Raw genomic sequence first — 57671 nt, 5'->3', positions numbered from 1 at the left:
GCTGGGCCGCTGTTCTCGGTCGCGTTTGCGTCCTCGTTGGGTATGGCTCCTCGGTCGGCTTCGACGTCGCCGGTATCGGCTTCGGAACCAGCGGAAACCCCGGTGTCCCGGTCCTCGGCGGCCTCGATCCCCTCGGTGAGCCACCCGATCTGATCGCCGATCCCGCTGGTGTCGTCGAACGGATACACTACCTCAAAGCCGTGCTCGTCGGCGAGCGCGTCGAGTCCCTCGCGGAGCGGTTCGACGTATTTCTGGCCCGCGAGAATCACGATCCGACCGAGTGGATCGCGGTCGTCCCACCGATCGAGGTTGTGAACGCGGTTCTCGACGCCCTCAAGAATCGACTCGGCCCACTCCTCGACGGTCGCGTACTCCGCTCGATCCCGCTCATCGACGTCGAGCGGATAGTCGCTGATCGTTACGTCGTAGGGCCGGGTGCGCGACTGAGGGGCGAGAGAGCCATACAGCGCCGACAGGATCGCCCACGAGTCCCCGACTGTCTCGGCGTATTCGCGCTTTTTCTGAAAGTACGACGATGTATAGAGGTCGCGGGCGGGAGTAGGCGAGTTCTGTTTTTCGGCTCCACACCCGACGAGCACCGTCGTTTCCGTCCGTTCGGTCTGGCTCATGCGTCGGCGTCCTCCTCGATTCCGTCGATCCCGTCGAGCAAAAGCGCGTTCCGGGCGTCGGCGTATGTTTCAGTGTGCTCGGTCACGTTGTACGCCGAGTCCCGCGAAAGAGTGTCGAGTTGAGTGAGCTCGTGGCGCGCGACGTCGTGAACGATCTGCTCGGCGTTCTCGATCACCTCGCGCGGGACCGGCTCGACCGTCCCTCGCGTCAGATACGACCGAAGGTGATCTAGCTGGTACGTGGCGTGCTTGCCGTTGTCGTCCTCGAACGTCACCGATCGCTCGCTCTCGGGACCGCTCTCGGCGGGCGCGTCGATCACCCGGAGGAACACGCCTGCATTGAGGTCGCGCAGGATCACGCCCTCGCGGGTGAGCCCCGACAATTCCGCGTCGGTCATGTTCTCGCGGTCGTCGCGCCATGCTTGCACGGCCCCGCTCGTCGTCACGAGGTTTGAATTGGTTTCCATAGGTGTTCACCTCGATATTACCAATATACGGTCGGGTACGGATAAAGCCTTCGTCCTGGGATTGGGTTAACCACCCGATAGAGGGTCCAACAGGCCCGTGTAGCCGGGTTTGACCCAACTGAGTTTCGGTCGAAAAGAGTCCCTCGCCCTCGACGCGCGCGATCGGGGCCGACCTACTCGGAGGCGGTTTCGAGCGTCTCGCGGGCGTTCACTGCGGCGTCGTGGTCGTCGGCCCCCATCGGGCCGCTCATACCCAGCGCGGCTTTCACCGCGTCGGCAGCGTCGGCACACTGCTGCTCGGTGAGCGCACCGGTGCGTTCGTCGCCCGCGCCGTCGAACGCGCTCACGATCTCCTCGGCGTCATCGAGCACCTTCACCGCGCTCGCCACCTCGTCGAACGCGTCGGCGGTGAGCGTCACGGGAACGGTGTTCTCGCCCGCGCTGAGGGGCGTCTCACCGGTGACGGCGACGACTCGAACCATGTGCTTGCACATGGCCGACCGCTCGGCATCCGGGCACGTACACGACCCTTCCAGCAGGTTCACCGTGTACGTACTCCCCGAACCGCTGTGAACGCGGTGCTCGCCCGGCGTGCTCGTCGCCTCGACGTGCATGAAACTATCGAGCGCGCGGTGGATACGCTTCTCCTCCTTGTCGATCGCGTCGAAATGCTCGTTCTCGCCCGATTCGTCGCCGTTCGCCGCTTGGGTTCGTGCCATAGGTGTTCACCGGGGGGCGCTCCCCCTATACTACCAATATACGGTCGGATACGGATAAACCCTTTGATCGAGCTCGGTGCAAATCACGCGATAGCAACCGCAGGCGGTCGATCAGGACCCGGCTGAACCTACCTCTATCATTCAGGACGTTGCTGCTCGGCGAAATACAACACTCCTCGCGGTCACTTATCGGCGCGCGCTTCTACCTTCCGGGTATCCTCAACGCCGGATACAGGGTCAACCGAAGGGCCGAATTTTGAACCGAGCTCGTACAGTTCCGGCGCGCAGGAGATACACCAACCTTCCTCCTGTTCCTCATCGCTGTATTCCCACATATCCTTGCCGCAACCGACGCAAAACGCCGTCATCAACGGGCCTCCACGCAGGCCGCGTATCCCGAGATCTCCGTAACTCCGTGCTGTTCTTCGGTGTCGTCCGCGTTCGGCTGGTTCCGTTCCATAGGTGTTCTCCGGGACGCTTCCCTGCATCACCAATATACGGTCGAATGCGGATAAAGGCTTTGCTTTGGCTCGCTCACATCTGGCTATATCTGTCGATATAGGCCCTGAGATGCGATAATTAGACTGCGAGGAAAGTGTTTCACCGACGCCGGTTGTCGGTGGTTGGTCTATTCGTTGCCGTCGGTCTGGCGACTCTCGCCCTCGCGCTTGTAGAGGTCGAACAGGATTGCACTCGTGAGGCCGCTGAGACACGCGATTCCCATGCCTCGGAACGTCCACTGCGGGACGTCTCCGCCGTTCGCGGCGACGAACAGCGCGAAAAGGACACAGTATGCCAGCGTTCCGACGGCCCACGCGAGACTCGCGCCGTATGTTACCGAGACGATACTGATCGGTCGAAGCGGACTGAGGTCGTGTCGTTCCTTTCGTCCCATAGGTGTTCACCGGGGATCGCTCCCCGTACTACCAATATACGGTCGGATATGGATAAGAGCTTTGCTTCGGGTTCGGTGCGACACCGCCAGAAAACGTCTGCTGTTCCTGTTTTCTCGGGTTTTAGCGGCTCCGATCGCGAGGGTCGGCCGTTCTTACCAAACAACCGGACACCGGCCACGATTAGATGTTTGGTAAGAGTGTCGGGTATGCGAGGGTTAGGGATCGCGGCGAACGGCGGTTGACTGATTCGGTGGATCGTCGCGCCGCTGTGGGCCGATAGCTGTCGCTTAGGAGGATAGTGAATGCAAAAGGCCCCCCGGTGAACACCTATGGATGGAGTTCAGAGGTGGGGCCTCTGCACTCGGTTGTAGACAGGGACAAGTTGAAAAGCGTTTGCCTTGCCCTCCGGGGGTTGCTCCGATTGGCGGCTCGATCTCCCGATCTAGTCGGCGCGAAAAGCAGCTGTGAGCTCGCGAACGAACGGTGCGACTGGTGTTGGCGACCGTGCGGCGCTTAGTCGGCGAGCGGGTCGAGCATCCCCGCGACCGTTTCGAGGTCTTCGCGCAGCGCCTCGCGGTGACTGTCGAGCGTATCGGCGTAGTCGCCGATCTCCTGACCGGGGGCCGGGCATCCTTCCTCGGTGATTTCGAGGGCCACCCGACGGCGGTGCTTGCAGTTCTCCGCGCCGTTATACTCCGTATCGGGACAGTCGCAACACTCGGGCTGATCGAGCACGACCATGTAGTGCTCGCCCGATTCGCTATGCACGTCGTAGATGCCGATGCACACGCCCTCGTCGTCGGTTTGGGGCACTACGATCATGCTCTCGCGGCGGGCACGAACGCCTCGGCGCTTCGCGGCGTCGAGGTCGTCCATGTCGGGGCTGTTCTCGTCGGCTCCGGCGTCGAGGGTTGCGGATTGTGCGATTGCCATAGGTGTTCTCCGAGGGGGTTCCCTCGTATATCTACATTGTAGAGTCATGCACTTAAGGGTTGGGTTGTTCGACCGCCTTCCGGCGAATCGACGGGTTCAAGTGTCTATATCTACAATGTAGATATGTCGGGGGCGATCCCGCTCCCGGTGAACACCTATGGAACCGACCGATCGCCCGCCGGGGAAGCCCCCGGCCATGCCAGCGGAACAGTTCGCCGACCGCGTGAAACGGATGGTGAGCCTGCGGAACGCACTCAACGCCGCCGAGTGTGTCGAATCTTCGGGCGTGAAACTCAACGAGGACGCTCGCGTGATCGGGTGGGCGGTGCTCCCCGACCGGGACGACTCGGCGACGTTCGACGCGGCACTCGCCGATCACGACACGACTCTCGATGCCCGCTCTCTCGATCCGCCTGTCGCCCGCGACGGCGGAAAACTGAATGATCCGGGCGTGGCTGTCCGGTTCTCTGCCGACGAATGAACAACTGAGCGGCGGCTACTTCTCGCCCGTGGATCGTAGGGTTTAAGTTTTTCCGACCGTATATTGGTAGTACGGGGGAACGCCCCGGAGAACACCTATGGAACACGAAGAAGCCACCACCCACGACAGCGAGGAACAGACCGACGAGCTAGTGATCCGCGTCTCCGGCGCTGCTCTGCCGGATGGCGAGCAAGAGCGCGAAACCATCCTACAAGACCTCGGGCGACAGGTCGGGAGAATCCTGAGCGAGAACCACGGGATTCACGCTGATAGCGTGACCGGCGACGTGGGGCCGCAATACACTCAAATCGGCGACGGTTGCCCGGTCTGCGGGCACTCGCGCGTCGAACTTCGAGACTACACCTAGACCGGGAACGGCGCGACCGCCTCGGCGTTCTGTCCCGAGTGTGAATGGGCTGGGACGGCGATCTACCGGCTGATCGACTACGAAGCCCACCGCTCCGAGGATGACTGGCGCTCGGCGGTGGCGTCTAACCGGAACTCGGCCCACTATCACGGGTACTGATGACGCGCTCGAAAATCGAATACGATTACGAGCCGCTGGGCGAGAACGGCGTCAATATCACCCATTTTCGGGTCATCAAGGCCGAACGGCGGACGGGAATGGGTACTGCCGTCATGAGCGCGCTGCTCGATCGGTTCGCCGCTGAGGGGTACGAGTACGTGGTGGTGAACATGGGCGGCGGCGAGATTGCCTGCCGATTCCTCACCGATACGTTCGGAATGTCGATTGTTGAAGGTCCGAACGCCGACGGATTCGTAACTGCCGAGCGCGATCTCACCGGATGAAACACCGACTAAATCAGTGGGCTGATCGGGCGTTTTCGCTGCTCTTGCGGCTACTGTCGCGTGATTAGCACCGGACTCGATCAAAGGGTTTATCCGTATCCGACCGTATATTGGTAGTATAGGGGGAGCGCCCCCCGGTGAACACCTATGGCAACGACGGAAAAGCGGTCCCACGACGACGCACAGCTCAAAACTGACGATCGAGACGCCGCCTACACCGGATACCGACGCTCGACCGAGCGCAACCGCGTGGTCGGCCCGGACGGGCATCAACTCGATCCCCGCACCGACCTCGCAAACCACTCGCCGACCGGCCTCGAATGGGGCTACGGCGGCAGCGGTCCCGCACAGTTGGCGCTCGCACTGCTCGCCGATCACTACGCCGACACGGTGGCGTTCGACCACTATCAGGACTTCAAAAACGACGTGGTAGCCGCTCTCGACGGCGACGAGTGGGCGATCGACATCGCGACCGTCGAGAACTACCTCGATCCCGCTCAAATCGAGGACTCGACCCCGACGACTGAGATTTCCGGTCCCCACGATGAGATAATCAACGGCGAACCCACCGGAGAGACGTTCTACCGGTGTGAGGGCTGCGGGATGGAATCACTGAGCTCGGGCCTGAAAATGAACGGCTGTCCCCGCTGCGATTGAGGCCGTACTACTCCGATAATCAAATCCAGAGGCGACAGTTTTAAGTGAATTCGACCGTATATTGGTAATGTAGAGGTGGACACCTATGGCACTTACATACGGTAACTCAGCACCGGAGGACCGCCACGGTTACGGCGCTGAGAATGAAGAAAGCCCCTCGCTGAAGGAACGGCTAAAAACCAGCATGACGGTGCTGAAAGCCGTCAAAATGGTACTAACGACAATCACCGCGCTCGCGTCGGTGTGGGCGCTGGTTCAAGGGGTTCTCTGAATCCCCATCGTCTTCGGTTCGCGAACCGGTCGTTCGATCTGCTCATATTGCTGATTTCTCGCGGTAGCGGCGGTATGAGTCTTGTCTGAGCAAGGGAGGAGCGGAACCTTTATCCGTTTACGACCGTATATTGGTAATACGGGGGAGCGCCCCGGAGAACACCTATGGTACGAGATATTGACGGCACGGACGCTGTTGATCGCTTCCAGATTGACACCGACCTGCTCGACCCCGACGAGTCGGTGTGGTCGCTGGTCGATGAAAACGGTGAGACGCGCCTCTATCAGGAGGCCCCCGAGGGCGTCGTTGATCCCGGCGGCGCGGTGGTGCTTCACTACGATAACGACGACGACAAACTCCTTCGCGTCGGTTTTGAGGGCGAACGCACTGTCGTTGATGAGGTAGACGGCGGCATGACGGCATGGCGGGGCTACCCGATCACTGACCCGACGACCGGCGAGGAGTTTGAGTTTTGGGAGGAGTTGCCTGACAGCGATCACCTACATCTCACCCCCGCTGAATTGGTGAACTAATGGCTGACACGGCGGTTTTGTCCCCCTCCCTGTTAGTCGATACCGGAGGGTTTAAGTTTATCCGACCGTATATTGGTGATACGGGGGAACGCCCCGGTGAACACCTATGGAACGCACTACTGACGCTTCGACCACGCAGGACTGCTCGGAAACTGACGGTGGCGACCCGGAAACCCGGTGTAATGAGTGCTCGAACAAGTGGAACGAGAGCGAGGCCGGGCGCAAGTGTCCCGAGTGCGGGGCGCTCGGCCACCCGCGTCGGAGTGAGCGCGCGGACTTCGGCGGCGGTGAGGGAGGCATCGACGCACTCTAAGCAGCAGGGTTGACGCCACTCGCTGCCGTTTTCGGAACTGGGCTGATTGCTCCGTTTCGCCGACCGCGAGCGTCGAGCGCCGTCGCCTGTTCTTACCAAACATCTAACGGCCTGTCGCGTTCGGATGTTTGGTAAGAGCGGCGGCCTTCGCGCCGGTCGGCGGCTCCGATCCGTTTGGGAAAATCATCTATCCGTCGTTCGCGCTTTAATCGCTCGCGGCGTCCTGGGACTGCTGGGGAGCGCCCTCGACACGGCTCTCGGGATAGTAGTAGGGATCTCCGGCGTCGAGCGTTCCGTCTGCTTCGCGCCGTAGGACGTTCTCGGTGGTCCACTCTCCGAGGTGAGCGTCGAGCGTCTCGAAAAACCGGACCTCGATCACGCGATCTGTAACGGGATACTCCGGGTTATAGTCGGCGACTGTCTGGCTGCTGCCGGGCACCTCGAATTGATCCGCCCGCTGCTCGCGAACGGCGGTCGCGAGTAGCTGCTTGTCCTGGTCGTCGTCGCGGTCGTGGAGCACTCGACCACGCTTGATCGACACCGATCGACCGCTGAGCAGACTTTCCGAATCTTCGTCGGCGTCGATGTCCTGGTACTCGCGGTCCTCGCTGCGAGCGCGTTCCCGTACCGACGAGAGAACATCGGCAACAGCCGACCGGAGTCTCCGAAAAACGCTCATGGAGAACCGTCGGCTGGTGTCGATGGCGTGATCTGCTGGAAACGAGTCACCGCCTCCTCGGACCACGCCTCGATTTCGTCGTTTAGTTCCTCGACCGTTTCGGGGAGCGGTTGTGCGCGATACCGGTATTCGTAGCCACCATCACTGAGTGGGTGCGTCTCACGATTTACCAGGTCGGCCTCCCGTAGTGTCAAGAGCCGTTTGTTGATGAGGCTGCGATCGTTGCCGAGCGTCTCCGCGAGCTCGCGTGAGGTAGACCGCTGATGATCCAGCAGCGTCGTGTAGAGTTCGAAATCCGACAAAGCGAGGCCGAAAAAGAAGCAGATAGTTTCGCTTAAATCCGGTCCCGATCCGTCCCCCGCCATCGCCTCGAACTGTGCAAGCTTCCGCACGGCGTCCCACTGGTTCGTACCGTCCTGTGTGGAGGCTTGCTCAACACACCCATCGCACGAGTCCATATATCGACGGCTTAGAGATACGGCTTAAGCCTTATTCTGTCGCCCCCCTACCCCATATTCAGAATCGGACTCGCCGCTGCGAAACCATCGACGGTGATCGGACTATAGGGATTCGCTGAAGTCTTCGTACTTTCCAATATCACAGATTGGCTATCTGCTGAAATCAGCGTGCGAGATACAGAGCGCGTATCTTGCATACTGCCTGCACTCAATGACGAGATCTGATGGGCAAAATTAGGATGGCGCTCTTCTCGACGTACAACCGAGTGGAGGAATGCAGTTCACGGAGTTCACGATTAGCGCTATTCACTTGGTTCTGTCATTCTGTGAAATTGTTTTGGTATTATGTATCTCGCGTCTGTCCGTATTATTGGGATGAGAAGCTTTTCCAACCACTAAGTCGCTCATCCCGCTTTTCGTACCCCACCAGGCACTTTCCGAACGGTTCCGACGGGCAACCAAGAACCTCGTCAAGAGTTCGCTCCTCGTCGACGAAGACAAAGAAAATTGACTGTATGGACCGATAAAGAGGCAAGAGATAGCAACAGAGGTCTGATGCGAGATATAGCCTCTGAGTCGATCACGGTGTTCTTGACGGTATCTCAGTAGTTCTCAGCAGCCGTGCTGAATAGAGGGCGCGTATCTTACACATTGGCTCGTCAACGGTATTCTGATCGGGTGACTCAATGCCCATTTACGGGAACCAGTTTTTTATTTCCCTCTCGACGGTCGCATTTTCGGACGAAATCAACAAGTGAACCGTTCGATGTTGCACATCGAGATCGGTCAGTCGTCGTATCTGATGTGTGAAAATAGGACGCCAAATTCCTCGATGCGAAACCCCTGGGATCGTGTCGAAAGTCGGGTTCACGGCTCCCTAAGCTCCGACATCGATTCGGCACTATCGGTAGTTCCCATCGGTCCTGATTGCTGACTCGATTTTTTGATGGGAGGGGAGAGATCAGACAGGCCGCTTCACTGAAGCACGCTAAGACGGTGATTCCACGGAAGTGAGAGAGCTGTCACGTCAAACAAGATGCGAAGCCGTCGCTCCGTTACAGGGTTACCGCTGGACGCGGGCGATCTCAGCCCGCGTCCAGCTGGCTGTAAGTCGCCGGGATACCGACACCGTTGGTTGGTGCTTCCCACTTCCGGCGGAGGGTATCATCGAGAGCGTGATCGATCCACTCTCGGAAAACCTCGAACCGGAACCAGACCGGCAGTGCTCGCCCGCCGCGTCGCGGCGTGGCGAGCACGCCCCATCGAACGATCAGCCAGAGATTCCGCAGGAGAAAGCTCACCAGAACGAATAACAGCCGCACGACTGGATCTGTCGTGCTGGTTCGGGCGCGTGCTTCACGCATCGTTCGGAAAGCTGTCTCGATCGCCGAGCGCTTCCGGTAGAGCGCTTCGACGTCTTTCGGCGTGCGATCGGTCAGATCGCACGCCACGTACGCTCGAACGAGCAAGCCGTGTTTACCTCGGTTGCCGTGCTGGTAGGAGACACAGACCGCGAGCGGGAAGCGCAGTTCCCGCTCGCTTCCCTCGTACATCACGTACTCCGTCCAGTAGGAAACCGTCGTGTTCAGTTTCTCGGCCATCTGTTCGCCGCCACGGACGATCGGAAGAGCGACTGATGCTACTGCATCCAGTCGCTCGATCGACGTTCCGTCGTAGAACCCACGATCGGCAAGGAGCCCAGTGATGTCGAACGGAAGGACCGCGACATGGTCGAGCAGACGCTCGACCGCGTCGCTTTTCGGTTCGTCACCACGGACGGGTGTGATTGCGACGACGAGTGGTTTGGCCCGACAGAGGACGAATCCAGCGAGGTAGCGATGGCACTGGGAGGTGCCATCGCGAGGCTTCGTGTGACAGAGTTCGCCCGCGTCAGCGTGTGGACAGCCGTGATAATGGATATCGACGAAGTCGAGGCAGATGATCCTCGGGCCGAGGCCGAGGATCATCGCCGCCTGTTGAACGAGGAGATCGTTGACGACGGCTTCGAGTTCAGCGGGCGGGACGGTGTGAAGCTGCGCAAGCGTGTAATCATCGGAGTACGTTCCACGAGTGGTGTCAGTGACAGCCTTGATGGACTTCTGATCGACAGCGGCCTGAAGGAGCGTCTGTCGGATGATCCCGGAGTCGAAGCCGCAGCCTTCGACTCCGGGGATTGGGATCTCAGAGTGGAGATCAAGCGCTAAGGTTTCAAGGTCAGAGACCGTAAGAACGGTGTCTGGATGGTAGAGGAACTTCACACCCATCCAGACGCTCTCTGAGAATCTAACCTCATCAGTCCTGACTACGTTCTGATCCGATGGGAACTACCGACTATATAGACAAACTCCGAATTGTAGACAATCATTTGTTTTTGCCGTTTCTATACCATTTAATCCCCGGAGCGACGACCAGATGAACATGCCGGATCAACTGGACGATAACGTGCGTGTGTGGCTGGTCGAACGCACATACTCTGACGACGAGCAGAATCTAATCATCCTCACCTATGCGACCACTGACGGGGAGCAGTACTATCGGAAGGAACGAGCACTAACCTCTTTTACCGACGTGCGCGACACCACAGCGGCCGTCAATGCCGATTTGGATAACCTCGGTACTGTCGATGACCCTGACCTCCAAGAACGGTACGCCGCCGAAGCACAGCGGATGCAGGAGATTCATGAACCCAACGACGTGATCTGACCCAACAACTGAACCAGGACGGCCCGAAGCCATGTGTTATGCCTCAGTGTCGCCTACAGCACTACATGCGCGAACTCGTCTTCGCTCTCGAATACGAGGCTGAATGCAACAGGGTGGCAGATACTCTCGCTGACTATCCAGATGCTTCGATTCGTTCGCTCTCACTCCACGTCACCGAAGACCGCCTCTGGCGGGTTGACCACGCTACAGGAACGTCCAATGCTCTCGTCGACATTGAAGACGCTTTTCTCAACAGCGACTACTACGCGGACTGTCTCGCCACCGAGGACTGCGACGCTACTCAGAGTACAGAGGTTCTCGACCATACCGACGACACACTCGTTCTCTACTCGTACTGGGAGCGCACTCCCCTCTGTTCGTCCATCCCCCACATCGCACGCGATCACCTCGGAAACGGCTTGCTGTTCGATACGCGCCACGAGAGTCGCCACTACACGTGGCGCATCATTCATTCCGACGAAGGCAATGTAAGTGCATTCTTCGACGAGATCAAGACTGCTGTCGGCGACTGCGCGCAGATGGAGATGCTCCGAACAACAGCTACCTCGACACCGGCGAGCGAGGGGGACGACAGTGCAACCGAGTTGTCGTCAGAGCAGGAAGCGGCTCTCCGGGCCGCCGTTGAACACGGCTACTACGAGTCACCACGGGAGGTCGATGTGTCTGAGTTGGCTGGGCATCTTGACGCGCCACGGTCGACGCTTACCTACCGACTCCGGCGGGCGGAGGAACACTTGGCAAAGCGGTACGTCGCTCGTGAGCAGCTACCAGACGAGCTGTCAACGCCGCTCTGACCCCGGATTGGAATTTTCCAACTAACGCTTATCGAGTTGACTGCCCTATCTCGTAGTGATGACCGAAACTGTAGACGCAGCGGAGCGGGAAAACGACGGTGAGCAGACACAAGAGTCGTCCGTCCGGCTCACCGTTCCAGAGATGGACTGCCCCTCCTGTGCGCAGAAAGTAGACAAGAGTCTCCAGCGCGTTGATGGGGTCACTGATACCACCCTGCAACCCACGACAGGCACGGCCACGGTGGCCTATGATCCTAACCGTGCCGCCGAGGCCGACGTGGTTGCGGCCATCGAGGGTGCGGGCTATGAAGTCATTGGCGGCGAAGACGGTCCTGATGAAGAATCCGCCGATGACATGGAAATTGCACCTCCGGCGGAAATTTGGACGAGTTCGCGCGCGATCAAGACGTGGATCGGAGCGGCGTTCGTCGTGCTCGGTCTCCTCTTTGAGTTCGTCCTTGCCAGCCAGAATCCTGAGGTGGCGACCCTTCTCGGCTATTCACTCACGCTCGCGGATGGACTGTTCCTAGTCGCAATCGCCGTCAGCGGGTATCCTGTCGTTCGCGGCGGGTACTACTCCGCACGCAATCGGAGCCTCGATATCGACCTCCTGATGGGGACAGCGATCATCGCCGCCACCGGCATCGGCTACTTCGTTGAAGCCGCGACGCTGGCTGTATTGTTCAGCATCGCAGAACTGCTTGAAGACTATGCGATGGACAGAGCACGCAACTCGCTGCGTGAGCTGATGGAGCTTTCACCGGATGAGGCTACGGTCCGCCGGGATGGCGACGAGGTGACCGTGCCAGCTGAAGACGTGGAAATGGGTGAGACCGTTGTTGTCCGTCCCGGCGAGAAGATTCCGCTTGACGGCTCGGTCATTGAGGGAGAGAGCGCGGTCGACCAGTCACCGATCACTGGGGAGAGCGTTCCTGTCGACAAATCCCCGGGCGAAGAAGTGTACGCTGGAAGCATCAATCAAGAAGGCTATCTCGAAGTGGAGGCTACCTCGATAGCGGGCGATTCGACGCTCTCGCAGATCATTGAGATGGTGCAGGGCGCTCAGGAGAAGAAAACCGAACAGGAACAGTTCGTCGACCGATTCTCGGGCTACTACACGCCCGCAGTCGTCGTGCTGGCGATCCTCACGGCAGCGGTGCCGCCACTCGCGCTCGGGTGGCCGTGGCAGACGTGGTTCATTCGTGGACTGACCCTGCTCGTCATCGCGTGTCCATGCGCATTCGTCATCTCGACGCCCGTCTCGGTCGTTTCCGGGATTACGAGTGCTGCGAAAAACGGCGTGCTGATCAAGGGCGGCAACCACCTCGAAGCGATGGGTGAGGTTGACGCTGTTGCGCTGGACAAGACTGGGACGCTCACGAAGGGTGAACTCACTGTCACCGACATCGTCCCACTTGGAGAGCACAGCGAGACGGATGTACTTCGATATGGCGCAGGATTGGAACAGCGCAGTGAACATCCGATTGCCGAGGCGATCCTCACTCGTGCGGACGAGGCTGATGTCACTGATCTCCCCGTTCCGTCTGATTTCGAGAGCTTGACTGGAAAAGGCATCCAAGCCGAAATCGGCGGTGAGACATACTATGCAGGCAAGCCAGCACTATTCGAGGAACTCGGCTTTGACCTTTCGCAAGCTCGCAGCGTGACCGATGGAGGGACCGTCTCGGAAGGTATCTCTCGGGACCCTCCTTCGGAGCAGGAAGAATTCATTGACTATGTGTTCGGAGAACTCCAGCGAGACGGTCGAACAGTCGTCCTCGTTGGAACAAACGCGGAGTTGGTAGGCGGTATTGCAATCGCCGACGAAGTACGCTCGACCTCGCAGCGTGCGGTCGAGCGTCTGCATGAACGCGGTGTCGGCCATGTAGTGATGCTGACGGGCGATAACGAGGGAACTGCACGGGCCATCGGCGAGCAGGTCGGCGTCGACGAGTACCGCGCTGAACTGCTGCCCGATCAAAAGGTGGAGGCTATCGAGAAATTGCAGGCCGAACACGGGATGGTTGCGATGGTCGGCGACGGAATCAACGACGCACCCGCACTCGCCGCCGCTGATATCGGCATTGCGATGGGTGCAGCAGGGACGGACACAGCCCTCGAAACCGCTGATATCGCACTGATGGGCGACGACATTGGGAAACTGCCGTACCTATACAGACTGTCGCAGACGGCAAATGGGGTGATTCGGCAGAACATCTGGGCGAGTCTCGGTGCGAAGGCATTACTCGCTGTCGGTGTCCCGCTGGGATACGTGAGTGTTGCGCTCGCAGTCGTGGTGGGTGATATGGGGATGAGTCTGGGTGTGACGGGTAACGCGATGCGCCTCTCACGACTGAAGCCTGATTGATGCTTTTAGCGCGTGAACGATGATATTAGTGGCGACTCAGTTGGGTCGTTACTGGCTGTCCCTATAGAGAGAGTGAGGCAGCCATGCCTCACTTGATAAGAGGGCAAGAGACAGCGACAGAGGCCAATGCGAGATACAGCCTCTGTATCTTGCACGGCAGTTCTGACAGCTAGCGGGGAGATTGTCCGGTGGGAGTATGAGGACTTCTGCTAAACACTATATCAACGCTTGCGAATCCGCATCGGAAGCCCGTTTTTCGTTTGCGTCGTGATCTCCGGCTCGATCGTGATGTTCGTGTCTTCGCCCATCCAATCGAACTGATAATTCTGCCCGATCCTCGCGAGCACGAGGGTCGCCTCAAGCAGTGCAAAGTCCCGACCGATGCACGTTCGCCGACCACCGCCGAACGGAACGTAGGCGTACTCGTCGAGTTCTTCCTCGAAGTTGCCCGTCCACCGATCGGGACGAAACGACTTCGGTTCGTCGTAGTACCGTTCGTCTCGGTGAAGCGCGATCACCGAGAGATGCACCTGTTCGTCGCCCGGAATCCGATAGCCATCCACCTCGACCGGCTCGGTCGTCTGGCGGGGAATCGTGTGTACCGGCGGGTAAAGCCGGAGTGTCTCTTTCACGATCCGATTGGTGAGCTCTAGATCGTCGACGTTCTTAGGGCACGGAAGATCGCCGTCGAGCACGGTGTCGAGTTCGTCGTGGAACTCGCGGCGAATCTCGGGGTTGGTCGCAAGCGAAAACCAGGCGAACGCGAGTGCGGCGGCGGTCGTCTCGTAGCCCGCGAAGATCATCGTGAGCATCTGGTCCTCGACCTCATCTTTGCTCATGTGATCCTCACCGCTCGCCTCGCGTGCCTGTTGAAGCATCGCGATTAGGCCATTCGGTCGATCGTCGTCGGTCTGCTGGCTTCCATATGCTTGCTCGGCAAGCAGTCGATCGACCTCCGTTCTGAGTCGCTCCGAGGACTCGCTGAACTCCCTGCGAGCGGGGGTCGGCACCCACGGCGGCATGAGCCACGACGTCGGCGTGAACCACCGATTGAGTCCATCGGACGCTTCGCGAAGGTTCTCACCCTCCCCTGGTGAGAGCGTCCGCCCGAACAGGGTTGCAAACAAAATCTCGAGCGTGAGGTCCTGCATCTCGGATTCCATATCCCGAGTTTCGCCGTCTGGCCACGTTGAAAGCCGCTGTTCGGTCGCCTCGACCATGTACGGCGCGTACCCACTAATCCGATCACGCCCGAATAGCGGTTGCATGATCTCCCGCTGGCGACTCCACTGCTCGCCTTCCGTCGAGAGCAACCCGTTGCCGAAAACCCGCTGGAAATCGTCTGTCTTCCCGAATGAGTCTATATCAGTCACGAGAGCCCGTCTGAGGTGCTCCGGATGAGCCATCACATAGACGTCAGTTCCCGGCAATTCCATCCGATAGAGGTCGCCACATTCCTCTATTGCATTCTCGACAAAATGGAAGGGGCTGCGCGCGAATTGAGCCGCATGTCCGATAACAGGATACCCCTCCGGGGAAGGCACTGTAGACTTCTGAGGCATGATCGATTCACCACACACCACCCAAATAAAGGCAATCCTATCGCCCCAAATTTGTAACGAGTTTACTCGTTCGCAACTACGAGGAGAGGGTATTCGTCAATTGACGAAATATCGATGTATTTACCATATGGCCGTGCGCTTAAAGTCGGACGAGATGATTCGCAATAATGAATGCAAGCATACGACGTGACCCCAATCGGATGGTGAATCATGAGGCAGGCGAGAAACCCACTAACGAAAGAGGAACTGGTGATCCGAGACGTTATCAACGAGATCGTCGACACCGATCGTTACGATGTCCTCTATGCGGCCAAAAGACTACCTCAGCCCACGACTCGCAGCGAGATAGCCGACTATAGCAACGTCTCTCGACAAACGACGTCGAATCATATCGCGGTCCTGAACGACCGTGGCTTCGTCAAGTCCCACGAATCGGGTATCGAAATCACTGCTGGCGGAAAAGTGCTCGCCGAGTCCATCAAGGACAGCCTCGACCCCGTTGGACGCGACGAATTGGCGTATCTGAGTCGGTCGGAATACCCGATCAAAGCCCTTCTAACGATCTACGAGACGAACAGCCGAGCGTGTGATCTGGATTCCGCCATCTCTGGTTCGCCATCGCGATCAACCATCGGACGAGCCCTTGATTCCTTCGTCGAATACGGGTGGGTGGCCGAAGATTCGGACTCGCTCTCCTTAACGGCAGATGGCAAGGAGGCCCTGGTTGCCTACGATGAATTAGCGAGGGCAGTAGAACAGCTGATCGAGAAAGCCAACTGGCTACAGCGGCTCCCGCCGGAGGATGCAACGTTCCCGGTCCATGAACTCGAGGATGCGTACGTGATCGCTTCCGATACCGGGAAAAAGGCCAGGGCGCTCTGGAGAGCGCTTAGGCTCTGTGACTTGCGAACCAACCGGTTTCGGTGTGTCGTTTCGATCTACAATCCAGTGCTGTTTCATGCGTACCGGATGATGCTCGACATGGGTATTGAGGGCGAGTCTGTCATCGACTGGGAGACATTCAAGGATATTCGCAACGAACAAGAGACAGCCTTCGCGGCTGATGAATCCCTGTACGCCAACTATCAACCGCGCTACCTCGACTACTCCCACACCCTCGGGGTCGGCCTCTATGACGATCGAAAAGTAGCGGTCGGAGCCTACAATGAAGTCGGCGACGGTGGAGAAATCGCGATGATCGTTTCCTCGAACGACGCACTAATCGAATGGGGAACCGACCTCTACAAATCCTACCGGGCGGAATCCAAACACCCCTCCGAAGCGATCGGCGACGAAACCGATCAACTCGCCACCACTGCTGACTGATTGTGGATTGGTAGTTGGCAGTATCTCGAAACCACGAGAAATCGTTAGCAGCTGGGGTGAACTACTCCACCCTACTCCGTTCGCGCTTTCACGCTCGCTTCGTTGAGGGCGGGGCTTCCTGCTTCCAGGACGCGCTTTGCAGGAACCGGCGAAACGTCGGTTCCCGTAGGGAGCGCAGTCTCCACAGGCGTTCGTTCGGAGTGAACCACTCCTACGTCGGCAAGACCGCGAGAAAGGACGTTGACGGCAGCGTTCACGTCTCTGTCGGCTTCAAACCCACAGGCCGGGCACGAGTGTTCGCGGACCCACAGCGGCTTGTCCGTCTTGACGCCACACTGGGCACACTCTTTGGTCGTTCCCGCCGGTTCGACCGCAACGAAGTGTGTGCCTTCGCGCTCGCATTTGTACGCGAGCATCCGGCGGAACGTCGCCCATGCGGCGGACGCGATGTTGCGACTGTTCGACGGGCTTTCGAGCATCCCGCGAACGCTTAGGTCTTCGACCGCCACGAGGTCGTATTCCCGCGCGTAGTACGCCGACACGCGGTGGAGGAAGTCACGTCGTTTTCGCTTGATGTCGGCGTACCGTTGGGCGACGACTTTTCGCTGGCGTTCCCAGTTGTTCGATCCGTGTTCTTTCCGCGAGAGCTTCCGGCGTTCGCGGTCAAGACGGTTCCGTTCGTCGGACAGATCAAGCGACCCGAGCGCGAACCCATTGGTGTCGTGGGCGAACTTCAGGACGCCCACGTCGATGCCGACGCACCGCTCGGGATTGTCGGGCTTTGCGGGTGGTTCGCGGTCCACTTCGACGCCGAACGTGGCGAACCACTCGCCGGTAGGTTCTTGCTTCACCGTGACCTGTTTGAGGCGTCCGTCGTCGGGTATTTTGCGGTGGAGTTCGATAGGGATGTCACCGATTTTCGAGAGGTGGAGCACAGCGCGACCGCCCTTCTTGTCGAGCTTGAAGCCGCGCTGGCTGTAGGTGAACGACTGGTACTCTCGCGGCGGTTTCCAGTTGAGCGAACCGACGCGGTAGCCGTTCTCTTTCAATTGGGACAACCCTTCGAGGTTGTCGTAGAGACGTTCGAGCACGACCTGCAACGTGCGCGAATACACGTCGTTCAACTCGTCCCATCACTGCTTGAGGTCGGGTAGTTCCGACCGGAGCGTGGTCATGGCAGGTGTCTCCTCGTGCTGATTCAACCGAAACAGAAAATGATTGTACACTTGCCGACAAGTATCGACGGTCCACGATAACTGCTCGCGGTGAGCGGCAGTAGGCTTGAGTCGATACTTGTAAGCGTAGTACACAACATATCGACGTTAGGGCTGGCGATTAGTAATGATTCTGGTTTAATTTTGACGGAAGATGACGGGCGCTGTATCCTCTCCCTACCGCTCACCCCTTCGGGGTTCGCGCTTGAGGGAAGGGAATTAGCACCCTGCGAGGTTTGCTAATTCTCGCATACTGTGCTCGGTGGTAATTTGTTTAAAATTTACTCGTTCCATTCACTTTTACGGTGTCAACCCCGGCGGGAATAACCCTCTCTGTATCGAACTGATTTCCGCGAGAGGCCATGCACGGGCACCCAGCCACATACCTCGATTCGGCTGATGATTCCGAAAGTGAGTCCGGCGGACATACTACGCATACCGTAGCCGGCGGACCCGCCCAAGCGGTCTCTGGCATGACCTATCATGAACCAGAGCAAAAATCGCTACATCCGGGTAGTATGTAAAAACTCCCCGGACAGGCAAGAAAAGTGCCTAACCGCGATCCGTACGACTGAGAAATCGACTCAGAGAGGTGCCACATGAGCACGTCCATCACTCCGAGTAAACCCTCCGAGTATGACGATTATCGGAATCCTTCGATATTAGAAAGCGTGTTTCAGCGAGAGAGCACGATCATTGGCACGGCAGATCACTTCGATATTGCTCCGTCAACAGCTCGGAAGTGGCTTATACGATATGGATTCTATTCTCCGGAATCAGACGGGGTAAAAACCATCGCTCAGAGGCTAGCAAGCCTAGATCCAGATGATGTCAATCTTGATGGAGCTGATGATCAATGATATCTATCTCACAGAGTGAAAAAGTGAGGTTTCATAAATATGATTAACCAAACCTTTGACCACAGCCGGAATTGTCGTATTGCGACGTCTCCTGATGACGGTCCTCAGCCTAGTTGTCGGTTGAAGGAGACTGACTCTGAGTGGATTATTACAGATCCAGATGGTGCCCTCACCGAGTTCTACGACCTTTGTCAGTGGTGCTTCGCCGATACCGATCTCGATGAGGTGGATGAACTTCTTCGTAGCAGCCACCAGCACGGACGGTGTCTCCATCGGTCGGAAAATTCTCTGTCCATTAATGAATCTGAGAACCAAGATAACTCCGCAACGGGACCAAAATCAGTATGAAAGCTACGCTTTTTCCCCCTACTCAGGCGTATCCTCAAGAAAGGAGATTGATGGCTTCTACGTCTGCAACAACCAATACCGGAACCAATGGAAACGGTGGTGTGGGCTACAGAACCTCCGGAAACGGTGGTGTGTGCTACGGAACCTACGGAAACGATGGAGTACGGTTGCATCCCAGCCTCTGGAAATACACTCCTGACCTACAGAACCTCCGGAAACGGTGGTGTGGGCTACGGAACCTACGGAAACAATGGGGACCGGTTGCATCCCAACCTCTGGAAATACACCCCGACCTACGGAACCCACGGAAACGCCGGTCGAAGGCTTTTAGTAGCTGACCATGTACGACGCTACCAACGTACGGGAGAGAGAAATGCCATCTGCCTTTGACAATCTAACAGAAAGCGCGATATTTGCACAGCGTGATGCGCTAGCTGATGAGTATATTCCAACAGAGATTGTCGGCCGCGATGAGAAAAAAGAGGAGTACATTAACTCACTCCTGCCAGTTTACAAAGGGGAAAACCCCGATAACGTATTTCTCTATGGGCAAAACGGCGTGGGGAAAACCGCTGTCACTCACTGGGTTTTGAATCAACTCAGATCTTCTGAAAACCTACAAACTGAATTCCAAGCTCTCCACATCAATTGTGAAGGTATAAACACATCATATCAGCTCACGATTGAGCTCGCAAATCAGCTTATCCCAAATTCCGAAGATTATCTCCCTTCTACAGGTCATCCTGAAAGCAAAGTATACTCCGTCTTTTTCGAACAACTAGACGAGATTGGAGGCACAGCTCTCATAGTCCTGGATGAAATCGACCATGTGGCGAATATAGATACATTTCTCTACAAGACCACTCGAGCCGGTAGCTACGGTGATCTTAGTGAGACGAAGCTTGGATTGATTGGGATCAGCACAGATACAGCGTTTGGAGAAAATCTCTCCTCAGATGTCCGGTCGTCTCTTCGAGAGCGGGTTATAGAATTTCCCCCGTACGATGCTACGCAACTAGAAAAAGTTCTCAGTCAACGTGTCAAAACTGCGTTCTATGATGACGTCGTTACGGATGGTGCGATATCATACGCAGCTGCTATGGGTTCAAAGAATAGTGGCGATGCGCGAATGGTCTTAGATTTAGTTCGGATTGCTGGTGACTACGCTCGCGAACGAGGCAAGGATCACGTTACTGAGGAGCTTATCAAGGAAGCAATGGATGAGTACGAGACCCAACGGTCCTTGTCTGTCTTAGCCGATCTTCCCGAGAATATAAAAACCGTAGTCTATGCACTTGCCGTCTTGGAAGAGCGAGATCACGAAGAAATTACTTCGTCAATGCTCTATGAGCGGTATACTGACTTTACCCAGATTATCGGACAGGACCCTGTATCGGAACGTCGAGCACGAGACTACTACGGACGGTTAGATGAGTTGAATATTCTAGATTCTCAAGTTAAGCACGATTCTTCCGGTGGCCAGTACAAAGTACATTCATTGAACCACTCCACGACAGAGATACTTTCTGCCCTTAGTGACACTGTAGAGACTATTGGAGTACACAAGAGCGTTGAAGAAATGGTAGATCAGTAGCCTACTCGGAGAATTTCTATTGCGAGATCTGCTGGAGAGATCCTGATTGATTTGCATTCTCCCACACCACCGTTTCCGGAGGTTCCTGACGTGGGGTGTCGTTTCCGGAGGATGTGGAGATGAACAGAGAGATTCACCATACAGCGGTTGAATTGCACTGAATATCACACACACCCTCCACTGTTTCCGGAGGGTTTCAAACAAGAACCCTTCCCAAGTAAAGAGAGAGTCTCTTTACTTTCCTTTTATTCCCACTACGGGTTTGGTGAGCAACGTGGCGTATTAAGCGTTTCCATTCAAATGGGCACCGGATAGCTTTCCCACCTTCTTTGGGGTGAACCTGCGGAAACAATGGAGGGTGTGTGTGTGAATCCGACCAATCCCTACTCTGTCTTGCGTTTTCCTGGATTTGGAAGTGCGCCTCCGGAAATCTCACCCCACGTCAGGAACCTCCGGAAGCACTGGGGTGGGCTATGGAACCTCCGGAAACGGTGGTGTAGTCAAGTGCTGTGCTGCTCTTCATGCATGACAAGCTTATCCCTTTCTCAGACGGCGTGGGGCCGCTTTCCGCCGCTTGCCACGCTTCTTACCTAACACTCAGACGGGAATGTGCGTTCGGATGTTTGGTAAGAAAGTCCAGCGGCGCGGCGGCCCGCGGCGCGACCGCTGTCGGCACTCACTCTCCGTGGCTTCCGCTGCTCGCGATCGACCGCCGAGAATCAGCGACAGTCCGCTCGTTCGTGGTTCTACTCGTCTTCGGGGACGAACCCGATCGGTTCGCCCGAAATGTCGAGTCCGTCGTTTCTGGCGCGCTCGATCTCGCGAAGGAGGTACTGGCCGAGTCCCTCGCCTGAGCGCTCGTAGTTCGTCGTCATGGTCCGCCACTCGTTTTCGGGCTGCTCCTCCTGGGGGACCGGTCCACGGTAGGTGAGCCCTTCCTCCTCCATCCGATCGAGTGTCCGCGAAACACGCTCAGAGGCACCGCGATAGTCGGCGATCTGGCGGTCGATGTTCACGACACCGACGGCCTCGCCGTCCTCGTAGATCCGAATCCAGAGAGACGCATCCGCGATCATCTCTTCGTTCACTCGTTCGGCGTCCCGTTCCACCTCTGAGCTCATGGCTGTATCCTCCGGTCGCGACACGTTAAAGCGTTATTCCGGTCGTTTCGCATCACTCCTCACCTCCGGTCGCGATTCCAAGATCATCGAGAAACGCCCGAACGACGTCAGACGGCATGAACATCTGGCAGTACGTACTGATAGAGGTTCGAAATGGAGGGCGACGTCGACCTCCGAGGATTCCTCGGTATCTCTGAGGATGTCCGTCCGGGCTACGAGTCGATTACCTGTACGGTGTCCGTGGACGCTGACGCCACCGAAGACGAGCTTCAGGAGTTGCAAAACCACGTCGAAGCGACCTCACCGCTTGTGGACATGATCACGAACGAGGTCCCGCTTGAGACCCGCCTGATCACTAAATAGATCCTCTGAATCTTGCACGGCGCTTCTGACAGCAGTTGAGTGAGTCGGGAATGTCCCGTGCAAGATACCGGCGCGATTGCAGCAAATGGTGACTGCCACGTTACCGCGACCGAGGTGCATCGCAACCATCGGGGTGGGCTGGGAAGCAGGCGGTGGACACGCCACTCAATCTTCCCGAGGCCCTCGAATGTAGAGCCATCTGTCTCCACGCCGAAACGCTAAGCTCCTCGCCATCCTATATCTCATATGAATCCAGGTATCGACACTATCCAGTTCTTGGCCATGTCGGCCCACCGGGTCAGCGTCCTTGAGGCGTTGCGCGACGGACCGACCGATCGTCGAGAGCTGTGTGAAGCCTCCGGTGCCTCCTCGCCAACCATCGGACGGGTGCTCGCCGACTTCAGCGAGCGTCGATGGCTCGTCAGGGACGGCTCCACGTACGGACTGAGCCCCCTCGGTGAGTACGTCGCTGATCGGTTCCTAGCTCTCCGGGGCGCGATGGAGATCGAAGAGAAGCTCCGCGAAGTCTGGCAGTGGCTGCCGGTTGAGATGCCGGGTTTCTCTGTCGGCCTCTTTGCCGACGCGGTGGTCTCCTACCCTGGGCCAGGGTATCCCTACGAGCCTGTCGAGCGCCTCGGCCATCTCATCGGCTCGACCTCGTCGTTGCGCGGGTTCGACAACATCGTCTACAAGTCGAGTAACCTGGAGACGGCCTGCGGTGCGGTCCTCGAGGGAATGACGTTCGAGTACGTGTTCACACCCGAGGCCTTGGAAGGGACATTCGCCTGGAACCCGGACCGGATCATGGAAGTCGCCGACAGCGAGAACGCGACCATCCTCGTCCACGACCACCTCCCCGACGGCGACCGCTGTGGCCTCGGCATCGTGGACGACCGAGCCGGCATCTGCTGTCACGACGCCGACACCGGGGCACTCGTAGCTGTCATCGATACCGACGCCCCGGAGGCCCGCGAGTGGGCCATCTCGGTCTTCGAAGAGGTTCGTGCGGAGGCAACCCCGTTAGACTCCGCCGCCTTCGAATCTCGCACCCCTTCGTAACGCCACTGGCGACGATCGCCGCCATTGGACTGGCAAACCAATCAGCCGGGAGCCGCTGACGTAGCGGACCCCCGACTTGCCCGAGATTTCAGGGCGTGAATTCCTGCAGGCGGCATCATCACTTCCCTCGGGCGCGTACGGTTAGCCGAGGAAGGACACATGATCGAACGACACGACACCGTCGTCATCGGTGGCGGTCAGGCCGGACTGGTGACCGGGTACTACTTACAGCAACACGACGAGGACTTCGTCATCCTCGACGCGGGCGACCGCGTCGGCGACCCGTGGCGGGCCCGCTGGGACTCGCTCCGGGTGTTCACGCCAGCCCGCTACTCGCGCCTGCCGGGGATGACCTACCTGGGCTCACCGCACGCCTTCCCCACGAAGGACGAGGTGGCCGACTACCTCGAGACCTACGCCGAGCGGTTCGACCTGCCCGTCGAACTCGGCGTGCGCGTAGACGGGCTGGAACGGAGCAGCGATGGCTTTCTCGTGAGCGCCGGCGACAGGCAATTCGAGGCAGACAACGTCGTCGTGGCGATGGCGAGCTATCAGGTCCCGAAGGTCCCGGAGTTCGCGTCGGAGCTTTCCGACGATGTCGTCCAGTTGCACACGCGCGACTACCGCAACCCCGATCAACTCCAGGACGGGCCCGTACTCGTCGTCGGGGCGGGTAACTCCGGAGCTGAGATTGCCCTCGATGTTGCCACCGGACACGAAACGTGGCTGTCGGGCCGGGACGTCGGCCACGTGCCGTTCGACGTCGACTCGTGGTTCGGCCGTCACCTGGGGATCCCGTTCGTCATGCGGGTGCTCTTTCATAGGGTCCTCACGACGGGGACGCCCATCGGGCGGCGAAAGCGCTCACAGATGCTGTCCCAGGGCATCCAGCTAGTCCGGGTCAAACCACGTGACTTAGCCGCTGCTGGCGTCGAGCGGGTACCTCGCACGACCGGCGTTCGGGACGGTCGCCCAGTCGTGGGGGATGACGACGTCCTCGACGTCGCGAACGTCATCTGGTGCACTGGTTTCCGGCCGAACTTCTCGTGGATAGAACTCCCGATCTTCGACGGGAAGGGACAGCCCAAAGAGCCCGTCCACGTACGCGGCGTCGTCCCCGACCAGCCGGGCCTCTACTTTGTCGGCCTGTTCTTCCTGTACGCGGCGACATCGGGGCTTTTCACCGGCGTCGGCAGGGATGCGGAGTACGTCGTCGACCACCTGACGTCAAAGGGGCGCCACCACCAGCCGCGTCCGAGCTACACCGGATCAACGGACGGGCTTGCACAGCAGTCGTAGTCCAGTTCGACACCAACCCCGCATCCGAGAGAGACCAATCCCGCGTATGTCGCCAGCTCATACGGTCTAACCCATCCTAACCTGAAGGTGGATCCCCCCGGTTACCGATACACCCTCTGAATCGGTCAGGCAAGAACTGGCAGAGGTACGGTAGTTCTGAACGATAGCGCTGAATAGACCGCGCATCTTGCACGTTCCACGCTCATCCTTATCCCGCCAGTCCTCCGGCCCCTCGTGGGGCCGTGAGAGCAGCCTCGATGGATGACTAATCAAATTCGGAGAGATCGTCTTCGAAACGTCGAACCAAAGCCGCGACGAACGCGAACTTAAGTGTCATTGAAAGAGATGTTGCGACAGTCGCCCCACCGATATTCCGTCGATAGGCTGCATAGATAGCGTACAACGTTATCGGCACATTTGCGAGATTGAGTATGTTGAGTAAGCCAATGTCGGTCTCGTGGCTCCGCCAGTAGCGTTCAGCGAGGACGACTTTCGTCATCCAAGCATCCGTATTGTCAGGTACAGGAAACAATAGTGGATTGATGATTGTGAAAACAATTACTGCGAGGAGAAGCTTCCATCGACGACCGATGATGGCGTAAATCAATAGAGGGAGAGTCACCGTTCGTGACCACCCACTTTTTGGATTAGCGTGGCGCTTCCAGAAGTATTCATTAAGTACCGTCTGAGAGGTGGTTTCCATAATTGCCCCATCTATCATGCGTATTATTGTAGTTATGGGTGCACCACGGCCCTGACCCTGCCAGCAGCCACTCCCCTGCTTACAGGGTCAACCCGAGAGTAGGAAGGCAAGAGATACCGACAAAGGCCAGGTGCAAGATATAAGCTCTGTATCTTGCACGGTACTTCTGGCAACTGGCGGGGAGATTGTCTGGTGGGTGTATGAGGACCTCTGCTGAACACTATAGTCGATGCTTCTTTGCTGCTGGCTCCTGTAATCGAGGTAATCATATGGTTGACCTGCTCGAAGTACCGGCGGGCTACGACTACCACGCGCCGAAGATCGACGTACCACCGCGTGTGTTCTGGCTCAACCGGTTATTCCGGCTCACGCTGGCGCTGTTGTTCGCCGCGCTCGCGTGGTTCGCTCACGGAACGCCGAATCTCCAGCGGGTTGCGATTGCGATCATCACGCTACAGGACGCTAACCCGGCGCTCTACATCTTGATCGTCTGTTCGTCGCTCGGGATTTACCCGGTCCACGAGGCTCTCCACGGCCTCGGTGGGTATCTCTACGGCCTGAACGTCCGCTTTGGCTGGGACTGGTACTCGCTCTCGCCGTTCGTCACAACCTACGGGCGACCACAGACCCGATTTGAAACGGTGTTCGTCACGATCATGCCGTTTCTCTCGCTGACGTTGGTTCTGGTTCCGGCGGTCGTAGCGTTCTCCGGGCTTGCAGCGGCGGTATTTCTCCCAGCGTTGCTCATCAACACGCTCGGCTCGTCGAGCGACTTCAATACGGTCTGGAAAATGGCACACCTCCCGGCGGGCTCGCTGCTCGAAAACGATCGCGACGAGCGCACTGCCTACTACGTCCCATCGTAAAGAGCATCCTCGACGAGCTCGCTCACCGAACCTGCTCACGGTGCGACACCGGTAGGAGATGCCGCCCCATCTCCGGCACCCTCTCCCACTACTGTCTCGGTAGCATCCCCGACCTTTGCCGCCTCTTGCCCCGGTTGCACGGGTGTATTGGCCTCTGTTCCCGCTGACCGGGGCCACTGCCGCCCACTCGACACCCGCTGAAGCACCTCGATCGCCTGCTGTGAACACCGATTCAACGGCTGTTGACGCTGGTATCTGTGCTCTTTCTGTTCTCTGTTCTTACGGTGGTTTCCCTACCTCACCCGCTCTCTCTGCTCACGGCTCTCTACCGGGGCTCACCGCCACGGAGGTCTCTCGCTGCTCACTCACCCCTCTCATGATCTTTCCTCTCACTCCGCCTCTACCTGACCCGACTCGCTATTGCTTCTCTGTTGTTCTCTCCGATCCACCTGCTCGGTCCCTTCCCTGCTTCCACCTTCTTAGATGTTCTCGAAGGGTCGGATGCTACGGATGCCGTAGATGCTTTAGCTTCCTTGACTTCTCTAACCTCTACAGATTCTTTTACTGTTAGACCTGCTCTCCCGGCACAAGCATTCTAAGAAGCGACTCCACCTCTGACCGCTAACCCTTCTCTCACCACTCACCCTGCTTCTCGTGAGGGGATCATCCCCGGTGGTGGGAACTGCCCTCCCCGCTGGTGAGTCCTCTACCACCGGCACCCACCGGCACCCACCGGCACCATCCTCCCCCGCCGGTACACGGAGCACCTGCCCATCTTTCCCCTCCCTGCTCCCCCGGCTCCTGCACCCCTCCCCTCCCATCACCGGGTGAGCACCTGCCGACAGGCCACCCGGCGGTGGAGTGAGCTCACCCCGCTGCTCGACCGACAGACTCCCCCGCTGGCGGGCTCGATCTCGCTGCTCCCCTCCCCCGACAGACCGCCACCACCGCCGCGCGACAGACCGCCGCTGCTCACTCGACGTCGGCACGACAGACCGCCGTCGCCCCGCTATCCGCCGCCGCTGACGCCGCTGCACCGCACACTGGAATACCAGGCCAAGCTACGCTGCATCGCCTGTTTGAAATACAGATCTAGCATCGCGCCATCGCTCGCCTGAAATACCCACTGTCGAGGGCTGTTACCGCCATACTGGAATACCAGTTCAAGCTATGCTGTCTTCGCTCACCCACCTATTTACTGGCTGTTGCTGTCGCTGTCCTGGCCGCCCCACCACATACTCACCTATCGGCCTGTCGTAGCTGCTTCACTCCACCTGCCTGTCGCACCTATTCGTACTCGCTGTGAGCACCCTCTCCATAGTCACCTATCGTACCTAGTCTGACCCTCTGTCAGTAGGGGCAGCTATCGCACTTGTCGTAGCTGCCTCACCTGTGGCACCTATCCCACCTATCGCACCTATCTCATTTCTCGCTGACCCTTACCTATCGCACCTGTCGTCGCTGGCTGTCTCGAGATCGCAGATCATCCTGGTTCGCTGCTCGCAGTTGACCCACTCTCAGCACTATCTCACTTTTCTGGCAGATCATCACCTATCGCACCTATCGGAGTCACCTATCGCACCATAGTTACCTATCGGAGCTCGCTCTCAGCACCCTCACCTATCGGGCCTGTCGTAGTTGTCGCACCTCAGCTACCTGTTGTACCTATTTCGTCTACAGCAGTGCTCAGTCGCCCACCTATCGGGGTTTCATTCAAGGATTCTTACCATGCTTTCTCTCACCGCACTGACTGTATTTCCCCTCTCTCAGATCCAAATCTGAACTGGGGGGTATTCGGGTCTATTCTGTCGTGTCGCTGATTTACCGGAGATTACCGGAATATTCACCGGAAGATTCTCCGGACCTCTATTCCCCGGAAACTATTCTCCGGGGATAATCCTCGGGGAACATTTAACGTTATCAGGCTTCTTGGAAGTTGTATGAGTGAGGCAGATGGTAGCTCACAAGACCTTGACTGGCTATCAGATTCGATACTGATTGAGCTTCATGGTCGGGATGGTGAAGCGACGACACCGGAACTGGTCAAGCTCACAGGAGCAGAGGATCGGCACCAAATTTTGTATCGAGTAAATAGTATATTGGAGCCAAAGGGGTTAGTCGAGAGCAAGCAATCTGAGGAGAGATCGGGTTCCAGAATCCCGCCCAAATCTATCAGTCTCACGACGCAAGGTGATGGGTTAGCAGGTAAGATACTCAATAGTTCTGACGACCAAGATCAGTCATTTGCCTCAGAATTTCAGCGGCTTCAATCGCGGGTCGAGAAACTAGAGTCGACGGTCGAGGAACAGGCAGATGAACTCGATGAAATCCGAGCCGCATACAATCAAATGGCTGACTGGATCGAAGATCAGGGTGGATCGCCGAGTTAGCTGACCTGCCTGCAAACAGTTGCTTATCTAATATAGGATGAGGGGGACAGCAATTCGTTAGATGTTACCTGAGCTATAGTCGGGGGAGCTGATCGGACTGGTTCTGTTGTTCCTTTTCGTTCCCTTCTTCCTCGTCCTGTTGGTTAGTCGATTCGTCCTCCGAGGTAGTCTGTTCCTCGTCGCCGCTCGCAGATTCTTCATCTAACGTCCCATCCTCAGCGTTACCACCATCTTCACCATCTCCACCTTCCGTAGCATCGGAAGCATCTTCTACATCCTCACCATCTTCGGCTTTCACACCCTCACTAACATACTCCGAGTCTCCACCTTCTTTCTCGCCTTCCTCTGCCTCACTGGTCGTTGAATCTCCGGGCGGACTACCTTCGGAAGCAGTTGCCTCTGCTTCGGCAGTGGTGTCGGTTGTCCCATCGTTGGAATCCTTGGCTGCCGGGCTCTCCTCGCTCTCGACGTCGCCCGCTCCCTCGGATTCACCTTCGCTTTCGGTATCAACCTCGTCGGGATCGCGCTCGACGACCGACGACGGCATATTCATCTCCTTGGGAAGCAGCGGGCGCGTGACCTCGCCCTGTTCGTAGATCATCGGCTCGTCGTACTCGTCGTTGTTCGCATCGGGGAAGATCACGAACTCAAAGTCGTCCTCGGTGGGCGTGTTCGGCTCGCCGTGCTCGTCGGTAAACTCGACACCGGGCACGAAGGGCTCTTTCACGGGCGTCCACTCAGCCTGTAGCTCGTCTTTCGTCTGATAGACTTTGGATTCGCCGCCGAGTTGGACGTGGAAGTTGCCTTCCTCCTCTTTGTCATACTCGTAGTACGCCGGAAAGTCCTCGCGTGGTGGATCGGCGATGTCCTTCGGGCCGGAGAACCGAGCATGTATCTCGCCGAGGTCGTCGGCGAGTACGATCTCGTCGCCGTCGTCACGCCACACGGTTTCGTTCGATCCGCTTTCGTTGGCGGGTCGCAAGGCAACGAGGTCGGGATCTTCCTCGATCGTGAACTGCTTTGATTTGTTGTAGAACCAGCGATTGTCGTCGTCGTCTTGCTCGCGAGCGAATATCAGGTTGTCCAGGTCGTCGTCGTACATGATCCGCTCGCCGCGCCGCGCCCAATACTCGAACAGGCTTGCGTGGTCGATCTCCTCGGCGGCCTCGCTGTCCTCATCGTAGCTGCCATCCTTCGTGGTAAAGACGCACTTCATCTTGGCGTCCATCGCTTTCCGAAGGTTGGTCATCGTCTGCATCGGCTTCGTGATCGTCGACGTCTCCGCCTCGATCGACACGTCCCGGCCCTCGCTATACTCGTAGACTTCGCCGAACTCGGTTTTCAGCTGGTTTTCGAGGTCGTGCATTTCCCCGACTGTCTCGGCCTCGGTGGGGTCGACCGGCATGATCGCCACGCCGTCGGGGAGCTCGCCCTCCTCGTCTTGGGTCGGGAGCGACACGACGTAACCCATCCGCTCGTAGGCGAGTTTCGACTGTGAGAGTACCCAGCGGTGATCTAGTCCACCGCCCGATCCCGACGACCCGGTATTCTGTACGAGCCCGGCGACCTCGCGACCCTCCGGGGTGAGCCGAGCGTGAACCTCGTTGTTCTGGCGCTGCTGTTCAAGATACTCGTCGTCGGCTTCCTCGATCTGATTCGCCGTCTCGCTGAGATACCCAAGATTGCCCTCGGCGATCGTCGCCCACGCTTCACGCACCTTCTCGTGGTGGACAAACTCGCCGATCATGTCGTTGCGCACTTGCGCGCGCTCGACCGCTGCGAACAGTTCGTCACGCTGGCGGGTGTCCTCGTCCTTGCCGCTGTCGAGCCCGGCGGCAATCGCCTCGGGATCGGCGTCGCCACCCGATCGGAACTCCGAACTGTCGCGGATTTCCTGCGAGGTCATTCGCTCGGTCGCGTACTGTTCGAGCGACCGCTCGATCATGGCGTCGACCTCCTCCTCGCTGGCGCTCTGCTCGTCGAGTACCTCGTCGATCGGCGGGAAGCCGTTGACCTTGTACGAATAGGTAAACTCCCCGTTATCGTCGCGGTTGCGCATATAGAACTGGTACTGAGGTAGGTTCGTGAGGTCGCTCGCGCTGACCTCATCGCTGTGGCGGGTAACGATCGTCTGTGCCTCTTTGTGGCGCTGGGGATTGAAGTTCGCGAACGTCTGGCACTGGCCGAGAATCGCGTCCTGAATCCCCTCCTCGCCGCGCAACTGGTTGGTGAGGTCCTGGCAAGCAGGAATGATCGACAGGTTGTACGCCCGTGCCAGCGACAGGATCTCGGCGATCGACGACTGACCGCTCACGATCTTATCGAACTCGTCGAGGATCGAGTAGAACATCGGCGGGTCTTCGCGCTCCTCGTCGTCCTGTAGTTTCTGCACCGCCGACCACACACGCCGAATGAGCGCCGTCGCGATGAGCGTCCCCGCTGTTCCGCCCGTCGAGGTCATGTCTCGCACCACGATGATCTTCCCCTCGGCGACGGCCTCCTCGACGCTAAACGTCGATTCCGGGTGCGAGACGATCGAGCGCATGAGGTCGGACTCGACCCACTGCTGTAGGCGACCGATCAACGGCTCAATGTCGCTGTCGTCCATGTCGGCTAGCTGCCGACTCGCATAGTCGACGATCCACTCGATTCGCTCGTCGGATAGGTGCTCGGCGTACTCCTGGCGACCGCGCTCGTCGATCAACGCATAATACATATCCAGCAGCGTCAGATTCCGACCGCTCTTAGCCATCCCTCGGGCCATGTTCCGAACGACACGGCTCATACGCGGTCCCCAATACTCGTCTGAACCACCGGCCTGAGAGACGAGCGCCTCTATATCGTCCGCCATTGCTTCGACAGACTCGGCGAACTGAGCAGATTCGGGTTCGGGATTGCCTGGTATCTCTAAGAAGTTGAACCCGACCGTCTGCTCGCGGTTGCCGCCGATCTCAATGTAAACTAGATCGTCTCGCCGGTCCTCGGGCACCATCGAGACAAAATCGCGAGCGTCGTCGGCTTTCGGGTCGTAGAACAGCGCTCCGTAGTCCCGCCGAATCATCTGCGTAAAGAGGTTCTTCAAGAGCGTGGTCTTCCCGAACCCGGTCGACCCGCCGACGAACATATGCAGTTTCAGCTGCTCCGGGTGGATTCCGGCCTCTGTCGCCTTCCGAGCACCGCGTCCTAACCAGTAAGGACTGTCCTGGTAACTGCTCGATAGCAGCACGTCTTGTTTCTCGTGAGGGGTGAGCTCGATCGGATTGAGATTCTCCCCTTCCCAATCGAAGCGCGGTGTCCCGATCGGCACGGGATCACCGGCTCTCGTGTTGGTCCAGTCGATATGCTGGTTCTGCACGTCGTCGCTCGGCAGGTGAGCGAGTCCGGCGAGTTCCTCCGGCGTACATTCAATACTGGATTTACGATCGAGGTCGCGGGTCACGACTGATTTCGCGAGGTCGCGAACAGCGCGACCGTTCCATCCCGGCAGGTAGCTCGACGCCGGACTCGCGTAGAAGCGCTGATTGAGGTTCGTCCGGTAGCGGCTCTCGATCTGGCTGGTAAGACTCTCAAGCCGATTGGTGGCACGGTCTTCCGTCGGTGCCGAAACGAGCATCCGCATCTCGACGCCGAATATATCGCGATTCTTCTGCTCCTCAATGACCCGAGCAGCCTCTTTTTCCTGTTTGGTGGCGTCTCGACTGTGGAGTAACTCGGCGTGTTCACCTCGGAGTGCTTCTGCCCGCCTGTTGACCTGCTTTCGACGTAGCCAGCCCCGTTTCACGGGATAGAACACGAGTTGAAACATGATCCGAGAATCGTCGTCTCGGGTGAACGGGCCGATCAAGTCTTTGTAGGGATCGCGGGTGTTCCCACGGCTGCGAGTCCCGAACCCCCCGTTTTCGATACTCTTGATCGGGTAGGTGGGATCGCGCATGAGGTTGAACCGGGCTCCGGCGAGCGCATGGTCGGCCTGAAACATCCCATCGGGGACGCTCTCGAAAGACTGGCGGACGTTCGTGTGAGGGTAGTCCTCGGTAATCTGCTCGTGGAAGTTCTCACCGGTAGCGACGTCCTCGGGAATGTAGTGGTAGGTGGTGCGTTCCCCGTCAAACCACATCTCGAAAGCGTGCGTCTCGCTGTTGTTGATGACCCCGAACTTGGTCTGATAATGGAATAGCCCTTCCAGCAGGTTCACGGCCTGCTCGACGCCGTTCTCACCGTGGTAGGGTTGGAGCTTGTAGATCGGCGAGTCAAAGCCCTCTGCTTGACCCTGAAACTGCTCTGCGGTGCTTTCTGAAAGCGTTGCTGCTCGGGCGAACGTCATCTTGTTGCTTCGACGGATTCTGCTCAGGAACGGCATTAGTCGTCCTCCGTGCTGCTATCGTCGGTTTCACCCTCTCCGTCGCTCTCACCGCTGCCATCGGGGATCGGGGCTTCCTCTTGACCCTCGCTCTCTGGCTCGCTCTCGTCGTCCTCTGCGGTGTTCTGCTCCTCGTCGTCCGTCTCTGTCTCCCTGTCGTCCTCACTACTCTCGGGAGCGTTCTCGTCGTCGCTGGCAGCGTCCTCGCTGGGCGTGTCGTCGGTATCGTCCCCATCGGACTCGTCGGGACTGCTCTCGCTCTGCGCGGCGCTCTTGTCGCTCTCGTGGCTACTGTCAGCCTCGCCCTGTTCGGGTGTGGTGCTCTCGTCGACGTCGGACTCACCGCCGTTCGCCGCGATCCCTGACCCGAGCACGTTCGGCTGTTCTACAAGACCGCCGTCGTCGTCGCGAACGTCGCTCTCGTCGTCATCCTCGATCGACTGGGTGCCGGAATTGGATTCCTGGGCTTGCTGCTCCTCAAGCGATATACCCTCCATGTAGGCGTCGAACTCCCCGTGCTCGGACTCACGATAATCCACGAGTCGGGCGGCGTAATCGCTCACGCGCCGCTCGATGAGATAGCGGTCGCCCTCGACGTCGACGAGTGCCTCCGAATACTCCATCGCGTCGTTGTCGCCGGTCGCGAGGCCCCCTGAGACGAGTGCGGCCTGCTCTTGGCTGAGTCCGAACTCCATCGGCGTCTCGACGTCCATCTCGCCGAGGTCGCGCCAAATCGCGATCGCACACTGCTTGGCGATCACCTTCGCTGCTCCGGCGTCAAAGTCCTCTCCTGCCTGCGAGATGAAATCGAACATGAGCCCGGTGTTCCGACCCGCCCGGACCATGCTCTCGATCTGATCGGCTTGGGCGGCGTCCCGAAAGAGGTCGTGCGCCTCGTCGACGACGAGATCAACGTGGCCCCGCGTCTGCTTGGCGAGCTCGTAAGCGTGACTCGTAATCAGGGCCATCATCATGCCCTTCGCCGCCGTCGAGTCGTTCTCAAACTTGTTCATATCGAAGTAGACGACTCGATCGTACAGATTGACCTCCGACTCACCACACAGATAATCGTAGGTTCCGCCGGGCTGGAACTCCTTGAGCCGGTTTAGCAGCACGCCAATGTCCCGTTTGAGTGAATCTTTCTCCGACTCGGTTTCCATGAAGGTGTATTCCTCCGGCTCGTCCTCGATCTTCGCGAGCGTCTCGAAGTAATCGTGCATCGTCGGCGACTGCTTGCTGTGCGTCTCGGGATCGTTCGTGATCCCTTCCTCGTCGTCCTCGGGTCCGGCCTGCTTGAACGTCTGCCGGACGGTCATATTGATAGTAGAGCGGATCGCCTGTGCCTGTTCCTCGGGCGCGTTGTGCATGAGATAGATTTGGAACATATCGGTGATGAGACGCACCTTATCATCGAGCGATTCCTGGGTTCCACGAGCGTCCTCGGGTGGGCGGATCTCGAAGGGGTTGATCGTGGTTTCGCCGACGAGAATTTTCGGCCCGTTGAACGCCTCTACCGGCCCGTCGAACCCGCGAGCAATATCCACGATCACGGTGTTCTGATCGGGGTTGCGCAGCAGCTCTTCGATGATGTGATTCTTCATATCGAACGACTTACCGCTCCCCGATCGACCGACCCAAAACCGGTGTGGCGCGGTACGGCGAAGCCGGTCAACTTGCATCATGCCGAGTGGATCGCCGGTGTTTCGCTGACCGGTTTTCGCGATTCCGTAGGTCGTTCCCTCCGTTTCTCTCGGCGTGTATCCACCGAACGGGAACAGACAGGCCACGCCGTCGCTCGTCATGTCGAATCGGGTGTCGACTCGGCTCTCCTCCTCTAGATCGTCCTGAATCGTGGGACTGGTACTCCGCAACCCGGCCAACTGGCGTCCGTGAGCCGTGGTCGTCGAGATATTCGACGCCGAACACCGACTGATAATCCGTCGTCGTGCATCCTGCATGGCGGACTTCGACCCGGCACGAATGGTGATCGCCATACCCACCTCGAAACACTCGAGGTCGTTCTCTTGCATCTGCTCGCGAAGCACCTGCTTGTCCGCTGCGAGCGACGTCGCATCCTCTACGTCGGCGTCTCCGCCTTCCTTTTTCACGACTGCCGCACCGGTAATGAGCTGGCGCTCGCTGGCGAGCGAGTCGAGCTTGTTGTGATAGTCGGTGGATTTGAGGTAGATCGAGAGATCGTAGCGAATCTCAGGCACCGACAGTATATCCTCAAGCAAGCCCGTCTCAGGGTGCTTCGGCCACCCGGTAATCCAGAGTGTCGACGTGTATTGATCGTTCAACTCGACGTGCTGGGTTCCCGGCTCGACGTATGAGGGCGAGTAAACCAGTTGATCGCGGGTGCTCTCCGACGTGTGACCGCGAAGCGAGGTGACAGTCGAACTCACCCACTCGCGAGCGCTGGCGATCCGACCTTGGTCCTCGTCGCTGTCGTCGCCGTCAGGGGCGTCAGTATCGGTCGCTGGCTCGCTTTCGCCCTCTGCTGTTGCAGTTCCCCCGTCGGTCGCGGCTTCCGGTGTGGGCGCGCTCTCGTCGCTCTCAGCGTCGGCCTGTTCGCCTTCACTCTCGCTCTCGTCCTCGGCGCTCTGACCGACGTGTTCCTCGTGGGTTGCGGCGTCGACGTCGACGGCGGGATTGCTCACACCGCCCTCGGTGGTCATGGTCGAATACTCGAACCGATCGTCGGTATCGGGATCGAGCCAGTGACTTCGGAATAGTTGCACGAGCTCGTCGGCGTCGAGACGGCGAGCGACCGTGAACGCCTGTACCGCGTTCTCGACGGTGTTCACCCGGTTGTCGAGTAGGGCGGCCTGCGAGGAACGCTGGTTCTCGCTGGCTTTCACGATCGAGAAATTCGAGAACTTGTCGATGATCGACTCGGAGGTGTTGGCCTCATGGGGCTTGACCGACGTAATGAGGTGGATCTCGCGGTCCATGATCCCCCGATCGGCGAGTTGATCGACTGTCGCCTCGACTTGCTCCTCGGCGTACTTGCGGGCGTACTCGGGCGTGCCACCGTCCTCGGTGGGGTAGCCGTTCCGAGCGGCTTCTTTGAGTCCCTCGACCTGCTCCCCGGCGCTGGGGATGGTCTGTGAGACGCGGATCTTGACGTCGAACCCGGTTCCGCCGTCGCGAGCGATCGTGCTGTTGATGCTGGTCGCGAGTTGGCCGACCTGGGCGAGCCACTGGTCGTCACTCCATTGCGAGGAATTGACCGGCGACACGCTGACCACGCCGATGAGTGTCCCGTCGACGAGCTCGACCGCCTGATGCTCGGGGTGAACGTCGGCGACACCGGGCACCTCCTCGGCGTCCTCGGCGACGAGGGGCATTCGCGTCCGCTCGCGAGCGTATGAGTAGGTCCGCGAGAGGACTTCCAGCGGCGTCGAATACCAGGGTGTGATCTTCACGACTAAGTAAAGTGTGAGCGCGATCGCTCCGGTCCCGATCGCGACAAACTGATTGAGTGGAATGCCGAGAATCGAGGTCGTAGTATAGAAAAACAGGAACGTCGGGCCGATAATGAGAATGATCTCACTGAGCGAGAGTCCCATGAAGATGCGATTGATCCCGCCGGTCTTGTCCTGTGGAATCACCGTTTCGAGTACCGTATTCTCGCCTTGATCTGCGCTCATAGGTTGCCTCCGTTGGAATCCGCGATTGTGTGCCGCCGCCGCGTATCGCTCGACTGCTCGATTTCGTGGTCGGTCGTCGTCGTGGAATTGCTGGTGTGGATCATGGTTGTTGAGCTACTGTTGAAGCCGCCGACGTCGTTCCTCGATATTCACGTACACCTCGTTGCTGCTGCCACCGCCACCGCTACCGCCGCCACCGCCGCTCTGAGCGTTGTCTTGAGAGAGCCCGCCGGGTGACATGATCCCGACTTTCCGGGCTTTGACGGCCATGCGGCCCACTCGTCCGGGGAGATTCTGCGAGGTCTGCTGGCCCTGTTCCCGGCCTTCGTCGACCTGCTCTTGTTGGCGACCGAGCGCCTCTCGCACTTTTTCCGTCGAGGCCGACCCGACGACACCGACACTCATCATGCCCGCACCCGAGCGCTGATAGAGGATGTACGGAAGGACGATCGCGCCGACGATTGTCCCGACCTGCAACGCGAGACTCAGGAACGCTCCGGCGAGTCCGGCACTCTGCATCACCTGTTGCATATCGGGACCGAACCCGACCGCGAGCACGGCCCCGACCGGCAGCGGAAGGATCACCAAATAGAGCCAGAACCGCCAGAGGGCGTCCATCATATCTGAGACACCCTTAACCGGGATCGCTCGGGCGGCGAATACGGCGGGCATCATGGGGGTGAGCGCGATCATCCCGACGATACGGAACGCGAAGATGAGCACCATCGCGATAACTATCCAGAAACCTAACAGATAGAATAGAATCAATCCGACTAGCGCAAGCCCGGCACCGCCGACTAACCCGTTTTCTAACTCAACCGATCCGACGAGCGCCCGATTAATGAGACTGGTAAAGTCGAGTATGATCCCCATGAGCGTCCACGAAATGTCGGATGCCATGATCCAGGCGAGCCCTAAGTGCATGAATCCCTGCTGCTGAACGTGGGCAGGGAGCATATCGAGGCCGAACCGTCCGAGTCCGACATAGACGCCGGTCAGCAGGGCGGCAATCGCAAGAGCGAGCGGTTGCCACAGCGTCTTGTAAGAGTTGTAGATGCCGCCCCAAAATGAGTCACCGCCGACTGCTTGATACATATTCCCGCTCGGCGGGGCCGGTGTGTAGGTAATCGTGCCGAATACTTCCTGTAGAATGAATGAGAGCGCGTTAGCGATCTGATTTGAAATGAACTCAAGGAATCGTGCAACGACGTCGAGCGCGGCGTTGATCGCGGTTCCTTTGATCCCGCTTGCGTCACTGCTGAGGCCGCTGCTGTTCGTGCTGTTGTTTCCACCGATGTTGATCGACCCGTTCGGTCCCGTTGACCGATTGGCGGCTCGATCGCTGAGATACCCGCTGCCGTAGGCTTGTTCGCCGCTTTCCGAGCCCCCTGATCCTGTGCTTGCACCGGTTCCGAGCCCGCCCGTCACGGACGAGTTATTGGTGGGGCTGCTACCGGTAGTATTCCCGGCTGAGGTGTTCCCAAATGGGTCTGTTTCGTTTTCGCCTCCATCCTGAGCGAGTACCGGCCCGACAGCTGCGGTAACGAGGACGAAAACAAGGAGAATGACCCGTATTCGGCTTGCTGTCATGAAAGGACGCGCACAGTGTTCCGCCGTAAAACTTTCTCCCTTGCCCCTATTTGCACAATTATATAAATTGAAAAATAAACACTAAACGACAGCTACGATGAAGTGGTAGAGTTGGTAGCGTTAGATGGACTCGACGCGCCGCCACTCTTAGACTGGATGCTCACGCTCTTGCATCCGATCCCTGGCCGATCTAGCTCACTTCGACCTCCGCCGAGTTGTAGGGTTAGCTGTGGGCCACTGTGGATATTCCCGAACAGTCGGTAGTCGACGACGGCTGTCCTCGTTTCACCCGCGCATACACCTTCGCTGGTACTCTGCGGTGTCACCTCGTCAGTTCCCTCCGCATAGACCTGTCCGAACCCGAACGGGAGTACGGGGACAGTCGTCGTCGCTCCTGGTTGCACGATCTCGCGCTCGTATCCTTCGTACACTCCGACGCTCCACCCGTCGCTCTCACCCGGATTCGTGCCCTGCTTGTAGAGGCGAGCACCGGTAACGACGGCTGGGGCGTTCCCGGTGTTTTCAAGCTTGACTCTCAATTCGCCTCCCTCGGCGGATATGACCTCTGTAACCTCGAATCGCGGTTGCATCTCGAAATCTACGGCATCGACTCGGGTTCCGTTTTTGACTGCATAGACCTCATACCGCCCGTAGGGGTACTTCTTGTAACCGTCGCCACCTTCTTTGATGACCGTAAATTCGGCTGTCCCTTCCCCATCCTCCACGTTGTAGGTCCCCCACATCTGCTTGTTCGCGTCTCTGACCTCCACTTTGTCGATATTCGCCTCCGAACGAATCGGGATATAGAGCTTCTGTCGGTCAAAATCGGGTCGCTCTCCGAACGCATTGACCTGCGACCCGCTGATGGTAGTAGCACCGCTTCCGCTGCTGTTTCCACTACTGTTTCCGCTCCCTCCATTTCCGCCCACACAGCCCGCGAGAGCACTGATCGCGCCGGTGGTCGCTATTCCCATAACGAATTGTCGGCGTTTCATGGGAATCCCGCCACGGACTCGCGGGTTAAACCTATCCATGTCGTGTCAAAATTTTGTTCAGCCGCTCGCGCCGACGCTGCCGCCGCCCGCTCGGTCTTACCAAACACTCAGACGGGACCGGCGCTCAGATGTTTGGTAAGAATACCCCCCCACAACCGCCGGACGGCGCGGCTCTCCGCTCTCGACTTTCGTGTAGAAAACAGGCTGCTCGGATCGACGCGCGATCTATAGTGCTCAGCAGAAATCCCCATATTTCTCTCCGCATGTACCTCACCAGCTGTCAGAACCGGTGTGCGAGATACAGAGGATCTATCTTGCACCTGGTCGCTACCGCTACCTCTTGCCTCTTAGGCAGGAAACAGGATCTAACAGACTCTATTAGTTACTACAGTTTGCGTGCTCTGTTTGCTGAAGGAACATCACATTCACTCGTCCAACCGCGTCGAAATCGCGCAACTGGTAGACGAGTTCTCGAACCCGAAGCGCAGTTCCATTACAGAACACCGTTTCAAGACACCACTCGCCATGATGTTGATGGTGAGTCGACCCGATGATGTCCTCGAACTCGTGCTGGAGAGTGTGGAGATCGCCGATCACGAGTGTGTGCTCGTAGTCGAAGGCAACTGCTGCGGTGACCTCTCCCTCGATTTCCTCCAGTTGGGTGTGGCGTTCGGTGTATTCTTGTATCGCTTCCCGGGCGGCTCGTGAGCGTGATTCGAGTCCTTCCGCTTTCCATGCCTCATCGAATGAATCGAGGACTTCCTGAGGGATGTTCAAACTCGTACGCATACCCACTCTTGGTCTGACCCGCAGTTAATGACAGTTATTACGGTTCCCGCGATTGGGACATAACAACCTCTACACGGGGATAGTACCTGTGTTCGCTCACGAATGCTCCACCAAGAGGCACTCGGGCTGTTATTCGGGGCTGTTGCACTCGGGGCTATCCACGGTATCGAACCAGGGCACGGGTGGCCTGTGGCTGCCGCATACGCGTTCGAGCAATCGAACAAGTGGCTCTACGGCTTCGCGGCGAGTTTCATCCTTGGAATCGGGCATCTCATCAGCAGTATCGCAATGGTGGGAGTGTTCTTCTACGCGAAAGCGTACTTCAATCTCACGCAGGTGAACGAACCGATCACGATACTCGGTGGGATTCAGATCGGCGGGCCGGTGAGTCTCGTTGCGGGTGTGCTGCTCATCGCACTCGGTATTCGCGAATACTACGGAGGACACTCACACGGTACTGAAAATTCTCATGCCGACGATGACCACGATCACAACCACGAAGGTCACCAGCACGACCACGACCATAGCCAGAGTCATGGCCACGACGAGTACTCTGACTCGGAGGGGGGACTCTGGGCTCGAATCAAGGGCGCGGTCCCATTCCTCGGAAGCGATTCGGGCTCACACGGGCACTCCCACGGTGACCTCGATGCTGCAGCGAACCGGGGACTCCTCGGGATTGCGTGGTTCGCCTTCCTCCTTGGATTCGCTCACGAGGAGGAATTCGAGATCATCGCGCTGTGCGCCGGATCAAATCACTGTCTTGAACTGATGAGTGCGTACGCTCTGACGGTAATTTTCGCTCTCGTCGGGTTGACGTTGCTGCTGGTTGCGGGGTACCAAAACTATGAGGAGAAAGTAGAGCAGTACACCCCCTACCTGCCAGTATTCTCGGCAGTCGTTCTCATCGTGATGGGGATGGGATTCATCATAGGCGTGCTCTGATCTTCAAGACTCAGTTTCGGCCTCATTCTTGCGACTACCAAGAGATGCGGTATGAGAAATCGCAATCCTCAGTTTGCATATCAAATAGCCAGGCGTCCGGCTTTTGATGTGCAGAGTTGAGGGGGAAACACAGTGATGTCGTCATAAAATGCGACCGTTGGGGCGAATAGGAAACGGGTTTCAGCAAACGGGCGGTGAGTCACCTAGAGAAAAACACCGTTGGCGAGATGGTGTACAAGATATGCGCTGTGTATGCAGCATCACCAACAGAAGCTACCACAATTCTGCCACCACCGACGTGACCGATGCAGAGGCTATTTCGCACTTGGCCTCTATCGCAATCTCTTGCCTCTTAGCGAGATATTCAGCTCTTAGTCCGGAATCCATGACTCAGTGAAAACAAAGGGTTATGACGGTTTCGCTGGAACATATTAGCGTACAATGGTAAGCACGATCGGACTTGATCTGGCGAAGGAACTGGCCGACACAGCCGAGACGCGTGCGAACGAGATCGACAACCCCATGGTAATCGCTATCGCGAATGCAGAGGGCACCCTCATCGTCAATCGCCGGATGGACCGTGCTTGGCTTGGATCGATCGACATCGCCCGGAACAAAGCCTACACGGCAGCTTGTTACGAAATGGCAACTGACGAACTCGGTAAAGCGGCTCAGCCTGGTGAACCGTTATACGGGATCCAGAACACCAACGATGACCGGATGGTGATCTTCGGCGGTGGCTACCCGCTTCACTCCGAGGGCGAACTCGTCGGTGCAGTTGGCGTCAGCGGTGGTGCGGTTGAGCAGGACATGGATGTCGCCATGAGCGTTGTCGAGACGTTCGAAGAACTCGATTGACGACTTCCACTCCCGAAGATTTATCGATACCGGTGAGAACAAGTCTTTCCTTCTACCGAGTATCTGAGCGAGTCTCAGTTTCGGAGACGAATCTACGGCTTCATTGAACCACTAGATGCCGTCGTGATCGATGTGCAACATTGAGCGGGTCAGACGTTGATTTCGGCCTGAAATGCCACCGCCGAGAGCAAAGTAGGAAACCGGGTGTCGGATGAACGGGTGGTGCGTCACCCGAACAAAACCACCTCTCTGGCGATCCGATGTGCAAGATACGCGCCCTGCATCTCGCACACTGATTTCGATAGGTAGTCATACCGCAACGTTGGAAAGTACTAAGACTTTGGCTAATCCCTATAGTCGCTGCTGTTCGACTGGTTCGCCGACATGCTGGCGTTCTCACTGGTTCCGTTCTCGGCGGTGAGGTTGCTGCCGGTCCCGTTCGACCGGTTGCTGGTGTTGTTCATGGTTGACCGGTTGGCACCGGTGAGGTTCCCTGTCTCGTTGGTGAGGTTCCCGCTCAAATTCCCGGTTGTGTTCGTTCCGTTGGCTGAGACGTTTGCACCGGCGTTGATGGTGTATTCCTCGCACGCGATCGTCTGGTTCGGTCCTTCGGTGGGGCCACCTCCGAATACGAGTGAGCCGGTCGTTTCTCGGATTTCTCCGAATACTCGATAGCTCACCGTTATTGGGCGGGCCTCTCCGGTACAGTATTGGTTTTCATAATCGGATACCGATGAGTTGTTGCCGATCGAATAGACGTCGTTGAACCCCATGAGCCCCGTCTCGACCGTGATCGACTCCTCGGGCGGCACGATCGCGTCCTGGTCGACGAACCCGCCGCCGAACTCTTGGGGACCCGGACTTTGATTCAGTCGGTAGATCCGTGCTGCCGTGATCGGCGCGGGGGCGCTCCCGATGTTCTCCACGGTGATCGCGACGAGTCCCTGCTGGCTCTCGATTCCCGTAACGGAAAATGCTGGGCGAAGATCGTAGGAGTGGCTGTCAACTACTCTGTCCTCCTGAACCGCTTTTGCGGTGTAGGTGCCGAACGGATAGAGCTTGTACCCGAGTTGGTCGGACGTCTGCTCGATCAACGTAAATGTGGCCGATCCCTCGTACTGGTGGGGCTCGAAGGTCGCGAACACGTCGCCGTTCGGTGCATTGAGTTGCACTGCATCGAGCGTGACGTCGGTATTCAGCGGGATGCTCATTTCACTCCCACTAAATTCGACCTCTGAGCCAAACACGCTCGGGATCGCAGTGGTGGTCGTTCCGTTTGCGGTTCCCGTCTCACCCGGCCCGTCTGTAGCCGTCGGCTCGCTGCTGGTTAGGGTGGTGGGCGACGACTCGACGCCACTGCCGTTTTCGGAGTCGTTGGTGCTATTGTCGCTCGATCCACCTCCCCCGAGACACCCAGCTACTCCGAGGGCAGCGAGCACTCCGGCTCCTGCCTGTAGTACGCTACGCCGATCCGTCGATCGAGAGGGACACCGATCACTCGTCATTGTTAGTATCTTGAAGCAAGGGTGGTCCGCAATTGGTTGCGTGAGCGGTCGTGGCGACCGATCTGACCGATTGCACCGACCGGCTTACCCGAACAGACACCCGACGCCTGCATCGGCGAGACTCGTCCCGGTCTGCTCGGCGAGGAAGCCGACGAACTGCGGGAGCACGAGTCCGAAGATCACGATAATGATCCCGTAGAGCGCGTTCTGCCGACCTCCGGCCCCGCGACCGGCTCCGAACATACTCGCTGCGCCCTGAGCGATGAGATAGACGCCGCCGATCACGAGGACTCCCTGGATGAGTAGACCGCCCATACCCAGCAGCGCCGACCCGCCGGGCATATCGCAGATCCCCTGCTGGGCCGCTGCCGGTGAAACCAGGGTCACGGCCCCGATCATCATGATGAGCGCCGCCTGCGGCACGAATGGCACTACAGAATTTTTGAGTGTTTCCGTGAGCCTTGACTCGGTTTTTTCGCCGTCGTCGGTCGCCTGTTGGTTGCGCACCATATCGGCAAGCGTCCGAAGAGTCCAGTAAAAAACTGTCTATGTCGCGGAAGAAATCTGACACATCTCCCAATATAGAAAGGCCGCTTCATGGCCTGTACGTGAGTAGTAGAGAGGTCGAATCAATCCTTAGCAAAGAATTTGATCGCGGCAGCGAGCAACCCGAAAGCGGCTGGTAGCGAGCTCGCGAGTAGTAGACTCAGCAACCCGGCTACCAGAAGGATGATGAACGGAACCGTCGCGATCACGGCGGCTCCCTTGAACAACCCGCTCACGAACGAGGTGATTCCACCGACGACGAAGTTCACCGCTGACCCGACCGGTCCCGTAGTTCCAGCTGATTTGCATTCCATCCCGTAGGTGCATTTGTTGGCCGATGCGCCGACTATATCTCCTGGCCCCGCGCCTTCGATCTTGATACAGGTGTTCGTGACTGTTGATGCTGGCCGATCTTGGATTTCGATCGCTGCGGCACTATTTTGGATTCCGGTGAACGTCGAATCGGACACGTTCACCGCGTACGGTGGCTTGCTTTTCGTGCCATAACCGCTACCCGGTGGTCGTGCTGAGAGGCTCGCCATACCGTCTACGCCGTTGATGACTCGGCAGTTGTTGACTGTGAGTGCACCTGAGAACCCTCGCACGAAAATTAGCGACCCGACGTTGCTGCTGGTCACGTTCCGGGCCACGACCTCGCAGTTTTCGAGCCGCCCACCACCCGGCTTATCGATAAAATCGGGTATCTCCGTTTTGACACCGTTCGAGCTGAACTCTTTCAGAAACTCCGAGGGCCGGGGTCCGTCGTATTTCTCACGATCGAGGCCGACCGTACACCCCACCGCCCATGAGCCTTCTCCAGCGAATCGGATTTGCGACACTTCATTGTTGAAGTAGGCTCCGTCGATGATGTGTAGGTCGCCATGCGTCCGACTGCCGTAGATACCGTTGTCTGAGCCCCCGGTAGAGGCGCATTGCACGAGCTCGACGAGTCCTCTGTTGGTTTTCCCGACCCAAAATCCCGGCACCCCACCGCTGTTTTTGTCGCCAGGGATTCCGTGGTCGCTCATGATGAACTGCTGAACGCGAATAGCACCCTCTGATGACCGAGCGATGGGCGTACAAAGGGAGTGATTCGTACTTTCCTGATTCCCTTGTCCTGTGGCACTCGTATTGTCTTGAACGCCGATCACGCGAACGGCACGGACGAGAACGAATCCGCTCTCGGTTTCGGCGAGAAGCCCGATCCCGGATACGTTAGCCGACTGATCGAGAATGAAGCCCCCGAACAGTCCTCGTTCGACTGGGCCGAGAATTAACCGTGCCTGTGTGTTCGGTGCTGAGACGAAACGGGGAGCGCTCTCACCGGGCGGTTTCTTGGTGTTCTCGAACCCCTTGCCTACCATTCCGAACGCCCCACTGGGACTCAGGTTAAGATCGCCGTCGAGCAGGAATGTAGCACCTTTTGGAAGGATTATGAGTGTTCCTGGTTCGGCTCCGCTCTCGATCGCGCTGTTGGCGGGTGTCTCACCGGATGGGTCGGCTCCGAGGTCGTCGACGGCGTTGACGACGTTCTCAAAATCTGCTGGCGAAGGAACGGCCTTCTGCTGTTGCACGCCGTCACGAAAGCGGCGCTCGGTTTCGGCGAGCGATCGATACGCCTCGCGGTGAGGATGACCCGGCGTGTCGAAGTTGCCGGGCGACACTATGTCGCCATTGTAAATCTCGTCTGGATCGTCCGACCTGAGCTCCTCGACGGCGGGTGGCACCTGATTCGGGTTCGCTCCGACCTTACACGCTTCCATCGCTCCGGCTGCTCCCGTGCTCTCTGCGGTCGCGATCCCCGAACCGGCGTCGGTCGACAGCATCGCGGCGGTCCCCGCTGCGGCGAGCGAGGTTTTCAGGAACGCTCGCCGTTTCACCACGGTCGGCGAGGACTCGGATTCGTCCTCGTGTTCGGATGGGGTAGGCGACGATCTCTGAGTGCTCTGCGGGCTCTGAGCACTCATGATTTCACCTGATAGGCGATGAAGCCGACGAACAGGATGAACGCCGCGCCGATGAAAAAGTCGAACACCGGCCCGTTCAAGAGGCTCGAAATTGTCCCGAAGATTCCCTGATTTGGGTCCACAACGCCGATCTCGATCGGCTGCCCGCCACTCGGATTCGTTGTGTTCTGCGGCGTCGTCTCTCCCTGACCGCTCCCGTTGACGCCAATACTCGCCCGATCAACGATCACCTCGGGGGACTCGCCTGATCGGTTGATGTACGCGCTATCCCTGAGCCCGTCCGACTGGTAGTAATCGTACTGCTGGTTGCCGTTCGTGTCCCGGTAGGGAACGGCGACGAGCGTCGAATTATCCCCGAGTCGCGACCGATTGAGTGACCGACCGGGAACGTCGTACAATTCGATCGTGACCTGCTTTGCCGATTCGTTGGGCTCGACGTATCGTCCGACTCCGATGATGCTGCCGAAAGTATCGTTCTCCGGCGGGAGATAGCTGCTGTCGTGGATCGCGACGAACCCACCGTCAGGAAGCTTCGTCGACGCGACCGTGACTGTCGTTCCGTTGCTGGTCTGGTCAGTGAACCGAAGCGCTGCACTCGGGATCGCGGCGTTCTGTGTCCGCTCAACCAGGACGTAACCGGTGGAGAGAGCCACCTGCTGTGGCTCATACACTGAGTCGTTGCCGGTCGTGAACTGCTCGAAACGCTGGTTGCCGTTCGACTCTCGATAAGCGACTGCGCTGATGTTCTGCGATCCGTTTAGTCGCGATTGGTTGCTGTAGACGCCGGGAACGCCATTATCGACGGGAATCGTGAGATTCTGATAGCTGCCGGGTTCCAGATACTCCGAAACCGCGATCGCGCTCTCCTCGCGTTGCCCGGCGAGTGTGAGCGCATAGCCGTGTAGAACCACGTAGCCACCCTCGGGGAGCGTAGCCGACCGGACGGTGACGTTTGCGCCCGTAGCGACAGTCTGGCGCTGCATCGTCACGCTCACGCTGCCGTTGGTGCTCTCGGTGGTGTTCGCCGCCGTTGCGTTTCCTTCGGTAGTCGTCGTGTTCGCTGTCGTCTCTTGAGCTTGCACACCGGCGACCGCGAGCGGCCCCATGATCGCGATCGATCCGACCAAGACTGCCGCGATGAGCACGGCGAGCGTCCTTCTCGATCTCGATCGGGCGGTGCTCGGCTCCGTCGTGGTGGCGGTGTGGGCGTTCATTGGCTTTTAGCGTAAAGTGCGGCCGCGAGCCCGCCGAGAATCACAAGTAGCGGGCCGAAATCGCTGGCTGCGTTCGGGATCGCTTCAAGGTCAACTCCGCTGCCCTGGTTGGGATTCAGTTTGAGTCCTTCGCCCGGAGTGGTCGTCCCGGTCCCGTTGTCGGTGCTGGCCGGGGTCTGCGTTTGGTTCGGTACGAACCCATCCATGAGACCCTCCGACCCGTTTTCTGTTGTGAGCCGCTGCTCGACGTCAATCTGGGCACCGGCGACGGCTGGGCGGCTACCGTCAATCAGGTAGCTCACGTCCTGCGCGCCGGTCGTGGCGAGCGCGTCGTACTGCTGATTGTCGTTGGTGTCGAGGACCGCTTGCACGTACATCGTGGTCGGCGCTCGCAATCTCGATTGCTCGAATGAGCGCCCGGCGATGTCGAACAGCCGAATCTGTACCCGACTGTAGGACGTATCCGGCGCGATATACTCGCTGACGCCGATCACGCTGCCGAGCCCGTTCTGTGGATAGCTCCGACCGTGAACAACCAGGAACCCACCGTCGGGAAGCCGGGGCTCGCGAACGGTGATACTCGTCCCGTTCGTCGTTTGATTCGGGAACGCGAATCGGACGCTCGATGGACTATCGGGGGTCGCTATCCCCGACTCGTTGACCGCGACCGGAGTGGTCGTCGACGTCGTATTCTTCTCGTTGCCGTTCGACGTCGGGCCGGTCGTCGTGTTGTTCGTCGTCGTTGCGTTGCTTGTCGTCGTGGTGCTGTTCGCTGCGCTGACGGTGCTCACGTTGCTGCTGTTCGTGGCGACCGTATCGGTGAGGGATTCGTTCGACGAGTTGTTGATTGGTGTTGACTGCTGCTGTACGCCGACAGAATCGGCGGCGACGACTCCGGCGATACCCCCGATCGTCGCGACGAGTACGATGCCGACTACCAACACCCGAAACGGGGCGCTCCGATCTAGACGTGATTGCGACTCAGGACTCGAGGATGTAATTCCTGTCATGGTGGTAGGGCTCCCTGGAAGGATAGCCAGAACACGCCGATCGCCGCTGCTGTTCCGGCGAGCAACAGCAGGCCGTTCGCGACCGGATTCTTTGCCGTGGTGAGCGACAGGCTAAACGATCGGTCTGAGAGCGGCCAGAGTGGGCGAATCCCCATCGGCGTCAGAACGTCGCCTATCAGGTGTGCCAGGATCGCGAACGTCCCGACGGTGAACCCGAACAGCCCAAAGAACACTTCATCAACTGCTGATCGAGAGCTCGCGACGTCGGCTCCGATCCCCGAATAGCCGTTCCCCGTGAGCCACTCCCCGACGAGTACGAACGCTCGATCACCAGCGAACCATCCGATAACTCCGAGCACCGTCCCCACGAGTACGGCGAAGCCGATCGTATGGCTGAATCCCCGGTGTTTCAGGAATGGGACTCGCTGATCCCGGTCGGGGATCGGCTCGACGACGAACATGACCGCGCCACCGAGGACGGCCAGCGCCGGTCTATCAGCTGCGAATAGAATGAACGCGAGCGGGGCATACAACAGCAACCAGATTCCCAGGTGGCCCGGTCGATACATCACTACGTTGCTTGTGTGCTTTCTTGGGCGGGCTGGTTGCGACTCCCGGTGCTCATCTCATTCAGTCGGTTGGTGACGATTCGGTTGACCTTCCGAGGTCCGTGAATACCCCACAGATTAAGCTCGACGTTGGCTGTCCCGGCGGTATCGAGTTGCACCGTCCCAAATGACAGAAGCCGCTCGACGACCGACTGATTGCATGAAGTGTTCTGAATCTGCTCCATGCGTACTTGGTCGATATTCCGCGAGAGAATCCCGCTGCGGTGGAATACCTGCTCGGTCGTGATGGCGTAAAGGTGGGTTCGGTACTGTAGGTAGGTGACTGCAAGCACTCCGACCCCCGCGATGACTAAGACCACCGACACCTCGAGGATTGTCACCGGGATCGACGCGGGAAGGCTCACCCCGATGATCGGGAGCGCTGCGGCGGCGGCAATCAAGATCGCACCGGTCAGATAGGTCGGTATGTAGGTCCACATACTCTGATGGCCCGACCATAGCAAGTCCTCGTTCTCGCTGAGGTGCATCCATTCGGGGACCTCTGGTTCGGATTCGCTCATTGGATCGGCCCTCGATCGCGACAGGCCGTGCTCCTCGAATCGGGGACTCTATTCGGCGTTTGTCTCGTGAATTGGGTTTGCTGGTGCATGGTTCTCTAAGTGACTTTCAGGTACAGGTAGACCCCGACGAGCACTGCGGCGAGCACGAGCAACTCAAGCATCTGCGGACCACTGCTTGCACTCGCGTTCGCGTTCCCGCCGCTGCTCTCGGTGTCGCTCTGTAGGCTCTCGCGGGCCGACTCGTTGATCGAGACGTTCGCTTGCGAAATCAGCGCGCTCGACCCGTTGGGCCTATACGGTGTGTCGTTCGCCCCCTCTGACGCTGCGTACTCGAACGTCTGGTTGTTGTTCGTGTCCCGATAGGGGGCGGCGATCAACGTGGTGTTCTCGTCGATCGTCTCATTGAGCTCGACGGTGATGTTCTGGTGTACCCCCGGATCGAGGTAGCCTGAGATACCTCGGATGCTGTCGATCGTTTGGTTCTTCGGCGGGAGTAGCGCCGACCCATGAATCACGACGAATCCACCCTCGGGGACGGTCACCGATCGGACGGTGACGTTCGTCCCGGCGGTCGACTGGTTCCGGAGTGTGACCGTGCTGTTGTTCGCGAACGACGTCGCGTTCTGTATCTGGATGGTGGCACGATCGGTGACTGCCGATCCGTTCGACGAGTAGGCGGTATCTTGAAACCCCTGCGAACGCCGCACATCGAACGTCTGATTGCCGTTCGTGTCGCGCGCCGCCTTTGCGATCACCGTCTGATTGTGCGAAATCGGCCTATCCAGAACCACCTCAAGATCCCGATGGGTACCGGCGTCGAGATAGTCGGTAACGCCGATAATACTCCCGATCGTCTCATTCTGCGGCGGCGTGAGGCTCTCGTTGTGGACTGAAATGAACCCGCCTTCGGGGAGCGTGACCGACTCGATTGTGACCGTCGTCCCGTTCGAGGTCTGATTATCGAGAGCGATCGTGCTGTTGTTGCCCGCCTGCGCACTCGCCGCTGGTGCAGTGGCGATCATGCCGACGCTGAATAGCAGCGCAACGACGGCGATCGCCCGAAAGGACGTCTGTTCTGCGGTCGGATTCATGTGGTACATCAGGTCGGTGATGAGAGCCTGTCAGTAGCGATACTCGGCACATTTCGATCCTAGATCGGCCTACGTGGGCGACTTTGTGACAGTCGTCTTCATCCTCCCATTCTCCGGGGCACTGCCCTCTTCGTCGGTGCTCTCTGCTGGCTCGGTAGTCGTGGTGGTGTCAGTCGCGCTCGCGTTCTGTTCGGCGCTTTCAGCCTCGGCGGCGTCGGTCGCCTCGCTGCTGAGTATGCCACCTCCATCGCCGGATTCGTTGTCACCGCCCGACCCGTCGCTGGTGGTGGTGGTCGTCGTCGTGGTTGTGGTTGTACCTCCATCTGAACCGTTGTCGTCGCCACTGTCGCCGGGTGGTCCCTCACCGGGTGGATCGGGTAGGAGTCCGACCGCGATCGACACCTCTGCTGAATCGCTTGCGATCTGGCCTACTCCGTCGAGCGCTCCGGTATCGACGCCGGGATCGTACTGCCCGTTGCCGTTGGAATCACGCACCACGACCACGGTCACACGCTCGTTGACACTCGCCTCGGCGAACTGGAGGTCAACCTGTACGCTCCCGGTCGTTCCAGGCGAGAGACGGCGTGAGGTCCCGATCCGGTCGTCCGGGCGATCGACCTCGCCGAAGTTCGCCGCGTCGTAGGCAACCAGGAACCCACCGTTGCTGTCCGACGGGAGCGTGACCGACTCGGCGACCGCGCGCAAGGCGTCTTCCAACGACTGATCGTTGAAACTGACTGACGCTGCACCCGGTCCTTCGGGCTCCTCGGTCGTGGTCGGCGTAGGCGTCGGTGTCTCCGTAGGTATCGGCGTCGGGGTCGATGTCTCGGTCGACGTTGGTGTTGATGTCGCCGTAGGCGTCGGAGTTGGGGTCGGTGTAGCGGTTTCTGTGGTGGTCGGCTCCTCGGTCGTTGGTTCCTCCGTTGGTTCTTCAGTAGTGGGTTCTTCGGTCGGCTCCGGTGTTGGAGTCGGTGTTTCAGTTGTCGGTTCCTCCGCCGACTCGTCGGTGGTTGGTTCTTTGGTCGGTTCCAGTGTTGGTGTTTCAGTCGACGGTTCTTCGGTTGGCTCGTCCGTCTTCGTCTGCTCCTCCCCGTCTTCTCCATCGATGGAATCGGTTGTCGACGTCGTGGGTTCGGGGGTCGGCGTTGACGTGTCAGGCGAACTCGGCTCCTCGGTCGGTGTGTCGGATGGTTCCTCGGTCGGCTCATCCGTATTCGTCGACAATGATGCCGGTTCGGGTGTCGACGTATCCTCACTGCCGCTCGTCGTGGCCGACTGGCTCGCTTCCGGCGTCGACGTCGAGCTCGTCGTGGATTCCGTTTCGGCCTCGGTGGCCATATCTGTGCTCGTATCAGGTGTCTCCACGACGCTGCCACCCGACGAATCCTCGGGTTCCGGCGTCGGGGTCGGCGTCATGGTCGGGGTGGGATTCGGCGCGACAACGGCGGTCTCTGTCGGTTCCGGCTCCGACGTCGGCTGTACCGTCTCACTCGTCGACGTGCTGGTGCTTTCCTCTTGCTCGTTGGTCGATGGTGTGCTCTCCGTCGTTGTTTCGGCCGTCTCCACCTCAGCCGTTAGATTCTCTGCCGGAAGATCGACGCGGAGGGTGTAGGTCCCGCCGGGTGCGAACGTGCGGGTGTCGGCGTCGACAAACTCCTGCTCGCTCTCATTCTCGGGGCTCCACACCGGCCCCGGTTTCTCGTAGCTTGCGAGCGTGAGCGTCACGGGATCGCACCCCTCGTCGATGGTGAAGCTCACACGCGCGGTTCCGGTACTGTTCACAACGATTGCGGAGCTCTGGACACACTCAGCGAGTGACTCGTTGGTAGTAAAATCGCCGTTAGACGACCGTTTGAGAGGGTTCTCAGTGCTACCGTGAGCGTACCGGATCAACCGATCGGGCGTATAGTAGCCTTCGGGTCCTCGAAGGTTCTTGATCGACTCACCCTGCACAAAGTCGATCTGGTAGTGGGTTTCTCCCTGTTCGGACGTTTTCGCCTTCCCGTTCCCTCCGGTGCTGGCGTTCGGGCTCCGGTCGCTGGTCGTTGACGCCGAGGACGATGGGTTCTGCTGAGAGGTCAACTGCATCGCTCGAAGCATTCGACTACTGACCGTCTTCGGGTCCTCTGAGCCGTCGGTCCCGACCTCGACCGTTGCGACGTGGCTTTTGACCTTGGTCACGCGAATGCTGCTCGCGTCGATTCGATCGTGATCGGCGGCTCGCGTAAGTGATCGTTCCAGATAGCTTCTATCGAGCTCGCCCGTAAACTCGATCGAGTACCTGAGCACGTTCCGCTGCTGCTCGATGAGTTGGATGTTCTGAACGCCCATGGCTCCCGCTCCATCACCCTCAATCTCGGTGGTGTCCGGCCCGGTCGCCGACTGCGAAAGGGGCATCGCCCCGATCCCGGCTGCCGATGTGACTACCCCCAAAACGATAAGCCATACTGCGGCCCTCTCTTTCATTGAATCAGGCGGCTGCCACCTCCGGCATAAGCCTGTCTCTGTCACGTCAATGAAATTGAATTTTCTGGCTATAATCTCAAGTTCCGTTGATCGATTTCAGTAGATTCTCTGAGAGTGTGATCGGCACGGTGGTAAACAGCGGAATCCACAGTTACGACGGCAGAAGCGGCATTGTTTAGTCAGACTCTCGTGACTGGGTTTTGTGGAAAAATCAGCACGTGTGGCTCTGGTTCTGATATCCATCGGTTTTGTGTTGATCGGCGTTGGTCTTGCGATCATTCTTCTCACTGTCTTGTGATGACTGGGATATATTCATCTCGACATCGGGATGTTGCCGCTCCCTGTCGACTGCCGTATTTCTTACCTAACGCTTAGATAGGGAGCACGTTCTACTGTTTGGTAAGAGAACCCGGCGGTGTAGCGGATCGCGGTGCGACCGCTGTCGGCGCTTACCTCCGTGGTTTCTGCTGCTCACGATAGATACTATCTCAAACTCTTGCATATCGTTGGTGCTGATACCAACGGACTTAACACGTTGGCGACCGCACCAACGATAGAGGATGGCCGATGATGAGAGCCCCGAGGTGGTCTATGAAAAACGAAAGGTGGTGCGAGCGGGCGTACTCGTCCGGTACAAGTTCATCTACCCTACTGCTGTCGAACGATACCCGCCGGGCGCGTGTTACGCGCTTCACTACGGAGTCGCTGATCCGGCCGATCCGCCTGACGACACTGAGTGGCCTATCGGCCCGGAACAGGGCACAATGCTGCGCTACGACAACGACCACGGCGACGGAAGCCATCACCGACACGTTGGGGCCAATCTCGACTCCGAATACGAGTTCCCAGGGTCAGTCGCAGCGGTCTACGACCGATTCTTTCGTGAGACAGGAATCGAACCGTTCGGCCCATCACCGGAGGACTACGACATATGACTGAGAACGACACCGAGAACGGACGCGAACAAGAAAGTAAGGAGCACGCCGGGACGTATCCCGACTCCGTGCCCGAGGAGTGGGCGCGGACGCTGCGTGTTACTGTCGAGTCCGACGAACAAAGCGACGAGAGCGGCACCGATCATCCGACGCTTTCGTTTCCGGATGTAGACACCGCGACAGCGGTCTTCACCGACTCGACGCTTGGGCTCTTGCGGGCACTGAACGTCCATGAGCCATCGAGTATCCGCGAAGCAGCACGGCTGGTCGACCGAGACAAGAAAAACGTCTACGATCAGCTTCGGAAGCTGGCTGCCTACGGTGTTGTCGAGTTCGTTGAAGAGGGGAACGCAAAACGACCGATCGTCGCCTACGATGAGATCGTTTTCGACTTTGCCGTTTCACTTGATTCTGAAGAGGACCGGACTGACGAACCTGCTGCCGCTTGAAAACAAACCTTTCAACCAGTCGAGTTAGCGCACAGTTCGTCACTCAATCGTCGCTTGATCACTCGTGTTCGTGAGCACTTGGTCAACTCGATTCGCTCTCGACTTGATCTTCGGCAGATTTGCCATCCATATCTCAAACCATCCTACATCTGATAAAATTTCATATACAAACAGAATACGTGTTGCAAGTGAAATTATCGTCTCCTACTGTCTGTGGCTGCTTATCCGATTATCGTCGTTGCCCGACCTACAACAAACGCTACGGTAGCGAGGTACATCGAGTATTTGAGGTGCGATTGTCCGGCTGTCGGGTTGCTGAACCCCTCGTACACGCTGTAGAGCATCAAGAGGTCACACGGGATCACGAGGACCAGATAGGCGATTCCGAACGTCCCTCGAATGAACGGCACTGGGCTTGCGAGCACCGCGAGCGCTAGAACGACCGCTGCGAGGATGAGCGACGTGCGATCACCGACCACGATCGGGAGCGTCCTCAGCCCCTCCTCCCGGTCGCCCTCCATGTCTTCGACGTCTTTTACGATCTCACGAGCGACTGTCGAGAGCGCTGCGAGCGCGAACAATACCAGGACTGCCACCGTGACTGAGCCGACCGCTGCTGCACCGAACAGAAACGCGCTCCCCGTGAGATAGCCGACGACTATGTTCCCGAGTCCTGAGAACCCTTTGAATAACTTAGTGTAGGCAACCAGCGCGAACAGGTTGACACCCGCGATCACGATGGCGAGCACTGGGAGTAGCAGCACAAGCGCGACCGCGATCGCGAATAGCACGATGCTGAATCCGAGCGCCTCGCGCGGCGTCACTGCCCCGCGTGGAATCGCCCGGTCGGGCTGGTTGATCCGATCGATCTCGCGGTCGAAATAGTCGTTGATCGACATCCCCGCTCCCGTCGCGGCGATTGTCGCGCCGACTGCTGCACCGATCATCACGGGATCGGCGAACGCATCCGCGACGAACGCGCCAATGAACGTGAGAAACCCAGCAGCGATCGCGTTCCCTGGTCGGATGAGCTCGACGAATCCCCGCGTCCGATCACCTACCATCGCTTACAGACTCGCTCTCGTCAGACAGATTCGGCGCTTCGTCGTCTGCCCGCTTGCCAAAACGCCAGTACGGACTGGAATCATGGTGTAGAACGACCGGCATACACCCAATTGAGGCTTCCCCCGTCACGCTGCACCTGGTACTCGTAGGGACCGTGCGGGCACCTGCTACAGCCGTTCCCACACGGAACCATCATTTTCATCTGCGTGCTGTTCCCCCTGTCCGTATCGACGTCAATCACTTCGCCGTCAATGTCGAGTTCGTTTTCAGTAATCATGAGTCCACCCGTCCGATGTACTCCCACTTCAGGTTCTTTCCCTGCCGCTTCACCCGATATTCGTAGGGTCCGTGCGGACAGCCGTTACAGTCCTTTCCGCAAGGGATTTTCTTGATCACCTGCGTCCCGCCGGACCTGTCGTCGCCTCCGTCGCCACCGTCCTCGTTCACCTCGACGAGCTCCTCGTCGTCGTCGACCTCTATTGGGCGTTCGTCGCGATAGTCGGCGAGTTGCTCGCACCACGTGGCGATTTGCCGAAGGATCGTCGTGTCCTGACGCTCGACACCCTCACGTACGTACTCGGGTATGATTGCTGGCGCTACCGGCTTCCCGCCGTCGGTAACTGCCTGCGCATTCTGATCCTGGTCTGTCCGTTTCATGGGTTGGTCCCGCCGGCTGTCGTTGCCAGCCGTTCTTACCTAACACTTAGACACCCCCGCCGGAAGAATGTTTGGTAAGATTGAAGCCCCCTCCTCCGACGCTGGCCGTCCGCCGGTCGAGGATCACAATTATCTGCCACTACCAATTATTACCCGAGGTTTAAGATGGAGATCTCCATAGGCCAGTTCTGGGAGTGACATTAGTTGATTTTCCTTACCGGATGCAACAGCGGAGAATCGCTCTTGATGAGTGATGCACACTCTCTCGTGAGCAGCAGACTCTTCGTCAAGAAACCACGCATCCTCTTACCGGAACACGTCATCGCTCAAAAATGAGCCTCGAAGATACTGTTGAGGATCCGGTAACGACACTCGAAACTCAGAATGTCGTCGCTTCGTCGGGGATCGGCCAAGAAATCGATCTCGAATCGGTTGCGATGGATCTCACAGGCGCGGACTTTGACCCCGGACAGTTTCCGGGATTGATCTATCGACCGGCCGATGCGGCAGCGACGTGTCTGCTCTTCCGATCAGGGAAGATCACGTGTACGGGAGCAGGGAGTATCGAGGAGGTACATGAGACAGTCCATGTGGCCGTGGATGCACTGGCAGAGCTCGGGATCGATGTCGGGACACCTGAGGTAACGGTCCAAAATATCGTGTCAGGTGCTGACCTGGGCGAAAGGTTGAACCTGAATGCAATTGCGATAGGACTAGGGCTCGAATCTGTCGAGTATGAACCCGAACAGTTTCCTGGTCTGGTCTATCGGCTTGACGATCCAGATGTCGTCGCACTTCTGTTCGGATCGGGGAAAATGGTGATCACAGGGGCGAAGATTCACGACAACGCCGAAGCAGCCTTGGAAGAGATCATCAGGCGTCTGAACGATCTGGGGTTGGTGGGCTGATCTTCACTCTCCTGATACGGGTGCATGTGGTCTACTTGAGAATCAGGTGGAGGTAGCCGAAATGGGTGTTACTCGTGCTTAGAGAGCTAAGGACGAGTAAATCTGCACCAACTCTGTTACTGATTTGTGACTTCAGATAGTTGCCAAACGACTAGAATCTATACAGACGCTCTTGTGAAGCACATTGTTGGTGAGTCAAAGCACCTTCCGGAGAACGTGTCTCAACGCTTTTCGACCAGGTTTGCGGTAGATTCGGCGTCGTAGCTGAAACGCTCTCAGATAGTGCGTAAGCTTGTCCTTCGAAACGCCTCGGTGGGGCGAGAGCCACGGATCGCTGGTGCGACCGTGGCTCTCGCCGGTGTTCACATGAGCCTCTCCGTCGACGTACTCGTTGTCCGCATGGATGACCGACTCGCGGCGAAACCGCTCGTCGTCATCCAACGGATCATATGCCCGGAATCCATCCGTGTAGACCGTGTGTGGCTCCTTCTCGCGGGCCGCGAGAAGGAGCCGAACCGTCGACTCATCTGCTGATTTCGCCGGAACAACATACCGCTTCCCGCTCCCGCGATCAACGAGGGTGAACACCGGCAGCTTGTCACCCTCGTAGGTTCCACGCCCGCGCGTAGAGAGGCCACGCGAGCGCGACGGACCGTCGCGCTCGCGGCCCTTGAGTCCCGCAGAGACGTACAGTTCGTCGATCTCGACGGGACCGCACAGCTTGATCAAAGGCGCGTCGAGCCATTGGTGAAGCGCTCGACACGCCGGTGAAGCGTCTTGTACGAGAGGTCGAGTTCGGCGGTAAGTTGGCGGATACTGGTGTTGAACCGGACGAACGTATAGATCGTGAAGAGCCACTTGTCGAGCGCGATCTTCGCGTGCGCGAAGATCATGCGGATCTTGTCATTGAACGTGCGGTCACAATCCTTACAGAGATACCGCTGAAAGGCTCTGTAGCTGCCGTACTTGATCACTGACGAAGAACGGCAGCGCGGGCACTGGAGGCCGTCGCGCCAGCGGACCTGCTCCAGCAGGTCCGCGGCGCTCGTCTCCGAACTCAGTGCGGCGAATGGAAACATCTACCGGGTGACGCGGAAGCGTC

Annotated in this window: 49 protein-coding genes and 3 pseudogenes (1 of these 52 running past the window's edge); 22 read left to right on the top strand and 30 right to left on the bottom strand. The window is 58.4% G+C overall.

What is annotated here, in order from left to right; translation table 11 throughout:
• From C449_RS13255 to C449_RS13230, 5 genes are all read right to left on the bottom strand, one after another.
• On the bottom strand, nucleotides 1-629 hold the 5' portion of the coding sequence (locus C449_RS13255; RefSeq protein ID WP_006078544.1) for a DUF6884 domain-containing protein. It extends 46 nt beyond the left edge of the window; only the first 629 of its 675 coding nucleotides appear in the window; its start codon is at nucleotides 627-629; its stop codon lies beyond the left edge, outside the window.
• Nucleotides 626-1096 carry a hypothetical protein gene (locus tag C449_RS13250; RefSeq protein ID WP_006078543.1) on the bottom strand — a complete coding sequence of 157 codons (471 nt, stop codon included), beginning with the start codon at nucleotides 1094-1096 and terminating at the stop codon, nucleotides 626-628. The genes C449_RS13255 and C449_RS13250 overlap by 4 nt, the downstream gene beginning before the upstream one ends.
• Before the next feature lie 173 nt (nucleotides 1097-1269).
• Complete coding sequence (locus tag C449_RS13245; protein ID WP_006078542.1) at nucleotides 1270-1815, bottom strand: SWIM zinc finger family protein; 546 nt, start codon at nucleotides 1813-1815, stop codon at nucleotides 1270-1272.
• Between the two features lie 628 nt (nucleotides 1816-2443).
• Nucleotides 2444-2710, bottom strand: coding sequence for a hypothetical protein (locus tag C449_RS13235; protein ID WP_006078541.1), 267 nt, complete (start codon nucleotides 2708-2710; stop codon nucleotides 2444-2446).
• Between the two features lie 514 nt (nucleotides 2711-3224).
• Nucleotides 3225-3644, bottom strand: coding sequence for a hypothetical protein (locus C449_RS13230; RefSeq protein ID WP_006078540.1), 420 nt, complete (start codon nucleotides 3642-3644; stop codon nucleotides 3225-3227).
• A gap of 196 nt (nucleotides 3645-3840) precedes the next feature.
• On the opposite strand from C449_RS13230, the gene C449_RS13225 reads away from it, so the two are divergent.
• From C449_RS13225 to C449_RS13195, 7 genes are all read left to right on the top strand, one after another.
• Nucleotides 3841-4125, top strand: coding sequence for a hypothetical protein (locus C449_RS13225; RefSeq protein WP_049914208.1), 285 nt, complete (start codon nucleotides 3841-3843; stop codon nucleotides 4123-4125).
• A gap of 97 nt (nucleotides 4126-4222) precedes the next feature.
• On the top strand, nucleotides 4223-4492 hold the full coding sequence (locus tag C449_RS13220; protein WP_006078538.1) for a hypothetical protein: 270 nt from the start codon (nucleotides 4223-4225) through the stop codon (nucleotides 4490-4492).
• 158 nt (nucleotides 4493-4650) lie between these two features.
• Nucleotides 4651-4935: a GNAT family N-acetyltransferase gene (locus tag C449_RS13215; RefSeq protein WP_006078537.1), complete on the top strand. Its 285-nt coding sequence runs from the start codon at nucleotides 4651-4653 to the stop codon at nucleotides 4933-4935.
• Between the two features lie 147 nt (nucleotides 4936-5082).
• Nucleotides 5083-5592, top strand: a complete 510-nt coding sequence (locus C449_RS18375) for a DUF6166 domain-containing protein (RefSeq protein ID WP_006078536.1) — start codon at nucleotides 5083-5085, stop codon at nucleotides 5590-5592.
• A gap of 85 nt (nucleotides 5593-5677) precedes the next feature.
• Complete coding sequence (locus C449_RS13205) at nucleotides 5678-5863, top strand: hypothetical protein (protein ID WP_049914207.1); 186 nt, start codon at nucleotides 5678-5680, stop codon at nucleotides 5861-5863.
• 164 nt (nucleotides 5864-6027) lie between these two features.
• Entirely contained in the window at nucleotides 6028-6396 is a 369-nt protein-coding gene (locus C449_RS13200) for a hypothetical protein (RefSeq protein ID WP_006078534.1), read from the top strand.
• 106 nt (nucleotides 6397-6502) lie between these two features.
• The gene (locus C449_RS13195; RefSeq protein ID WP_006078533.1) at nucleotides 6503-6709 is read left to right on the top strand and encodes a hypothetical protein; all 207 of its coding nucleotides are present in this window, start codon (nucleotides 6503-6505) and stop codon (nucleotides 6707-6709) included.
• Between the two features lie 205 nt (nucleotides 6710-6914).
• On the opposite strand, the gene C449_RS13190 is transcribed toward C449_RS13195, so the two are convergent.
• The 3 genes from C449_RS13190 to C449_RS13180 form a co-directional block, all read right to left on the bottom strand.
• Entirely contained in the window at nucleotides 6915-7388 is a 474-nt protein-coding gene (locus tag C449_RS13190; protein WP_006078532.1) for a hypothetical protein, read from the bottom strand.
• A complete protein-coding gene (locus tag C449_RS13185) occupies nucleotides 7385-7846 on the bottom strand; it encodes a helix-turn-helix domain-containing protein (protein ID WP_006078531.1) in 462 nt (153 codons plus the stop codon). The genes C449_RS13190 and C449_RS13185 overlap by 4 nt, the downstream gene beginning before the upstream one ends.
• Nucleotides 7847-8931: 1085 nt before the next feature.
• Nucleotides 8932-10110 carry an ISH3 family transposase gene (locus C449_RS13180; protein ID WP_006078530.1) on the bottom strand — a complete coding sequence of 393 codons (1179 nt, stop codon included), beginning with the start codon at nucleotides 10108-10110 and terminating at the stop codon, nucleotides 8932-8934.
• 154 nt (nucleotides 10111-10264) lie between these two features.
• On the opposite strand from C449_RS13180, the gene C449_RS13175 reads away from it, so the two are divergent.
• From C449_RS13175 to C449_RS13165, 3 genes are all read left to right on the top strand, one after another.
• Nucleotides 10265-10549 carry a hypothetical protein gene (locus C449_RS13175; protein ID WP_049914205.1) on the top strand — a complete coding sequence of 95 codons (285 nt, stop codon included), beginning with the start codon at nucleotides 10265-10267 and terminating at the stop codon, nucleotides 10547-10549.
• Nucleotides 10550-10614: 65 nt separating this feature from the next.
• Entirely contained in the window at nucleotides 10615-11364 is a 750-nt protein-coding gene (locus C449_RS13170; RefSeq protein ID WP_049914203.1) for a helix-turn-helix domain-containing protein, read from the top strand.
• Between the two features lie 58 nt (nucleotides 11365-11422).
• Entirely contained in the window at nucleotides 11423-13732 is a 2310-nt protein-coding gene (locus tag C449_RS13165) for a heavy metal translocating P-type ATPase (protein WP_006078526.1), read from the top strand.
• A gap of 221 nt (nucleotides 13733-13953) precedes the next feature.
• Here the strand turns inward: C449_RS13165 and C449_RS13160 are convergent, their stop codons facing one another.
• Nucleotides 13954-15294 carry a cytochrome P450 gene (locus C449_RS13160; RefSeq protein ID WP_049914202.1) on the bottom strand — a complete coding sequence of 447 codons (1341 nt, stop codon included), beginning with the start codon at nucleotides 15292-15294 and terminating at the stop codon, nucleotides 13954-13956.
• Between the two features lie 210 nt (nucleotides 15295-15504).
• Between C449_RS13160 and C449_RS18695 the strand changes: the two genes are divergently transcribed.
• On the top strand, nucleotides 15505-16620 hold the full coding sequence (locus C449_RS18695) for a MarR family winged helix-turn-helix transcriptional regulator (protein WP_241430121.1): 1116 nt from the start codon (nucleotides 15505-15507) through the stop codon (nucleotides 16618-16620).
• A 71-nt stretch (nucleotides 16621-16691) separates the two neighbouring features.
• Here C449_RS18695 and C449_RS13150 read toward each other — a convergent pair.
• A pseudogene (locus tag C449_RS13150) lies at nucleotides 16692-17930 on the bottom strand (RNA-guided endonuclease InsQ/TnpB family protein).
• A gap of 1452 nt (nucleotides 17931-19382) precedes the next feature.
• On the opposite strand from C449_RS13150, the gene C449_RS13145 reads away from it, so the two are divergent.
• Nucleotides 19383-20636, top strand: a complete 1254-nt coding sequence (locus C449_RS13145) for a Cdc6/Cdc18 family protein (RefSeq protein WP_006078523.1) — start codon at nucleotides 19383-19385, stop codon at nucleotides 20634-20636.
• A gap of 746 nt (nucleotides 20637-21382) precedes the next feature.
• Here the strand turns inward: C449_RS13145 and C449_RS13140 are convergent.
• Nucleotides 21383-21757, bottom strand: coding sequence for a hypothetical protein (locus C449_RS13140; protein WP_006078522.1), 375 nt, complete (start codon nucleotides 21755-21757; stop codon nucleotides 21383-21385).
• A gap of 144 nt (nucleotides 21758-21901) precedes the next feature.
• Between C449_RS13140 and C449_RS13135 the strand changes: the two are divergent.
• The 3 genes and pseudogenes from C449_RS13135 to C449_RS13125 form a co-directional block, all read left to right on the top strand.
• Nucleotides 21902-22120 (top strand): annotated as a pseudogene (locus C449_RS13135) (OsmC family protein); the annotation flags it as partial.
• Nucleotides 22121-22366: 246 nt separating this feature from the next.
• Entirely contained in the window at nucleotides 22367-23179 is an 813-nt protein-coding gene (locus C449_RS13130) for a helix-turn-helix transcriptional regulator (RefSeq protein WP_049914201.1), read from the top strand.
• Between the two features lie 159 nt (nucleotides 23180-23338).
• The gene (locus tag C449_RS13125) at nucleotides 23339-24478 is read left to right on the top strand and encodes a flavin-containing monooxygenase (protein ID WP_006078519.1); all 1140 of its coding nucleotides are present in this window, start codon (nucleotides 23339-23341) and stop codon (nucleotides 24476-24478) included.
• 265 nt (nucleotides 24479-24743) lie between these two features.
• Here the strand turns inward: C449_RS13125 and C449_RS13120 are convergent, their stop codons facing one another.
• Nucleotides 24744-25181, bottom strand: coding sequence for a DUF6653 family protein (locus tag C449_RS13120; protein ID WP_049914249.1), 438 nt, complete (start codon nucleotides 25179-25181; stop codon nucleotides 24744-24746).
• 269 nt (nucleotides 25182-25450) lie between these two features.
• On the opposite strand from C449_RS13120, the gene C449_RS13115 reads away from it, so the two are divergent.
• Nucleotides 25451-26047, top strand: coding sequence for a DUF3267 domain-containing protein (locus C449_RS13115; RefSeq protein ID WP_006078517.1), 597 nt, complete (start codon nucleotides 25451-25453; stop codon nucleotides 26045-26047).
• A gap of 820 nt (nucleotides 26048-26867) precedes the next feature.
• Here C449_RS13115 and C449_RS18535 read toward each other — a convergent pair.
• Entirely contained in the window at nucleotides 26868-27023 is a 156-nt protein-coding gene (locus C449_RS18535; protein ID WP_206536540.1) for a hypothetical protein, read from the bottom strand.
• A gap of 964 nt (nucleotides 27024-27987) precedes the next feature.
• Between C449_RS18535 and C449_RS17875 the strand changes: the two genes are divergently transcribed.
• Nucleotides 27988-28437 carry a hypothetical protein gene (locus C449_RS17875; protein ID WP_152415722.1) on the top strand — a complete coding sequence of 150 codons (450 nt, stop codon included), beginning with the start codon at nucleotides 27988-27990 and terminating at the stop codon, nucleotides 28435-28437.
• Between the two features lie 73 nt (nucleotides 28438-28510).
• On the opposite strand, the gene C449_RS13110 is transcribed toward C449_RS17875, so the two are convergent.
• The 5 genes from C449_RS13110 to C449_RS13090 form a co-directional block, all read right to left on the bottom strand.
• Nucleotides 28511-32761 (bottom strand): type IV secretion system DNA-binding domain-containing protein, encoded by a 4251-nt coding sequence (locus C449_RS13110; protein ID WP_049914200.1) that lies wholly within the window; start codon nucleotides 32759-32761, stop codon nucleotides 28511-28513.
• Nucleotides 32762-32796: 35 nt separating this feature from the next.
• On the bottom strand, nucleotides 32797-36450 hold the full coding sequence (locus C449_RS13105) for a VirB4 family type IV secretion system protein (RefSeq protein WP_006078515.1): 3654 nt from the start codon (nucleotides 36448-36450) through the stop codon (nucleotides 32797-32799).
• Nucleotides 36451-36564: 114 nt separating this feature from the next.
• Nucleotides 36565-37878 carry a hypothetical protein gene (locus tag C449_RS13100; protein ID WP_006078514.1) on the bottom strand — a complete coding sequence of 438 codons (1314 nt, stop codon included), beginning with the start codon at nucleotides 37876-37878 and terminating at the stop codon, nucleotides 36565-36567.
• A 254-nt stretch (nucleotides 37879-38132) separates the two neighbouring features.
• On the bottom strand, nucleotides 38133-39035 hold the full coding sequence (locus C449_RS13095; protein WP_049914196.1) for a hypothetical protein: 903 nt from the start codon (nucleotides 39033-39035) through the stop codon (nucleotides 38133-38135).
• Between the two features lie 378 nt (nucleotides 39036-39413).
• A complete protein-coding gene (locus C449_RS13090; RefSeq protein ID WP_006078511.1) occupies nucleotides 39414-39824 on the bottom strand; it encodes a CopG family ribbon-helix-helix protein in 411 nt (136 codons plus the stop codon).
• A 102-nt stretch (nucleotides 39825-39926) separates the two neighbouring features.
• Here C449_RS13090 and C449_RS13085 point away from each other — a divergent pair, with 102 nt between their 5' ends.
• Together C449_RS13085 and C449_RS13080 are read left to right on the top strand one after the other, a co-directional pair.
• Nucleotides 39927-40769, top strand: a complete 843-nt coding sequence (locus tag C449_RS13085) for a hypothetical protein (RefSeq protein WP_049914194.1) — start codon at nucleotides 39927-39929, stop codon at nucleotides 40767-40769.
• A gap of 441 nt (nucleotides 40770-41210) precedes the next feature.
• On the top strand, nucleotides 41211-41627 hold the full coding sequence (locus C449_RS13080) for a GlcG/HbpS family heme-binding protein (RefSeq protein ID WP_006078509.1): 417 nt from the start codon (nucleotides 41211-41213) through the stop codon (nucleotides 41625-41627).
• A gap of 344 nt (nucleotides 41628-41971) precedes the next feature.
• Here C449_RS13080 and C449_RS13075 read toward each other — a convergent pair whose 3' ends face one another.
• The 9 genes from C449_RS13075 to C449_RS18470 form a co-directional block, all read right to left on the bottom strand.
• Nucleotides 41972-42838 (bottom strand): hypothetical protein, encoded by an 867-nt coding sequence (locus C449_RS13075; protein WP_152415721.1) that lies wholly within the window; start codon nucleotides 42836-42838, stop codon nucleotides 41972-41974.
• A gap of 378 nt (nucleotides 42839-43216) precedes the next feature.
• Nucleotides 43217-43642 (bottom strand): hypothetical protein, encoded by a 426-nt coding sequence (locus C449_RS13070; RefSeq protein WP_006078507.1) that lies wholly within the window; start codon nucleotides 43640-43642, stop codon nucleotides 43217-43219.
• Nucleotides 43643-43761: 119 nt separating this feature from the next.
• Complete coding sequence (locus C449_RS13065) at nucleotides 43762-45645, bottom strand: hypothetical protein (RefSeq protein WP_049914192.1); 1884 nt, start codon at nucleotides 45643-45645, stop codon at nucleotides 43762-43764.
• On the bottom strand, nucleotides 45642-46751 hold the full coding sequence (locus C449_RS13060) for a DUF7282 domain-containing protein (protein WP_006078505.1): 1110 nt from the start codon (nucleotides 46749-46751) through the stop codon (nucleotides 45642-45644). The genes C449_RS13065 and C449_RS13060 overlap by 4 nt, the downstream gene beginning before the upstream one ends.
• 104 nt (nucleotides 46752-46855) lie before the next feature.
• Nucleotides 46856-47803, bottom strand: a complete 948-nt coding sequence (locus tag C449_RS13055; RefSeq protein WP_006078504.1) for a DUF7282 domain-containing protein — start codon at nucleotides 47801-47803, stop codon at nucleotides 46856-46858.
• A gap of 62 nt (nucleotides 47804-47865) precedes the next feature.
• Complete coding sequence (locus tag C449_RS13050; protein WP_206536539.1) at nucleotides 47866-48330, bottom strand: metal-dependent hydrolase; 465 nt, start codon at nucleotides 48328-48330, stop codon at nucleotides 47866-47868.
• Between the two features lie 110 nt (nucleotides 48331-48440).
• Complete coding sequence (locus tag C449_RS13045; RefSeq protein ID WP_006078502.1) at nucleotides 48441-48998, bottom strand: PH domain-containing protein; 558 nt, start codon at nucleotides 48996-48998, stop codon at nucleotides 48441-48443.
• Between the two features lie 95 nt (nucleotides 48999-49093).
• The gene (locus tag C449_RS13040) at nucleotides 49094-50089 is read right to left on the bottom strand and encodes a DUF7282 domain-containing protein (protein WP_152415720.1); all 996 of its coding nucleotides are present in this window, start codon (nucleotides 50087-50089) and stop codon (nucleotides 49094-49096) included.
• 69 nt (nucleotides 50090-50158) lie between these two features.
• Entirely contained in the window at nucleotides 50159-52555 is a 2397-nt protein-coding gene (locus C449_RS18470; protein WP_193790597.1) for a hypothetical protein, read from the bottom strand.
• A 560-nt stretch (nucleotides 52556-53115) separates the two neighbouring features.
• Here C449_RS18470 and C449_RS13030 point away from each other — a divergent pair.
• Nucleotides 53116-53490 carry a toxin-antitoxin system TumE family protein gene (locus C449_RS13030; protein WP_006078499.1) on the top strand — a complete coding sequence of 125 codons (375 nt, stop codon included), beginning with the start codon at nucleotides 53116-53118 and terminating at the stop codon, nucleotides 53488-53490.
• The gene (locus C449_RS13025) at nucleotides 53487-53939 is read left to right on the top strand and encodes an HVO_A0114 family putative DNA-binding protein (RefSeq protein ID WP_006078498.1); all 453 of its coding nucleotides are present in this window, start codon (nucleotides 53487-53489) and stop codon (nucleotides 53937-53939) included. Before C449_RS13030 ends, C449_RS13025 begins: the two co-directional genes overlap by 4 nt.
• A 221-nt stretch (nucleotides 53940-54160) precedes the next feature.
• On the opposite strand, the gene C449_RS13020 is transcribed toward C449_RS13025, so the two are convergent.
• On the bottom strand, nucleotides 54161-55003 hold the full coding sequence (locus tag C449_RS13020) for a geranylgeranylglycerol-phosphate geranylgeranyltransferase (RefSeq protein WP_006078497.1): 843 nt from the start codon (nucleotides 55001-55003) through the stop codon (nucleotides 54161-54163).
• Between the two features lie 274 nt (nucleotides 55004-55277).
• Nucleotides 55278-55661: a hypothetical protein gene (locus C449_RS13015; RefSeq protein ID WP_006078495.1), complete on the bottom strand. Its 384-nt coding sequence runs from the start codon at nucleotides 55659-55661 to the stop codon at nucleotides 55278-55280.
• Nucleotides 55662-55993: 332 nt separating this feature from the next.
• On the opposite strand from C449_RS13015, the gene C449_RS13010 reads away from it, so the two are divergent.
• Nucleotides 55994-56569 carry a TATA-box-binding protein gene (locus tag C449_RS13010; protein ID WP_006078494.1) on the top strand — a complete coding sequence of 192 codons (576 nt, stop codon included), beginning with the start codon at nucleotides 55994-55996 and terminating at the stop codon, nucleotides 56567-56569.
• Nucleotides 56570-56764: 195 nt separating this feature from the next.
• Here the strand turns inward: C449_RS13010 and C449_RS13005 are convergent.
• Nucleotides 56765-57648, bottom strand: a pseudogene (locus tag C449_RS13005) (IS1595 family transposase).
• Between the last annotated feature and the right edge of the window lie 23 nt (nucleotides 57649-57671).

The sequence above is a fragment of the Halococcus saccharolyticus DSM 5350 genome (assembly GCF_000336915.1).
Taxonomy (GTDB): Archaea; Halobacteriota; Halobacteria; order Halobacteriales; family Halococcaceae; genus Halococcus; species Halococcus saccharolyticus.
This window is presented reverse-complemented; position numbering and strand designations above follow the sequence as displayed.

Excerpts from the sequence above, each read along its gene's own strand:
- C449_RS13250 (WP_006078543.1), bottom strand. The coding sequence starts at position 1,096 with ATGGAAACCAATTCAAACCTCGTGACGACGAGCGGGGCCGTGCAAGCA.
- C449_RS13245 (WP_006078542.1), bottom strand. The coding sequence starts at position 1,815 with ATGGCACGAACCCAAGCGGCGAACGGCGACGAATCGGGCGAGAACGAG.
- C449_RS13235 (WP_006078541.1), bottom strand. The coding sequence starts at position 2,710 with ATGGGACGAAAGGAACGACACGACCTCAGTCCGCTTCGACCGATCAGT.
- C449_RS13230 (WP_006078540.1), bottom strand. The coding sequence starts at position 3,644 with ATGGCAATCGCACAATCCGCAACCCTCGACGCCGGAGCCGACGAGAAC.
- C449_RS13225 (WP_049914208.1), top strand. The coding sequence starts at position 3,841 with ATGCCAGCGGAACAGTTCGCCGACCGCGTGAAACGGATGGTGAGCCTG.
- C449_RS13220 (WP_006078538.1), top strand. The coding sequence starts at position 4,223 with ATGGAACACGAAGAAGCCACCACCCACGACAGCGAGGAACAGACCGAC.
- C449_RS13215 (WP_006078537.1), top strand. The coding sequence starts at position 4,651 with ATGACGCGCTCGAAAATCGAATACGATTACGAGCCGCTGGGCGAGAAC.
- C449_RS18375 (WP_006078536.1), top strand. The coding sequence starts at position 5,083 with ATGGCAACGACGGAAAAGCGGTCCCACGACGACGCACAGCTCAAAACT.
- C449_RS13205 (WP_049914207.1), top strand. The coding sequence starts at position 5,678 with ATGGCACTTACATACGGTAACTCAGCACCGGAGGACCGCCACGGTTAC.
- C449_RS13200 (WP_006078534.1), top strand. The coding sequence starts at position 6,028 with ATGGTACGAGATATTGACGGCACGGACGCTGTTGATCGCTTCCAGATT.
- C449_RS13195 (WP_006078533.1), top strand. The coding sequence starts at position 6,503 with ATGGAACGCACTACTGACGCTTCGACCACGCAGGACTGCTCGGAAACT.
- C449_RS13190 (WP_006078532.1), bottom strand. The coding sequence starts at position 7,388 with ATGAGCGTTTTTCGGAGACTCCGGTCGGCTGTTGCCGATGTTCTCTCG.
- C449_RS13185 (WP_006078531.1), bottom strand. The coding sequence starts at position 7,846 with ATGGACTCGTGCGATGGGTGTGTTGAGCAAGCCTCCACACAGGACGGT.
- C449_RS13180 (WP_006078530.1), bottom strand. The coding sequence starts at position 10,110 with ATGGGTGTGAAGTTCCTCTACCATCCAGACACCGTTCTTACGGTCTCT.
- C449_RS13175 (WP_049914205.1), top strand. The coding sequence starts at position 10,265 with ATGCCGGATCAACTGGACGATAACGTGCGTGTGTGGCTGGTCGAACGC.
- C449_RS13170 (WP_049914203.1), top strand. The coding sequence starts at position 10,615 with ATGCGCGAACTCGTCTTCGCTCTCGAATACGAGGCTGAATGCAACAGG.
- C449_RS13165 (WP_006078526.1), top strand. The coding sequence starts at position 11,423 with ATGACCGAAACTGTAGACGCAGCGGAGCGGGAAAACGACGGTGAGCAG.
- C449_RS13160 (WP_049914202.1), bottom strand. The coding sequence starts at position 15,294 with ATGCCTCAGAAGTCTACAGTGCCTTCCCCGGAGGGGTATCCTGTTATC.
- C449_RS18695 (WP_241430121.1), top strand. The coding sequence starts at position 15,505 with ATGAGGCAGGCGAGAAACCCACTAACGAAAGAGGAACTGGTGATCCGA.
- C449_RS13145 (WP_006078523.1), top strand. The coding sequence starts at position 19,383 with ATGTACGACGCTACCAACGTACGGGAGAGAGAAATGCCATCTGCCTTT.
- C449_RS13140 (WP_006078522.1), bottom strand. The coding sequence starts at position 21,757 with ATGAGCTCAGAGGTGGAACGGGACGCCGAACGAGTGAACGAAGAGATG.
- C449_RS13130 (WP_049914201.1), top strand. The coding sequence starts at position 22,367 with ATGAATCCAGGTATCGACACTATCCAGTTCTTGGCCATGTCGGCCCAC.
- C449_RS13125 (WP_006078519.1), top strand. The coding sequence starts at position 23,339 with ATGATCGAACGACACGACACCGTCGTCATCGGTGGCGGTCAGGCCGGA.
- C449_RS13120 (WP_049914249.1), bottom strand. The coding sequence starts at position 25,181 with ATGGAAACCACCTCTCAGACGGTACTTAATGAATACTTCTGGAAGCGC.
- C449_RS13115 (WP_006078517.1), top strand. The coding sequence starts at position 25,451 with ATGGTTGACCTGCTCGAAGTACCGGCGGGCTACGACTACCACGCGCCG.
- C449_RS17875 (WP_152415722.1), top strand. The coding sequence starts at position 27,988 with ATGAGTGAGGCAGATGGTAGCTCACAAGACCTTGACTGGCTATCAGAT.
- C449_RS13110 (WP_049914200.1), bottom strand. The coding sequence starts at position 32,761 with ATGACGTTCGCCCGAGCAGCAACGCTTTCAGAAAGCACCGCAGAGCAG.
- C449_RS13105 (WP_006078515.1), bottom strand. The coding sequence starts at position 36,450 with ATGAGCGCAGATCAAGGCGAGAATACGGTACTCGAAACGGTGATTCCA.
- C449_RS13095 (WP_049914196.1), bottom strand. The coding sequence starts at position 39,035 with ATGAAACGCCGACAATTCGTTATGGGAATAGCGACCACCGGCGCGATC.
- C449_RS13090 (WP_006078511.1), bottom strand. The coding sequence starts at position 39,824 with ATGCGTACGAGTTTGAACATCCCTCAGGAAGTCCTCGATTCATTCGAT.
- C449_RS13085 (WP_049914194.1), top strand. The coding sequence starts at position 39,927 with ATGCTCCACCAAGAGGCACTCGGGCTGTTATTCGGGGCTGTTGCACTC.
- C449_RS13080 (WP_006078509.1), top strand. The coding sequence starts at position 41,211 with ATGGTAAGCACGATCGGACTTGATCTGGCGAAGGAACTGGCCGACACA.
- C449_RS13075 (WP_152415721.1), bottom strand. The coding sequence starts at position 42,838 with ATGAGCATCCCGCTGAATACCGACGTCACGCTCGATGCAGTGCAACTC.
- C449_RS13070 (WP_006078507.1), bottom strand. The coding sequence starts at position 43,642 with ATGGTGCGCAACCAACAGGCGACCGACGACGGCGAAAAAACCGAGTCA.
- C449_RS13065 (WP_049914192.1), bottom strand. The coding sequence starts at position 45,645 with ATGAGTGCTCAGAGCCCGCAGAGCACTCAGAGATCGTCGCCTACCCCA.
- C449_RS13060 (WP_006078505.1), bottom strand. The coding sequence starts at position 46,751 with ATGGGGCCGCTCGCGGTCGCCGGTGTGCAAGCTCAAGAGACGACAGCG.
- C449_RS13050 (WP_206536539.1), bottom strand. The coding sequence starts at position 48,330 with ATGTTCGTCGTCGAGCCGATCCCCGACCGGGATCAGCGAGTCCCATTC.
- C449_RS13045 (WP_006078502.1), bottom strand. The coding sequence starts at position 48,998 with ATGAGCGAATCCGAACCAGAGGTCCCCGAATGGATGCACCTCAGCGAG.
- C449_RS13040 (WP_152415720.1), bottom strand. The coding sequence starts at position 50,089 with ATGAATCCGACCGCAGAACAGACGTCCTTTCGGGCGATCGCCGTCGTT.
- C449_RS18470 (WP_193790597.1), bottom strand. The coding sequence starts at position 52,555 with ATGAAAGAGAGGGCCGCAGTATGGCTTATCGTTTTGGGGGTAGTCACA.
- C449_RS13030 (WP_006078499.1), top strand. The coding sequence starts at position 53,116 with ATGGCCGATGATGAGAGCCCCGAGGTGGTCTATGAAAAACGAAAGGTG.
- C449_RS13025 (WP_006078498.1), top strand. The coding sequence starts at position 53,487 with ATGACTGAGAACGACACCGAGAACGGACGCGAACAAGAAAGTAAGGAG.
- C449_RS13020 (WP_006078497.1), bottom strand. The coding sequence starts at position 55,003 with ATGGTAGGTGATCGGACGCGGGGATTCGTCGAGCTCATCCGACCAGGG.
- C449_RS13015 (WP_006078495.1), bottom strand. The coding sequence starts at position 55,661 with ATGAAACGGACAGACCAGGATCAGAATGCGCAGGCAGTTACCGACGGC.
- C449_RS13010 (WP_006078494.1), top strand. The coding sequence starts at position 55,994 with ATGAGCCTCGAAGATACTGTTGAGGATCCGGTAACGACACTCGAAACT.